This is a genomic window from Streptomyces pilosus (assembly GCF_014649835.1).
GTDB classification, from domain to species: domain Bacteria; phylum Actinomycetota; class Actinomycetes; order Streptomycetales; family Streptomycetaceae; genus Streptomyces; species Streptomyces pilosus.
This window is the reverse complement of the sequence record NZ_BMTU01000003.1, coordinates 571,110-628,780: the sequence shown is the minus strand read 5'-3', so window position 1 is coordinate 628,780 and position 57,671 is coordinate 571,110. Positions and strand designations below refer to the sequence as shown.

Here is a 57,671-nt window from a genome sequence, read left to right as displayed (position 1 = left end):
ACTCTTCGCCAACGAGTGGCTGGACAACGTGCCGGTGGACGTCGCCGAGGTGGACGCGGCGGGCGTGCCGCGGCTGGTGCTGGTGCGGGCGGACGGGAGCGAGCTGCTCGGCGAACCGGTGACCGGAGCGGAGGCCGAGTGGCTGGCGCGGTGGTGGCCGCTGGGGACCGGGCAGGGGCTCCGGGCGGAGATCGGACTGCCCCGGGACCTGGCCTGGGCCGCGGCGGCCGGGACGCTCGCGCGGGGGCTCGCCGTCGCGGTGGACTACGCGCACACCGCCGCCGCGCGGCCGCCGTTCGGGACGCTGACGGGCTTCCGGGAGGGGCGGGAGACGGCGCCCGTGCCGGACGGGTCGTGCGACATCACCGCGCACGTCGCCCTGGACGCGTGCGCCGCGGCCTGCGCGCCGCCCGGCGCACGCCTGCTCTCGCAGCGCGAGGCCCTGCGCGCCCTGGGGGTGAGCGGCGCACGCCCCCCGCTCGCACTCGCGTCCACCGACCCCGCCGGGTACGTGCGCGCCCTCGCGGGCGCCGGTGAGGCCGCCGAACTCACCGCGCCGGGCGGACTCGGCGACTTCGGATGGCTGGTGCGGACGGCCGGGATCCCGGACGTGCTCGACGGCTGACGCCCGCCCGGGTCACTTGTCGATGTCGCCCACCACGAAGAACATCGACCCGAGGATCGCCACCATGTCCGCGACCAGCGTCCCCGGCAGCAGCTCGGTGAGCGCCTGGATGTTGTTGTACGACGCGGAACGCAGCTTCAGCCGGTACGGCGTCTTCTCGCCCTTGCTGACCAGGTAGTAGCCGTTGATGCCGAGCGGATTCTCGGTCCACGCGTACGTGTGCCCCTCGGGTGCCTTGAGGACCTTCGGGAGCCGCTGGTTGACGGGGCCCGGCGGCAGGTCGGCGAGCCGGTCGAGGCAGGCCTCGGCGAGGTCGAGGGCGTTGTGGGTCTGCTCCAGCAGGCATTCGAAGCGGGCCAGGCAGTCGCCCTCCTCACGGGTCACGACCTTCAGCACGTCACCCAGTTCGCCGTAGGCGAGGTACGGCTCGTCGCGGCGCAGGTCGAAGTCGACGCCGGAGGCCCGCCCGATCGGCCCGCTCACGCCGTACGCGTGCACCGCCCGGGGCGACAGCACGCCGACACCGCGCGTGCGGCCCCGGAAGATGTCGTTGCCGAGCACCAGGTCGTCGAAGCGGTCCATGCGGGAACGCACGTCGGCGACGGCGGTGCGCGCGCGGGCGGTCCAGCCGGCGGGGAGGTCCTCCTTCAGGCCGCCCACGCGGTTGAACATGTAGTGCATCCGCCCGCCGGAGACCTCCTCCATGACGTGCTGGAGCTCCTCGCGCTCGGTGAAGGCGTAGAAGATCGGGGTGATGCCGCCGAGCTCCAGCGGGTAGGAGCCGAGGAACATCAGGTGGTTGAGCACCCGGTTCAGCTCGGCGAGCAGGGTGCGCAGCCACACCGCCCGCTCGGGGACCTCCATGCCGAGCATCCGCTCCACGGCGAGGACCACGCCCAGCTCGTTGGAGAAGGCCGACAGCCAGTCGTGGCGGTTGGCCAGCATGATGATCTGCCGGTAGTCACGGGCCTCGAACAGCTTCTCCGCGCCCCGGTGCATGTAGCCGATCACCGGCTCCGCGCGGACGATGCGCTCGCCGTCGAGGACGAGCTTCAGCCGCAGCACACCGTGCGTGGAGGGATGCTGCGGGCCGATGTTGAGCACCATGTCGGTGCTCTCCGCCGCGCCGCCGATACCGACCATGGTCTCCGTCGTGGGAGTCATGCACACAGTCTGCCCTACGTACGCTTGCCCCATGGAGACGGGGAGCCCGCGGGACACGGGGCCGGCGGGGACGGACGGAGCGGCACCGGCGGCGCGGCCGGCGACGACGAAGGACGAGCCGGCGTGGATCGCGCTGCCGCCCGGACTGCTGCGGATGCGGCGGCTGCTGCTGGTGGTGTGGCTGGGGCTGCTGACCCTGGCCACGGCGCTGGTCCCGGGACTGCTGGCCGGGCCGGGCTGGGCCGCCTTCGCGGCCCTGCCGCTGGCCGTGCTGCTCTGGGGCTGGGTGATGCTGGAGCGCAACTGGCGCTCCTGGCGGTACGCCGAGCGCGCCGACGACCTGCTGATCAGCCGGGGCGTCCTGTGGCGCCAGGAGACGGTCGTCCCGTACGGGCGGATGCAGCTGGTCGAGGTCACCTCCGGACCCGCCGAGCGGTACTTCGGGCTGGCCAGCGTGCAGCTGCACACGGCCGCCGCCGCGACCGACGCGACGATCCCCGGGCTGCACCCGGCCGAGGCGGAACGGCTGCGCGACCGGCTCACGGAGCTCGGCGAGGCCCGATCGGCGGGGCTGTGACGGCCCCCGACGTCCACGAGGACGTGCGCGACCGGCTGCCCGTGACCGAGCGGCGGCTGCACCCCGTCACGCCCTTCCGGCGGGCGTGGGCGCCCGTCGCCGTGCTGTTCGGGTGGGCGCTGCACGACCCGGACCAGGCGCAGCGCCACCTGACCCGGCTGACGACCACCACACTGCTGCTCGGCCTCGCCGTCCTGGTCCCGGCCGCCGCCCTCTACGGCTTCCTGAGCTGGTGGTTCACCCGCTTCGCGGTGACCGGGACCGAGCTGCGCATCCGCACCGGGCTGCTGTTCCGGCGCACCGCGCACATCCGGCTGGAGCGGATCCAGGCCATCGACGTGACCCAGCCGCTGCTCGCGCGGGTCGCCGGCGTGGCCAAGCTCAGACTCGACGTCATAGGCACCGACAAGAAGGACGAACTCGCCTTCCTCGGCGCCGGCGAGGCGCGGGCGCTGCGCGCCGAACTGCTCGCGCGGGCGGCGGGTTTCGCCCCGGAGACCGCGCACGAGGTCGGCGAGGCGCCGGCCCGGGAGATGCTGCGGGTGCCACCGGGCGTGCTGGCCGTCTCCCTGTTGCTGACCGGGGCGACCTGGGGCTGGCTGGTCGTCGCGGCCGTCGCGCTGCCGCTGCTGTGGACGGTCACCCACAGCCTGTGGACGCTGCTCGCCGCGGCCGTGCCGATGCTGGGCGCGGCGGGCGCGAGCAGCGTGGGGCGGTTCGTCGCCGAGTACGACTGGACGCTCGGCGAGTCGCCCGACGGACTGCGCATCGACCACGGACTGCTGGACCGGGCGCACGAGACGGTGCCGCCGGGGCGCGTGCAGACCGTGCGGATCGTCGAGCCGCTGCTGTGGCGGCGACGGGGCTGGGTGCGCGTGGAACTGGACGTCGCCGGCTCGTCGAACTCCCTGCTGCTGCCGGTCGCTCCGCGCGACCTCGCGGAGTCGGTCGTCGCGCGGGTGCTGCCCGGGGTGAGCGTGCCCCCGCGCGAGGCGCTGCTCCCGCCGCCGCGCCGCGCGCGGTGGTGCGTGCCGGTGTGGTGGCGCGGCTACGGGCTCGCCGTCACCGACGCGGTGTTCGCCGCGCACCAGGGGCTGCTGCGCCGCAGCCTGTCCCTGGTGCCGCACGCCAAGGTGCAGAGCGTGCGGCTCGTCCAGGGGCCCTGGCAGCGGGCCCGGGGCGTGGCCGACGTCGTGGTGGACACCGGGGCCGACAAGTCCGTCACCGCCCACCTGCGTGACGCCGCTGCGGCGGCGGCCCTGCTGCGTTCCCAGGCGGAACGGTCCCGCACCGGCCGCCGTGACGCCCGCCCGGACCGCTGGATGTCCTGACGCCTCGGGTGACCGCGACGACGACGGGGCCCCGCGCACGGTGCGTGCGCGGGGCCCCGTCGGTGCGGCCGGTGCTTTCAGGAGGCCGCGCTGCGCAGCCCCTGCAGGTCGATGTGTTCCGTCTCGTCGTGCTCCGTCAGGTCGATGACCTGGCCGACCCCGCGCGCGTCCTCCCCGGCCGGCTTGTACCGCGCCTCGGCCTCGGCCTTGTGCAGCGCGAGCGCCTCCTGGCCGACGACGTCGGCGAGGTCCTCGTTCTGCACGGCGTCCAGGGCGGACCCGTCCGTCTCCTTCTTGGTGCCGAAGAAGTCGAAACCGCCGTCGGCCACGGGACGCCGTACGGGCGCCGTCGGCGGGACGACGGCCACCGCGGTCGGCACGGTGAAGTGCCCGGAGGGCTGCCGGGCGGGCGGGACCTGGGGGGCGGCCGGGGCGGTGGAGGCGGCGTCCGGGTGCTCGTGGTCGACGGCCGCTCCCTCGGCGCCGTCCTCCTGCGCCGGGGCGGGCCTGGACTGCCTGGCGGGTCCGGGGCCGTCGTCCTCGGGGGTGCGGTCGCCCCGCGGGGCGTCGTCGTCGCGCCGCGCCGAGGATGCGTCCGCCACCGTGTCACCGGCGGTCCGGCCGTCGGTGTCGGGGTCGTCGTGGGCGTCGTGGGCGTCGGCGTCAGGCGCTTCGGCGGCGAGGGCATCGGTGTCGGGGGCGTCGACGGCGGGAGCTTCGGCGGCGGGGGCGTCGGCGGTATCCGTCTGACGCGCCTCCTCCTCGGGGGTCTCCCCGGCGAATCGCCGGAGCGCCGCGTCGGCCCGCAGGAACAGCTGGGAGCCCTCGGGTGAGAAGACCGCGGGAACCTCCGCCGTCTCCGCGGTGTCCGCCGCGTCGTCGGCCGGCGTCCCGGCCCCCGCCTCCGCGGGCGTCCCGCCGGACTCCGGTCCCCCGGACGCCGCCGACGGGCCGGCCGGCAGCGCGCGGGCCGGGACCGTGGCCTCTATCTCGAGCACCCGGCGCTCCTCCAGGACGCTCGCCCGGTCGACCTCCGCCGCCGCGTACCGCCGCAGCAGCGCCGCGTGCTCGTTGCGCAGTCCCGCCAGCTCGGCGCGCTTGGCCCGCAGCCGCTGGTCGAGTTTCATCCGCAGTTCGCGCGACTCCTCGAGGTCGGACTCGAGTTCGGCGACGCGTTCCTCGAAACGCCACTCGTCGCTCGCCCGCGCGCGCGTGAGATCGGCGACGCGTTTGCCCGCCTGGGCGTCCCAGTGCCGCATCACGAAGGCGCCGGTCACCGCGGTGACCGCGGCGGCCGCGGCCAGGACGCGCAGCACCGCTGGTTGCGTGAACACCCAGGGCCCCAGGGCACAGACGACGGAGACGCCTGCGATCGCCGACGGGGGCAGCATCCTGTGCAGGGGCGGGGAATGACGGTGACGTCCACGTGGCATGGCCAGAAACTTACCGCGCGTAGGCGAATCGTGGAGCCCCGCCCCGTAAAAACAAAGCCACGCCGAGGGTTTCACAGGGCATCAAACGACGGCGGGGGAACGTGAATAGACATCTGACCCGAATTCAACAAGATCATTTCCGGGCGCGGAAGTCCGTCCGGGGGACTCCGAAGTCCTCTCCTCGTCATTCCACTTCGGCCCCGGACGAGCCGCCCGCCCCCTCCGAAGATCCACCCCGCCCGGAGTGAACCTCACCCCCCGGGCCGCCGTCCTAGAGGGCGCAATGTCGCCGGATGCCCGAATCGGCACCGGATCCACGGTCTCTCGCAGAACTACGGGACGCGATGTCTGTCATGACAGATGAGGAAATGCCGGGCGGTGCCCCGCTCGCCACGGGCGGGCGGAGGTCCACGGGCGGACCGCGGGACCCCGCGCCCCCGCGGGGCGTACGCCGCCTGCTGCGCGGCCCGCGCCCCGAAGCGGTCCCCGTCCTCGCCGGACGCGCCTGCGCGCTGGTGGGCCTCCTGGACATCGCCGCGGGCGTCTTCCCCCGCTTCCGGCACAGCCGTATGCACGCCCTCGCCGAGGTGCTCCCCGGCGCCCTCGGCCCGTTCGCGGCCGCCCTCTCCCTCAGCGCCGGCGTGCTGTTGCTGCTGCTCGCGCACGGCCTCAAGCGGGGCAAGCGACGGGCCTGGCGGGCCGCGGTCGTCCTGCTGCCGGCCGGCGCCGTCGCCCAGTTCACCTACCGCCACTCCCTCCTCGGCGTCCTGCTCACCCTCGCCCTGCTCGCGCCGCTGCTGCGCCACCGCGAGCAGTTCACCGCGTTGCCCGACCCGCGCAGCCGGTGGCGGGCGCTGGCCAACTTCGTCCTGATGGGCGCCGGTTCGCTGCTCCTCGGCCTGGTCGTCGTCAACGCCCACCCCGGCCCGCTGGTCGACGACCCGAGCCTCGCCGACCGCCTCACCCACGTGCTGTACGGACTGTTCGGCTTCGAGGGCCCGGTCCACTACCGCGGCGACGCCTCCTGGACCGTCGCCTTCTCCCTCGGCGCGCTCGGCCTGCTCACCGCCGTCACCACCATCTACCTGGCCTTCCGTCCCGAACACCCCGCCGCACGGCTCACCGGGGACGACGAGGTCCGGCTGCGCGCCCTGCTGGCCCGGCACGGGGCGCGCGACTCCCTCGGCCACTTCGCGCTGCGCCGCGACAAGGCGGTCGTCTTCTCCCCCAGCGGCAAGGCCGCGGTCACCTACCGCGTGGTCTCCGGGGTGATGCTCGCCAGCGGAGACCCGATCGGCGACGTCGAGGCCTGGCCCGGCGCCATCGAACGCTTCATGGACGAGGCCAGGGCCCACTCCTGGACCCCCGCCGTCATGGGCTGCTCGGAGATTGGCGGCGAGGTGTGGACCCGGGAGACCGGACTCGACGCCCTGGAGATCGGCGACGAGGCGGTGGTGGACGTCGCGGATTTCTCCCTCGCCGGCCGCCCGATGCGCAACGTCCGCCAGATGGTCAAGCGCATCGAGCGGGCCGGTTACGAGACCCGCGTACGGCGGGTGAGCGACCTCGGTGAGGCGGAGCTGGACCGGATCCGGCGCGCCGCCGACGCCTGGCGCGGCACGGACACCGAACGCGGCTTCTCCATGGCGCTGGGCCGCGTCGGCGACCCGGCCGACGGCGACTGCCTGGTCGCCACGGCACACCGGGCCGACGCCCCGACGGCCGGGCACGGCGACCTCAGGGCCGTCCTGCACTTCGTCCCGTGGGGCACCGACGGCGTCTCGCTGGACCTGATGCGCCGGGACCGCTCGGCCGACCCCGGCATGAACGAACTGCTGATCGTGGCCGCGCTCCGGTCCGCCCCGCGGTTCGGCGTCACCCGGGTCTCCCTCAACTTCGCCATGTTCCGCTCCGCCCTGGCGCGCGGCGAGAAACTCGGCGCCGGACCGGTCCTGCGGGTCTGGCGCGGTCTGCTGGTGTTCCTCTCCCGCTGGTTCCAGATCGAATCCCTGTACAAGTTCAACGCCAAGTTCCGGCCCCGCTGGGAACCGCGCTTCGTGGTCTACCGCGCCCCGGCCGATCTGCCGCGCATCGGCCTCGCCGCCCTCCAGGCGGAAGGTTTCCTCCGTCTCGCCCTCCCCCTGCCCCGCTTCCTGCGCCACCGCTTCCCCGCACCCCGGCCCTGCGTCCACCGGACGGTGCCGGACCCCGTCCACGCACGGGCGGAGAACGCCGCACGCACCGCATGAGGCGCGCCGGAAGGGGAGCCCGCGGGGGCCGGAGGGACCCGCTCGTGCCCCCACCCGGCCCGAGGCAGACCCCGGCCGCTCCCGGGCCTACGCTGAACATATGAGCAACCACAGCGGACGCCGCCGGGTCGCGGGCCTTCCTCACTGGGACCGCTGCGCGGTCATGGGAGTCGTGAACGTCACCCCCGACTCCTTCTCCGACGGCGGCCGCTGGTTCGACACCACCACCGCCGTCAAGCACGGCCTCGACCTGGTCGCCCAGGGCGCCGACCTGATCGACGTCGGCGGCGAGTCCACCCGGCCCGGTGCCACCCGCGTCGACGAGGCCGAGGAGCTCAAGCGCGTCATCCCGGTGGTGCGCGGCCTCGCCGCCGAGGGCGTCACCGTCTCCGTCGACACCATGCGCGCCTCCGTCGCCGAGCGCTCCCTCGCCGCCGGCGCCGCCCTCGTCAACGACGTCAGCGGCGGACTCGCCGACCCCGCCATGATTCCCGTCGTGGCCGACGCCGCCGCCCCCTTCGTCGTCATGCACTGGCGCGGCTTCCTCGAGGGCGGCAACGTCAAAGGGGTCTACGCCGACGTGGTCAGCGAGGTCACGGAGGAACTGCGCGCCCGCCTGGAAGCGGTCCTCGGGGGCGGCATCGCCGCCGACCGCGTGATCCTCGACCCCGGTCTCGGCTTCTCCAAGGACGCCGGCCACGACCTGGCCCTGATCGCCCGGCTCGACCGGCTCCTCGACCTGGGCCACCCCGTGCTCGTCGCCGCCTCCCGCAAGCGGTTCCTCGGCCGCGTCCTCGCCGGCCCCGACGCCCCGCCGCCGCCCGCCCGTGAACGCGACGCGGCCACCGCCGCCGTGTCCGCCCTCGCCGCCCAGGCCGGCGCCTGGGCCGTCCGCGTGCACGACGTCCGCGCCACCGCCGACGCCGTACGGGTCACCCGCGCGATCGAACAGGCGCGCACGGCCCACCCCGTCCCCTCCGATTCCGGCGCGCACGGCGCGGAAGGATCCCGGTGACCGCACCCCACACCGACGTCGCACAGGTGGAAGCCGCCAACACCGCCTTCTACGAGGCGGTGGAGCGGGGCGACTTCGAAGAGGTCTCCGCACACTGGCTGACCCCGGCCGACCTCGGCGTCGACGAGACGTACCACGACCCCGCGGACAGCGGAGTGGTCTCCTGCGTCCACCCCGGCTGGCCGGTGCTCACCGGACGCGGCGAGGTCCTGAGGTCGTACGCCCTGATCATGGCGAACACCGACTACATCCAGTTCTTCCTCACCGACGTGCACGTCTCCGTGACCGGCGACACCGCCGTGGTGACCTGCACCGAGAACATCCTCAGCGGCGGTCCCGCCCCCGAGGCCGGCGAGGAGCTCGGGCCGCTGGTCGGCCAGCTCGTCGTCGCCACCAACATCTTCCGGCGCACCCCGGCGGGCTGGAAGCTCTGGGCGCACCACGCCTCCCCGGTGCTCGCCGAGGAGGACGAGACCGAGGACGACGACACACCCGGGCCGGGCCTCCCCGGCTGAGGCCCCGGCACCGACGTGGCCGGGATCACGACCCCGGCCGCGATGACCGCCGCCGCGCGGTGGGCACCCGCCCTCCACGGGGCGGACGCAGGGCGGAGGCCCCGGACACGGGACCGCGGCGGCACCCCGGGGCACCGGAACCACCGGTGCCCGCGGGTAGATTCGAGGCAGGCCGGTGTGCCCCCGCACGGGGCACCGGACGGCCGGACCGACGACTGCAGGAGTGATTCGCGTGGATCGTGTCGCGCTGCGCGGCCTGAAGGCCCGCGGGCACCACGGTGTCTTCCCGAAGGAACGCGAGGAGGGCCAGACCTTCATCGTGGACCTCGTGCTCGGCCTGGACATCCGGCCGGCCGCGGCCGACGACGACCTGACGAAGACGGTGCACTACGGCATCGTGGCGGAGGAGGTCGTGGCCGTCGTCCAGGGTGAGCCCGTCAACCTCATCGAGACGCTCGCCGAACACATCGCCCGGGTCTGTCTGAAGCACGACCTGGTGCAGGAGGTCGAGGTGTGCGTCCACAAGCCGGACGCCCCGATCACCGTGCCCTTCGACGACGTGACCGTCACCATCACCCGGAGCCGTGTATGACCAGGCCGTCCACCGCGGGCCACACCGACCCCACCGTCCAGCCGGTCCCGGCCTCCGTGACCGAGCGGGTCGACGCCGCCGACACCACGCTGCAGAACCCGAAACTGGCCGTGGTCTCCCTCGGCGCCAACCTGGGCAACCGCCTGGAGACCCTCCAGGGCGCCGTGGACGCCCTGGAGGACACCCCGGGCGTCCGGGTCAAGGCGGTCTCCCCCGTGTACGAGACGGAGCCGTGGGGTGTCGAGCCCGGCAGCCAGCCCTCGTACTTCAACGCGGTCGCGGTCCTGAAGACCACCCTGCCCCCGTCCTCCCTGCTGGAGCGTGCGCAGGCGGTCGAGGAGGCCTTCCACCGGGTCCGGGACGAGCGCTGGGGCCCCCGCACCCTGGACGTCGACATCGTCGCCTACGCCGACCTCCACTCCGACGACCCGCTGCTCACCCTCCCGCACCCGCGCGCCCACGAGCGGGCCTTCGTGCTCGCCCCCTGGTACGACATCGACCCCGAGGCGCAGCTCCCCGGCCGCGGCCCGGTCGCCGACCTCCTCGGCACGGTCACCAGGGAGGGCGTGACGCCCCGCGCGGACCTGGAACTCCGGCTGCCCGAATAGCCGTTAAGGTCGACACGACCACTTTCCGGGGCACCGGTCCGGGGGAACGAAGGGACACCGTGAAAGAGCTGCGCATCAGGGTCCTGGCCGGCGTCTTCGTCGTCGCCGGGATCCTGTCCTGGGCCGGCGCCCGCCTGTGGAACTCCTTCGGGACCCTCCCCAGCGTGCCGGTGGCCGCGCCCGTCGTGCTCGCCCTGATCGCGGTGGTCCTCGCGGCCACCGCGCTGTCGCTGCGCGCCCGTCTGAAGGCCCAGCGCGAGCGGCAGCACGACGCCAAGGGCGTCGACCCGCTGATGGCGGCCCGCGCGGTGGTGTTCGGGCAGGCCAGCGCCCTGGTCGCGGCCCTGGTCGCCGGGATGTACGGCGGCACGGGGGTCTTCCTGCTGGAGTCCCTGGACATCCCCGCCCGCCGCGACCAGGCCATCTACGCCGGCTTCTCGGTCCTGGCGGGCATCGGCGTCATAGCGGCGGCCCTCTTCCTGGAGCGCGTCTGCAAGCTCCCGGAGGACGACGACAACGGCAACGGCCCGGGGACGGCGCCGGCGGCGTGAGCCGGGGCGCGCCGGCTAGCGCGCCATGATCAGGCTCATCGCCTCGTTGCGGGTGGCGGAGTCGCGCAGCTGCCCCCGCACGGCCGACGTGATGGTCTTTGCGCCCGGCTTGCGCACCCCCCGCATCGACATGCACATGTGCTCGCACTCGACGACGACGATCACTCCGCGCGGCTCCAGGATGTGCATCAGGGAGTCGGCGACCTGGGTGGTGAGTCGTTCCTGCACCTGCGGGCGCCGCGCGTAGACGTCCACCAGCCGGGCCAGCTTCGACAGACCCGTGATCTTGCCGTCGTGCGACGGGATGTAGCCGACGTGGGCGACCCCGACGAACGGCACCAGGTGGTGCTCGCAGTGGCTCAGGACCTCGATGTCCTTCACCAGCACCATCTCGTCGTGACCGAGGTCGAACGTCGTGGTCAGGACGTCCTCGGGCTTCTGCCAGAGCCCCGCGAAGATCTCCCGGTACGCCCGCGCCACCCGTGCCGGGGTCTCCCGCAGACCCTCCCGGTCCGGGTCCTCGCCGACCGCGATCAGCAGCTCGCGCACGGCGTTCTGGGCCCGCTTCTCGTCGAACTCGCCGACGGGGGCTATGCCGTCCAGCGTCACGGGGTCGGTCATGGGTGCCTCGTTCCTGTGCCTTCTCGCGCGCCGGGCACGCGTCTTCACGGCGGGTACGCAAAACGCCGCGTCCCCCAGGCTAGAACCTGGGGGACGCGGCATCCATTCCGGGCCCGGTGGGGCGCCGAGGGCCTCGGATCAGGCCTCGGGGCGCTCTTCCGGGGTCCGCTCGGGCGCCGGGGCGGGCTCCGCCGCGGTGCTCTTGGCGGTGCTGATGGCCGGCGTCGCGCCGTTCGCGCCGTTCGTCAGGGCCAGCTCCTTGGGGGAGAGGACCGGCGGGCGGGTGGACGGCGTACGGCGCGAGGAACCGGTCCAGGCGGGCCGGGGCGGGCGCTTGACGATCGGCGCGAAGATCTCGGCGATCTCCTCCTTGCCCAGCGTCTCCCGCTCCAGGAGGGCCAGGACCAGGTTGTCGAGGACGTCGCGGTTCTCGACCAGGATCTCCCACGCCTCGTTGTGCGCGGTCTCGATGAGCTTCTTGACCTCTTCGTCGACCAGCGCGGCGACCTCTTCCGAGTAGTCCCGCTGGTGAGCCATCTCACGGCCGAGGAACGGCTCGGTGTTGTCACCGCCGAACTTGATCGCGCCGAGCCGCTCGGTCATGCCGTACTGCGTGACCATCGCGCGGGCCAGACCGGTGGCCTTCTCGATGTCGTTGGCGGCACCGGTGGTCGGGTCGTGGAAGACGAGCTCCTCCGCCGCGCGGCCGCCCAGCATGTAGGCCAGCTGGTCCAGCATCTCGTTGCGCGTGGTGGAGTACTTGTCCTCGTCCGGCAGGACCATGGTGTAGCCGAGGGCACGGCCTCTGGAGAGGATGGTGATCTTGTGGACCGGGTCGGAGTTCGGTGAGGCCGCCGCGACCAGGGCGTGCCCGCCCTCGTGGTACGCGGTGATCTTCTTCTCCTTGTCCGACATGATCCGGGTCCGCTTCTGCGGGCCCGCGACCACACGGTCGATCGCCTCGTCCAGCATGTGGTTGTCGATCAGCTTCTGATCGCTGCGCGCGGTCAGCAGCGCGGCCTCGTTCAGCACGTTGGCCAGGTCGGCACCGGTCATGCCGGGGGTGCGGCGGGCGACGGCCGACAGGTCGACGTCCGGGGCGACCGGCTTGCCCTTCTGGTGCACCTTGAGGATCTCGAGGCGGCCCTGCATGTCCGGGCGGTCGACCGCGATCTGGCGGTCGAAGCGGCCGGGCCGCAGGAGGGCCGGGTCGAGGATGTCGGGCCGGTTCGTCGCGGCGATGAGGATCACGCCGCCCTTGACGTCGAAGCCGTCCATCTCGACGAGGAGCTGGTTCAGGGTCTGCTCGCGCTCGTCGTGACCGCCGCCGAGGCCGGCGCCGCGGTGGCGGCCGACCGCGTCGATCTCGTCGACGAAGACGATCGCCGGGGCGTTGGCCTTGGCCTGCTCGAACAGGTCACGGACCCGGGAGGCACCGACACCGACGAACATCTCGACGAAGTCGGAACCGGAGATCGAGTAGAACGGCACACCGGCCTCGCCCGCGACGGCACGCGCGAGCAGGGTCTTGCCCGTACCGGGCGGACCGTAGAGCAGCACACCCTTGGGAATCTTGGCGCCGACGGCCTGGAACTTCGCCGGCTCCTGGAGGAACTCCTTGATCTCGTGGAGCTCCTCGACGGCCTCCTCGGAGCCCGCCACGTCGGCGAACGTCGTCTTCGGGGTGTCCTTGGTGATGAGCTTCGCCTTGGACTTGCCGAAGTTCATGACGCGGGAGCCGCCGCCCTGCATCTGATTCATCAGGAACAGGAAGACGACCACGATCAGGACGAAGGGCAGCAGCGACAGCAGAATGCTCACGAACGGGTTCTGCTTCGACGGCGAGACCGTGTAGCCGTCGGGAATCTGCTCGTTCTGGAACTTGTCCTGCAGCGTGTTGGCGATGGTGACGCCCTGGTCACCGATGTAGCTCGCCTGGATCTTCGAGCTGTCCTTGACCTTCTGGCCGTCCTTGAGCTCGACCTTGATGATCTGCTCGTCGCCGGTGGTCAGCTTGGCCGACTCGACCTTGTTCTCATTGATCGCCTGGACGACCTCACCGGTGTCCACCGTCTTGTAGCCGCCGGACGAGCCGACGACCTGCATCAACACGACCACGGCGAGGACGGCCAGCACGATCCACATGACCGGCCCACGGAAGTATCGCTTCACGTCCATCCATACGGAGCGGTGCCGCCCCGTCCCTCCTGCCATAGTGAGTTTGATAGAAGACTGTTCTTCGGACGGTACCCCAGCATTGCCCCCCGAAGCTGCGGGGGACGGCCGGCATTCGCGTCCACGCAAGCATCAACGCCGCGGAGCCCGCCGGGGTTCCCGATCACCGTACGGCGGGCCGGGCCCCGGCGTTCAGCCGCCGTAGACGTGGGGGGCGAGCGTACCGACGAACGGGAGGTTGCGGTACTTCTCGGCGTAATCGAGGCCGTAACCGACGACGAACTCGTTGGGAATGTCGAATCCCGCCCATTCCACGTCGATGGCGACCTTGGCGGCCTCGGGCTTGCGCAGCAGCGTGCACACCTTGAGGGATGCGGGCTCGCGCGAGCCGAGGTTGGAGATCAGCCAGGACAGGGTCAGCCCGGAGTCGATGATGTCCTCGACGATCAGGACGTGCCGGCCCTTGATGTCGGTGTCGAGGTCCTTCAGGATCCGCACCACACCGGAGGACTGGGTGCCCGCCCCGTACGACGAGACGGCCATCCAGTCCATGGTGACCGGGGTGGACAGCGCCCGCGCGAGGTCGGCCATCACCATCACCGCGCCCTTGAGCACGCCGACGATCAGCAGGTCCTTGCCCGCGTACTCCGCGTCGATCTTGGCGGCAAGCTCCACCAGCTTGGCGTCGATCTCTTCCTTGGTGATGAGTACCTTCTCGAGGTCGGCACCCATGTCGTTCGCGTCCACCCGCATCACTTTCGGTCGTCCCAGCGGCCGGTCCGGTCCGCCCCGCGACTCGCAGGGGTCGGTGGGGTCCGGATTCAGCCCTGCCGAATCACCAGTCTGCCACCCTGCCGGCGAGCGACGACCCGGCCGGGGAGATTGATGGCCCCCTGGCCGTGCCAGGCGGTGATCAGCCGGTCCACCTCCTCGATGTGCCGGGCGAACAGCGAACCGGCCGGTGCGCCGGCCTCGATGGCGGCGCGGCGGAGCACACGGCGGCGTACGGCGGGCGGCAGGGCGTGCAGCGCGGCGCACTCGAGGCGGCCGTCGGCGTCGCGCACGCCGGCCTCGGCGCGGCCGGCCCACGCGTCGAGGGCGTCGGCGTCGTCGCGGGAGAGCTGGGCCGTACGGGCGAGGGCCTCGACGACGCCCTTGCCGAGGGCCTTCTCCAGGGCGGGCAGGCCCTCGTGGCGGAGCCGGGAGCGGGTGTAGGCGGGGTCGGCGTTGTGCGGGTCGTCCCAGACGGGGAGGGACTGGACCATGCAGGCGGTGCGGGCGGTCTGCCGGTCGAGCTGGAGGAAGGGGCGCCGGTAGCGGCCGTCGGCCCCCGAGACCGCGGCCATGCCGGACAGGGAGCGGATGCCGGAGCCGCGGGCGAGACCGAGCAGGACGGTCTCGGCCTGGTCGTCGCGGGTGTGGCCGAGCAGGACGGCGGCGGCGCCGTGCCGTTCGGCGGCGGTGTCGAGGGCGGCGTAGCGGGCGTCCCGGGCGGCGGCCTCGGGGCCGCCCGCCCGTCGCCCACCGCCACCCCTGTACGAGGCGCTGTGCGCCACCCTCGTCTCGCGTCCGACGGTCACGGCGACGGACTCGGCGGGATCGAGGCCGAGCTCGCGCAGGCGCACGACGACGTCGGCGGCCCGCAGGTCGGAGCCGGCCTGGAGGCCGTGGTCGACGGTGATGCCGCCCGCGCGCACGCCGAGCCGGGGGGCTTCGAAGGCGAGGGCGGAGGCGAGAGCCATGGAGTCGGCACCGCCGGAACAGGCCACGAGCACGAGCGGGGAGGAGGTCCGCTCGTGCGGGGGCCGGCCGGGGGTACGGCCGTGGTCGTCGAGGATGTCGGTCAGGACGCGGCGGACCGCCAGGCGTATCGCCGCGACCGCAGGATGGGGACCCATGTCCGGTTCCCTTCATGAAGTTGTCGGGGGGTGAGCCCGAGGTTCGGTCACTCAGAGTGTGTAGATGGTGACAGAACCGGGCCGTTCTCCGAGCATTGCACGCCTGCCCGGGACCCACGGTCCCTCGGACGGGTGATTGGTGGGGCGCCCGTCTGCCGTCGGCCGGATCCTTCGCACGGCCGGGGCGCGGAGGCTCACGCCTCCGGCTTGCGGTGCACCCGGGTGACCCAGTCCGCCGGTTTGGCGATCTCCGCCTTGGTGGGGAGCGTGTTGGGCGAGGTCCACACCCGGTTGAAGCCGTCCATGCCGACCTCCTCGACGACGGCGCGCACGAAGCGTTCGCCGTCGCGGTACTGCCGGAGCTTGGCGTCCAGGCCGAGCAGCTTGCGCAGGGCCATGTCGAGGCGGGAGGCGCCCTTGGCGCGACGCTGCTGGAACTTCTCGCGGATCTCGGCGACGCTCGGCACGACCGCGGGCCCGACGCCGTCCATCACGAAGTCGGCGTGGCCCTCCAGCAGCGACATGACGGCGGTGAGCCGGCCGAGGATCTCGCGCTGCGCGGGCGTCTGCACGACCTCGACGAGGGAGCGCCCCTCGTCGCCCTCCTCGCCCTCGGGCCGCCCGCCGGCGAGCGACTGCGCGGCCTCGCGGACGCGTTCGAGGACGGTCATGGGGTCGACGTCGGTCTCCTCCAGAAACGACTGGATTTCGCCCTCGAGGTGGTCCCGCAGCCAGGGCACGGCGGTGAACTGGGTGCGGTGGGTCTCCTCGTGCAGCGTCACCCACAGGCGGAAGTCGTGCGGCTCGACGTCCAGTTCGCGCTCGACGTGGACGATGTTGGGGGCGACGAGCAGCAGCCGGCCGCCGCCGTTCGCGCCGGCCGGGAGGTCGCGGGTGGCGGGGGCGAAGGTCTCGTACTGGCCGAGGACGCGGGAGGCGAGGAAGGACAGCAGCATGCCCAGTTCGACGCCGGTGACCTTGCCGCCGACGGCGCCGAGGACCGCGTTCCCGGGGCCGGTGCCGCGGCGTTCCTGCATCTTGTCGAGGAGCGGCCTGAGCAGTTCGCGGAAGCCGGCGACGTTGGCCCGGACCCAGCCGGGGCGGTCGACGACGAGGAGGGGAGTGTCGTGGGTCTCCTCGGTGCCCAGCCCGGTGAAGCCCCGGACGTGCTCCTCCGAGGCCTGCGCGTGCCGGCGCAGTTCCGCGACGACGGCCCGGGCCTCGTCGCGGCTCACGTCGGGGCCCGGCCGCATGAGGCGGGTCGCGGTCGCGACCGCGAGGTTCCAGTCGACCATCCCGGATGAAGCGGCACCACCGATGCTCGTCATGCGTCAACGGTACGTGAGTGCTGCGGGTTGGGGCAGGGCGGCGAGGTGGCGGCGGCCCGCGGGCGGTGCGCCGGTTCCTGGGACGTTCCCGCCCCTGACGTCCCTTCCCCGGGGGCTCCGCTCCCCGGGCCCGTTCGCCTGGTTCTTCGCGCCCGGAGGTCCGGGTGGTCAGCGGCAGCCGCAGGCCGCCAGGGCGGTGGTGGCCCGGTCCAGGGCGGTCTGGGCCGGGGCCTGGCCGGTGGTGCCGTTGGCCAGGAAGGCGAAGGCCAGCAGCCGGCCGTCCCGGTCGACGACCGTGCCGGCCAGGGTGTTCACCCCGGTGAGCGTCCCCGTCTTGGCACGGACCAGGCCGGCCGCGCCGCCGTCGTAGCGGCCGGCCAGGGTTCCGGTGAAACCGGCGACGGGCAGGCCGGTGAGGGCGGGCCGCAGCTCGGGGTGGGCCGGGTCGCCGGCCTTGACGAGCAGGGCGGTGAGCAGGCCGGCGGTGAGCTTGTCGCGCCGGTCGAGGCCGCTGCCGTCCTTGACGTCGGCGCCCTTCACCGGGAGGCCCAGGTGCTTCAGGCGGGCGGTGACGGCCGCGCCGCCGCCGGCGAAGTCGGCGGGCCTGCCGGTGGCGAGGGCGGTGTGGCGGGCCAGGGCCTCGGCGAGGTCGTTGTCGCTGTGCGTCAGCATGCGCTCGACGAGGGAGGCGAGCGGCGGCGAGGAGACGGTGGCGAGGGTGGTGGCCCGGGTGGTGGCCTTCGACGGGCCGGGGGGCGTCGTCCTGACGCCGTGCTCCTTCAGCAGGTCGCCGAACTTCCGGGCGGCGTCGGCCGCCGGATCCGCGACCCGGGGCGCGGGCCCGCTGGTGGAGTCGTCGGTGCGGGCCTCGTCGACCATGAGGGGGGTGACGGCGGCGAGGTTCGGATTGACGCCGATCGGGTGCCGCGTGCCGCCCCGGTAGAGGGTCGTGTCGTACGACAGCGTCACCTCGCGCACCCCGCGCCTGGCGAGGGCAGCCGCGCTCCGTTCGGCGAGTGCGCGCAGGCTGGCGAGGTCCCCGGCGTCCTTGCGGGCGGTGAGCGTGGGGTCGCCGCCGCCGACCAGGACGACCTCGCCGGTGTCGGGTTCGTACACCGCGCGGGTGGTGAGGCGGTGGTCGGCGCCCATGGCGGAGAGCGCGGCGACCGCGGTGGCGATCTTCGTGGTGGAGGCGGGGGTCAGCGCGTCCGCCGGACCGGTGGCGTAGAGCCGTGCGCCGGTGGCCACGTCGACCACGGCGGCCGACGGGCGGCCCAGCGCCGGGTTCTTCAGCAGCGGGTCGAGGACGCCGGCGAGGGTCTTGGCGGCGGGCGCGGACCGCGCGGCCGTGGCGGTGCCGCCGAGGCCGGTGAGCACGGACGGGGCGGGCGGGGCGGCCTGCGGCCCGCGCGGCGGTGTCCCGGCGCGGGCCCGGCCGCCGTCGTGATCTGCGCCACGCGAGGCTTGCAGGGCCACGGCGCGGTCCCGCTCCGCCGTACGCTGACCCGAGGAGTCCCAGGGACCGGCGGCGGTCACCACTCCCGCGGCCAGCGCCAGACCGGCGGTGGCGGCGGTCGCGGTGAACTGCCAGGTCTTCGGCCGCGCGCCCCGCGGGACCCGCGGTGATCCCGGCCGGTCCGGACGCGCGAACCGCGGCCCGACGGCCGCGGCGACGCGCGCCAGACGTGGCCGCACGGTCCCCGCGACCCGGGTGAGACGCGGCCGTACGGCGCCCGCGATCCGCACGACGTGCGGTCCCGCGGCCCGCCAAGGCCTCCGCTCTGGCACGACCACCAGCCCCTTTCGCGATCACACACCTGCGTGAGGGACACTTAACCACCAGAACTATGTGCTGATCATGGAGGAGCGTCCGGTGGAGTTCGACGTCACGATCGAGATCCCGAAGGGTTCGCGGAACAAGTACGAGGTGGACCACGAGACGGGTCGGATCCGGCTGGACCGTCGGCTCTTCACCTCGACCGCCTACCCGACCGACTACGGCTTCGTCGAGAACACCCTCGGCGAGGACGGCGACCCGCTGGACGCGCTGGTCATCCTGGACGAGCCGACGTTCCCGGGCTGCCTGATCCGCTGCCGCGCGATCGGCATGTTCCGCATGACGGACGAGGCCGGCGGCGACGACAAGCTGCTGTGCGTCCCCTCGACCGACCCGCGCGTGGAGCACCTGCGCGACATCCACCACGTGTCGGAGTTCGACCGCCTGGAGATCCAGCACTTCTTCGAGGTCTACAAGGACCTGGAGCCGGGCAAGTCCGTCGAGGGCGCCAACTGGGTGGGCCGGGTGGACGCCGAGGCCGAGATCGAGCGGTCCTACAAGCGTTTCAAGGAGACGGGCGGCCACTGAGCCCTCCCGCTGCCAGACGCAGAACGGGCCGCGCGCAGGCGTGCGGCCCGTTTTGTCGTGTGTGCGCATACTGATGCCCTACGGGGCAGGCTAGGAACGATCACGGGGGACGGTGTCGTACGAGGAGCGAAGGGCACGTGACGGACGCGGAGGACCGCAAGCCGCAGTCGGACGAGGCGAGGAGTGGGTTCCTGCCACCCATCGGGGTCGCGGCGCCGGCCGAGCCCGACTCGTCGACGACGTCCGAGTTCGCGGTTCCCGAAGGGCTCGCCGTCTCCAGGACCGGCACGGAGTCGGAGGCGACGTCCGAGTTCGCCGTGCCGGACGGCCTGGACGTGGCGCCGCCGCACCCGGCCGAGTCGGAGGGGTCGGCGTTCAACCGGCCCAGCACCTACAGCGCGAAGCGGCCGCCGCCGGCCTTCACCCCGCCGAACGGGGTACCGGCCGTCAGCCTCACCCGGGACGTGCCGTGGCAGGACCGGATGCGCACGATGCTGCGCATGCCGGTGACCGAGCGGCCGGCGCCGGAGCCGATCCAGCGGCACGACGATTCCGGGCCGGCCGTGCCGCGCGTGCTCGACCTGACCCTGCGGATCGGGGAGCTGCTGCTGGCGGGCGGTGAGGGCGCCGAGGACGTGGAGGCGGCGATGTTCGCCGTGTGCCGCTCCTACGGCCTGGACCGCTGCGAACCCAACGTCACCTTCACGCTGCTGGCGATCTCCTACCAGCCGTCGCTGGTCGACGACCCCGTGACCGCGTCCCGCACGGTGCGGCGCCGCAGCCCCGACTACACCCGTCTGGCGGCCGTCTACCAGCTGGTGGACGACCTCAGCGACCCCGAGACCCACGTGTCCCTGGAGGAGGCCTACCGGCGGCTGGCGGAGATCCGCCGCAACCGGCACCCGTACTCCGGCTGGACGCTGACCGCGGCGAGCGGGCTGCTCGCCGGCTCGGCCTCGGTGCTGGTCGGCGGTGGCTTCCTGGTGTTCGTGGCCGCCGCGGTCGGCGCGATGCTCGGCGACCGGCTGGCCTGGCTCTGCGCGGGGCGCGGGCTGCCGGAGTTCTACCAGTTCACGGTGGCCGCCACGCCGCCGGCCGCGATCGGGGTAGCGCTCACCGTGGCGCACGTGGACGTGAAGGCGTCCGCGGTGATCACCGGTGGGCTGTTCGCGCTGCTGCCGGGGCGGGCGCTGGTGGCGGGCGTGCAGGACGGCCTGACCGGCTTCTACATCACCGCGTCGGCCCGCCTGCTGGAGGTCCTGTACTTCTTCGTGGGCATCGTGGCGGGTGTGCTGACGGTGCTGTACTTCGGCGTGCAGCTGGGGGCGAACCTGAACCCGGACGCGGCGCTCGGCGGTGATCCGCGCCCGGTGCTGCAGATCGTCGCGTCGATGGCGCTGTCGCTGGCCTTCGCGGTGCTGCTCCAGCAGGAGAGGTCCACCGTGCTGATGGCGACCCTGAACGGCGGGATCGCCTGGGTGGTGTACGGGGCGCTGCACGTCACGGGCGACATCTCACCGGTGGCGGCCACGGCCGTGGCGGCCGGTGTGGTGGGTCTCTTCGGACAGCTGCTGGCCCGCTACCGGTTCGCGTCGGCGCTGCCGTACACCACGGCGGCCATCGGGCCGCTGCTGCCGGGTTCCGCCACGTACTTCGGTCTGCTGGGCATCGCGCAGAACGAGGTCACCGACGGGCTGGCGTCGCTCACCAAGGCCGTGGCCCTGGCCATGGCCATCGCGATCGGGGTGAACCTCGGGTCGGAGATCTCCCGGATCTTCCTGCGGATCGGTTCCCCGGAGAAGCGCCGGGCGGCGAAGCGGACGCGGGGATTCTGACGCGGCCGCCCGGCTCGCGGCCGGGCGGAGCCGCACGTCGGCTCCGCCCGCGTCCCTTCGGGCGTCTCAGTAGCCGCCGTTGTACGGCTGCTGCTGGTTGTAGTGCTGGTCGTTGCCGTACGGCTGCTGCCGGGGGTCCTGCCTCGGGTAGCCGCCCTGGTTGCCGTACGGCTGCTGGGGGGCCTGCCGCGGGGCGTGCTGCGGGGCCTGCTGCTGGGGGTAGCCGGCCGGGTTTCCGTACTGCTGGTGGGACGGCTGGGGCTGCTGCGGGGCGGCCGGGGGGATGCGTCGCAGCTGGGTCGTGGCGTCGTCCATGACGGGGTACTGCGGCGCGGCGACCGGGGCCGGGGCCTCGGCGGCGGCGCGCTTCTTCTTCCCGCGCTCACGCAGGTACTCGACGATGATCGGCACCACGGAGAGGAAGACGATCAGGATGAGGATCGACTCGACGTTGTTCTTGATGAACCCGATCTGGCCGAGCCAGTAACCCGCCAGGGTGACGCCGCAGCCCCAGGCGACACCGCCGATGACGTTGTACGTCACGAACGTGCGGTACTTCATGCGGCCGGCGCCCGCCACGATGGGGGCGAAGGTGCGGACGATCGGGACGAAGCGGGCCAGGACGATCGCCTTGGGGCCGTACTTCTCCATGAAGTCGTGCGCCTTCTCCAGGTTCTCCTGTTTGAAGAGCTTGGAGTTCGGCCGGCTGAACAGCCGGGGACCGAAGAACTTGCCGATCATGTAACCGACTTGGTCACCGATGACGGCGGCCAGCACGATCAGGGTGCACACCAGCCACAGCGGCTGGGTGATGTAACTGCCCTCGGCCACGAAGAGACCCGCCGTGAACAGCAGGGAGTCACCGGGCAGGAACGCGAAGAGTCCGGACTCCGCGAAGACGATCAGCAGGATGCCGGGGAGGCTGAAGGTCTCGATCAGGTAGTCCGGACTCAGCCACTCAGGGCCGAGCGCAAGCGTGGTCACGGGGATGTGGCTCCTGCAGCTGGGGGAGGTACGGGCCGGGCTGGCTGCCCAAATTATGAACGCAGCCGTCGAAGCCCAGGTTCCGCGGGGGTGTCCAGGATGCCCTGTGTACCGCCCCGGAGAAAGCCGTGATCCGTCACCGGGGCGATCACCGCTGGTCGTGGCCCGGAAGCCCGCCGGGCCACGACCGCTCAGGAGGCGTGCCGGGCGGCGTTGGCGACGATCGCGTCGCGCAGGTAGCCGGCCAGACCGGCGCGGATCCTCTCGTACGTGGCGGTGAACCGCGGGTCGGACACGTACATCTCGCCCAGACCCGCGTGCATCTCGTGCCCGCAGTCGTAGTACGCGCCGGTGATGAACCGCCGGTGCTCCTCGGCGAGGTCCATGGCCGCCTCGGAGTCGGCCGGTGTCCCGGCGTCCATCAGGCCGGCCATGCGCCGGTGCAGGCCGTCGAACTCCGCGGTGACGCGCTTCCAGTCCTCCTTGGTGTACGACGCGGTCCGCCGGCGCGACTGGCGGTAGGCGTCGGTGCCGCCCCAGCGTTCCCGCACCTCGTCCTCGTATTGGTCCGGGTCGAAGTCGCCGAACACCTCGAACTTCTCCTCGGGCGTCAGATCGATTCCCATCGTGCGTGCCTCCATCGCGTGTTCCACGGCCGCCGCCATCTCCCTCAGCTTCTCGATCCGGGCGGTCAGCAGTTCGTGCTGGCGGCGCAGGTGCGCGCGCGGGTCCGCGGCCGGGTCGTCGAGCAGGACGGCGACCTCCTCGAGCGGGAAGCCGAGCGCGCGGTAGAACAGGATCTGCTGCAGCCGGTCGAGGTCGGCGTCGCTGTAGCGCCGGTGACCGGCGTGGCTGCGCTCGCTGGGCGCGAGCAGGCCGATGCCGTCGTAGTGGTGCAGGGTGCGCACCGTGACGCCGGCGAAGCCGGCCACCTGTCCCACGGAGTAGCTCACTTCCGCTCCTTTCCCTTTCGCGCTCCAGCCTGGGTCCTCACGTCGGGTGAGGTGCAAGCCGCTTCCCTGTTTGTCCGCTTTCTCCACTTATCGTGTGCGGGTGGCCCAGGACAGCGCACCACCCGCACCCTCCGCCGCCCCGGGGGCCGCGGCACGCACGCTTCTGCCGACCCTCGTGCCCGCGCTGCTGGTGGGCGTGGTGACGAGTCTGGTGCTGCTGGCGGTCGGCACCGCCGCGGAGGAGTTGCAGGACGTCCTGTGGGAGACGGTGCCGGACGCCCTCGGCGTCGGCAGGTACTCCGTGCTGTGGATGTTCGTGATGCTCGTCGCCACCGGCGTCGCGGTCGGTCTGGTGGTGTGGAAGGCCCCGGGCCACGCGGGCCCCGATCCGGCCACCACCGGACTCGACGCGCCGGTGCTGCCGCTCACGGTGCTGCCGGGACTGCTGCTGGCGACGGCGTTCGTGCTGGCCGGCGGGCCGAGCCTGGGCCCCGAGAACCCGATCATCGCCGTGAACGTCTCCCTGGCCGTCCGGGTGGGCCTCAGGGCCTTCCCGCGGACCCGGCAGAGCGGCTGGGTGGCCCTGGCGGAGGCCGGGACGATCGGCGCGCTGTTCGGTACGCCGGTCGCCGCCGCGCTCGTCATCTCGGAGGCGCTGGCCGGGCAGCGGATCAAGGGGCAGCTGTGGGACAGCCTGTTCGCGCCGCTGGCGGCCGCCGGAGCCGGGGCGCTCACCACCGCGCTGGTGTCCGAGCCCAGTTTCGACCTGCGTCTGCCGCCGTTCGGGCGGCCCGGCTGGGGCGACCTGCTCGCGTCGCTCGTGGTGGCCCCGGTGGGGGCGGCGCTCGGCATGTGCGCCGTGTACGCCTTCCCCCACGTCCACCGGGCCTTCGCCCGGCTGCGGCACCCGATGCTGATGCTCCCGGTCGGCGGGGCGGTGCTGGGCGCCCTGGCCGCCCTGGGCGGGCACCTGACCCTCTTCAAGGGGCTCGACGAGGTCGCCGAGCTGGCGCGGGACCCGGACGGCTGGACGGCGGGCGAGTTCGCCACCATGACGGTGGTGAAGCTGGCCGCCCTGCTCGTCGCCGCCTCCTGCGGCTTCCGGGGCGGGCGGATCTTCCCCTCGGTGTTCGTCGGCACGGCGCTCGGACTGGGCGCGCACGCGCTGGTGCCGGGCGTGCAGCCGGCGGTGGGCGTGGCGGCGGCCGTGCTGGGGGTCCTGCTGGCCGTCACCCGGCAGGGCTGGGTGAGCCTGTTCGTCGCCGCCGTCCTGGTCTCCTCCCCCTCGGTCATCGCCCTGCTGTGCATCGCCTCCCTGCCTGCCTGGCTGCTGGTCACGGGCCGCCCGCACATGCAGCTGCGGGAGGACGGAACGGCGGTCCGGTGACCCGCAGCACCCCGCCCCCCTCCGGCCCTTCCAGGGCCGCCCACCCCTCACGGAGGCACCCATGCCGCTCCACAACGGCCCGCAGCACGAAGAGCGCCCCTTGTCCGTCAACCCCTTCCTGGGCGAGGCCAATCCGGTCGGGGACATGCTCGGGGCCCCGCCCAAGCACCGGCTGCCCGACGGGCCCATGACGCCCTCGACGGCGTACCAGCTCGTGCACGACGAGCTGATGCTGGACGGCAACGCGCGGCTGAACCTGGCCACCTTCGTCACCACCTGGATGGAGCCCCAGGCCGGCGTCCTGATGGCGGAGTGCCGGGACAAGAACATGATCGACAAGGACGAGTACCCGCGCACGGCCGAGCTGGAGCGGCGCTGTGTGGCGATGCTCGCCGACCTGTGGCACGCCCCGGACCCGTCGGCGGCCGTGGGCTGTTCGACGACCGGGTCCAGCGAGGCGTGCATGCTCGCCGGGATGGCGATGAAGCGGCGCTGGATGCACCGCAACGCCGACCGCTACCCGTCCCCCGACGCCCGGCCGAACCTCGTCATGGGGGTCAACGTCCAGGTCTGCTGGGACAAGTTCTGCACCTTCTGGGAGGTGGAGCCCCGTCAGGTGCCCATGGAGGGCGAGCGGTTCCACCTCGACCCGGCCGCCGCGGCCGCCCTGTGCGACGAGAACACCATCGGCGTCGTCGGCGTCCTGGGGTCCACCTTCGACGGGTCGTACGAGCCGGTCGCGGACCTGTGCGCCGCGCTGGACGGACTCCAGGAGCGCACCGGCCTGGACGTCCCGGTGCACGTCGACGGGGCGTCGGGCGCGATGGTCGCGCCCTTCCTCGACGAGGACCTGGTGTGGGACTTCCGCCTCCCCCGGGTGGCGTCGGTCAACACCTCCGGGCACAAGTACGGACTGGTCTACCCGGGTGTCGGCTGGGTGCTGTGGCGGGACGCGGGGACGCTGCCCGAGGAGCTGGTCTTCCGGGTCAACTACCTGGGCGGCGACATGCCGACCTTCGCGCTGAACTTCTCCCGCCCGGGCGCCCAGGTCGTGGCGCAGTACTACACGTTCCTGCGGCTGGGCCGGGAGGGCTACCGCGCGGTGCAGCAGGCCTCGCGGGACGTGGCCACGCGGCTGTCCGCGCGGATCGCGGAACTGGGCGACTTCCGCCTGCTCACCCGGGGCGACGAGCTGCCCGTGTTCGCGTTCACCACCACCCCGGAGGTGACGGCCTACGACGTGTTCGACGTGTCCCGGCGGATGCGGGAGAGCGGCTGGCTGGTGCCCGCGTACACGTTCCCGGCGAACCGCCAGGACCTGTCGGTGCTGCGGGTGGTGTGCCGCAACGGCTTCTCCGAGGACCTCGCGGACGTCTTCGCCGAGGACCTGGCCCGGCTGCTGCCGGACCTGCGCCGGCAGCCGCGCCCCCTCACCGAGGACAGGGACGCGGCCACCGGGTTCCACCACTAGGGCCTGTCCGGCGTGGTCCGCCGGACGGGCTCTAGCGGCTGAGCCGCGCGAACCGCCGGACCGCCAGCGGGAAGAACACCGCGAGCAGCGCCAGGGGCCACAGGACGGCCGCCCAGAGGTGCCCCGGCTCCCCGCCGGGGCTGCCGAACAGGTCGCGCACGGCCGTGGCGGTGTGGGACATGGGGTTCCACTGGACGACCGTGCCCAGCCAGTCCGGCATGGAGCCGGGCGCGGCGAAGGCGTTGGACAGGAAGCCGACCGGCCAGACCAGGATCTGCACGGCCTGCACCAGCTCCGGCTTCCCCGCGACCAGCGCGAGGTGGATGCCGATCCACAGCATGGCGAACCGGAACAGCAGGAGCAGCCCCACGGCGCCGAGGAGACCGGCCGCGCCGCCGTGGGCGCGCCAGCCGAGCGCGGCGGCGACGGCGAGCAGCACCGCCAGGCCGAGCGCGGACTGGAGCATGTCGGCGGCGGACCGGCCGACCAGGACGGCGCCGTTGGCCATCGGCATGGCACGGAAGCGGTCGATGACGCCCTTGTTCAGGTCCTGGGTGACGGCGACCATGGTGCCCTCCAGGCCGAAGGCCATGGTGAGCGCGAGCATGCCGGGCACCAGGAAGTCGAGGTACTCGCCGCTCACCCCCCGGCCGCCGCCGACCAGGTAGCCGAACATCAGCAGCAGCATCACCGGGAAGACCAGGTTGACCACCACCGTCACCGGCTGCCGTCCCCAGCGGGCGAGTTCACGGCGGGTCATGGTCCAGGAGTCGGTCAGGGCGTACGTCGCGGTGGTCATGCGGCCTCCTTCACTCGCTCGTCGTGCCCGGTCAGACGCAGGAACACCTCGTCGAGGGTGGGCCGGCGCAGGGCGATGTCCTCGGCCTCGACGCCGGCCTCCGCCAGCGCGCGGACCACCGCGGCCAGGGCCGCCATGCGGTCGGTGACCGGTGCGCTCAGCAGCCGCCGGTCGGTGTCCACGGTGACCGCGTCCTTCGGTACGGGCAGCAGGGCGACGGCGGCGCCCAGCTGCCCGGCGTCGCGCAGCACGACGTCGATGCGGTCGCCGCCGGTGGCCGCCTTGAGCTCGTCCGCCGTGCCGTCGGCGACGACCCGCCCCGCGTCCACCAGGGAGATGCGGTCGGCGAGCTGGTCGGCCTCCTCCAGGTACTGGGTGGTGAGCAGGACGGTGGTGCCGCCGCCGACCAGGGAGCGGACGGAGTCCCACACCTCCGCCCGGCCCCGCGGGTCGAGGCCCGTGGTCGGTTCGTCGAGGAACAGCACCTCCGGTTCGGTGATCAGGGAGGCGGCGAGGTCGAGGCGGCGCCGCATGCCGCCGCTGTACTGCTTCACCGCCTTGTGTCCGGTGCCGGAGAGCTCGAAGCGCTCCAGCAGCTCACCGGCCCGCGCGCGGGCGCGCCGTGCGCCCAGGTGGTACAGGCGGCCGAACAGCTCCAGGTTCTGCCGTCCGCCGAGTTCCTCGTCGAGCGCCGCGTGCTGGCCGAGCAGGCCGATGCGCAGCCGTACCGCGTAGGCCTCGCGCACCACGTCGCATCCCGCCACCTCGACCCGGCCCGCGTCGGGCCGCAGCAGGGTGGCCAGGATCCTCACCAGGGTGGTCTTGCCCGCGCCGTTCGGCCCGAGCACCGCGTGCACCGTGCCGCGCGCGACCGTGAGGTCGAGCCCGTCCAGTGCGGGTCTGTTGTTGCCGCCGCCTCCGCCGTAGGTCTTGCGTACGTCCTCGACGGTGATCGCCGCGTCGGTCAAGGGGACTCCCTCGCTAGTCAAACTTGACTACCAGCTCGACGGTAATACCCGGGCGACCCACTCGTCAAACTTGATTACCGGGCATCCCCCGGATGCCGCTCCCCCGTGGCGTACGGGTTCTCCTCGCCCTCGGCCAGGACGCCGATGAACGGCTCGCCCTCACCGGCGAAGGTGTAGGCGCCGCTCCGGACCCGCTCGACGAGGCCCCTGGTCCACGCGGCGCCGGTGTCGGCCGAGTGCACCCACAGGTCCATGATCTCCCCGATGTGGCCCAGCTGGCCGGGCCCCTCCTCGGGCGTGTAGTACTCGGTGACGGCCCTGCGCCACTCCTCGATGGAACGCAGCCGCTGCTCCAGCAGCGCGAGGGCCTCCGCCCGTTCGAGGTCGACCATCAGGCCGAGCCCCGCCGAGAACACGTCCGGCTTCTGGTCGTAGGAGGTCAGCGCCTCCCGCAGCAGCCGGAAGAACTCCTCGGTGCCCGGCTCGGTGATCTCGTACTCCGTGCGCGGCGGGCCGCCGGCCGTGGACGGAGCGATCTCGTGCGCGTGCAGCAGGCCCTGCCTGGCCATCTGCTTCAGCGCGTGGTAGATCGAACCGGGCTTGGCGTTGGACCACTCGTGCGCGCCCCAGTACTCCAGGTCGTTGCGCACCTGGTAGCCGTGGGCCCGGCCGTGCTGGCGCACCGCGCCGAGCACCAGGAGACGGATCACTGACATGCGGTCCAGAGTAGGCCGCACGGCATCCCGCCCAGGAGCGGCCCCGCTCCCTCACCCACGGGCCGCGGCCGGCACGACGGCCCGTGGGCTCGTGGGCTCGTGGGCCCGGTGGGCGCGCACTCGGCCTGAGTCACTCAGAACGGGAAGCCGCTGCGGCCGTGCTGGACCGAGATCCACTTCGTCGTGGTGAAGGCGTCGAGCATCGTGTCGCCGTTCAGCCGGCCGATGCCGGAGTGCTTCTCGCCGCCGAAGGGGACGATCGGCTCGTCGTGCACCGTGCCGTCGTTCACGTGGAACATGCCGGTGTCGATCCGCTTGGCGAAGTTCACGCCCCGCTCGACGTTGCCGGTGTGCACGGCGCCGCTCAGCCCGTACGGGGAGTCGTTGACGATGCGCACGGCCTCCTCCTCGCCGTCGAACGGCACGAGGAAGGCGACGGGGCCGAAGACCTCCTGGCGCAGCAGGGCCGAGTCCGCGGGCAGTCCGGTCAGCACCGAGGGCTCGACCAGGTTGGCGGTGCGCCCGCCGCGCACCAGGGCCGTGGCGCCCTCGGCGAGCGCCTGCTCGACGACGGCCGAGAGGGCGTCCGCCTGCCGGGAGTTGATCACCGGGCCGATGACGGTCTCCGGGTCGCGCGGGTCGCCGGCCTTCAGGGAGCCGACCTTGGCGACGAACTTCTCGGTGAACTCCTCGGCCACCGCGCGGTCGACCAGCACCCGGTTGGCGGCCATGCAGACCTGGCCCTGGTGGACGTACCGGCTGAACACGGCCGCGTCCACCGCGTAGTCGACATCGGCGTCGTCGAGGACCACGAGGGCGCTATTGCCGCCGAGTTCGAGGACCGTGCGCTTGAAGAGGGAGGCGCAGACGGTCGCCACGTGCCGGCCGACCTGGTCGGAGCCGGTGAAGGAGATGACCTTCGGTATCGGGTGCTCCAGGAACGCGTCGCCGATCTCCGCTATGTCGGTGATCACCACGTTCAGCAGGCCACCGGGCAGACCCGCGTCCTCGAAGATCTTCGCGACCAGCGCGCCGCCGACGATCGGGGTGTTCTGGTGCGGCTTGAGGACCACGCCGTTGCCGAGCGCCAGCGCGGGGGCGACGGACTTCAGCGACAGCAGGAACGGGAAGTTGAAGGGGCTGATCACACCCACGACGCCGACGGGCACGCGGTAGACGCGGTTCTCCTTGCCGTCCACCGGTGAGGGGAGGATCCGGCCCTCGGGGGCCAGCGCGAGGTGGACCGCCTCGCGCAGGAACTCCTTGGCCAGGTGCAGCTCGAAGGCGGCCTTCAGCCGCGTACCGCCGAGCTCGGCGACGATCGCCCCGGCGATCTCCTCCTCGCGCTCCTGCACCAGCGCGAGCGCCTTCTCGAACACCGCGCGGCGGGCGTACGGGCTGGTCGCCGCCCACTGCTTCTGCGCGCGGGCCGCCGCCCGGTACGCCTGATCGACCTCGTCGACCGTGGCTATGGTGATCGAGGCGAGCTTCTCGTCGTCGTACGGATCGAAGTCGATGATGTCCCAGGAGCCGGAGCCCGGACGCCACTCACCGCCGATGTACTGCTGAGCCAGGTCGGTGAAGTACGACGACATGTGATCCCTCGATCCCTCGCTGCATCAGCAGAGCACTGATCAACTCCACGGTCTGATCACGCGTCATCGTACTTGTGTTTCAACGGAGTTGGGGGCGCTTGCTCAGGAGAGCTGGAGCAGTCCCCGCAGCAGGTCCCGGCTCTCCGACGGACCCGGGCTGTCGTGCTGGAGCTCCTTGAGCGCCCGCTCGTACTGGCCCACGTCCTCGGCCTTGTCCAGGTAGAGCGCGCTGGTGAGCTGCTCCATGTACACGACGTCCGACAGATCGGACTCGGGGAAGCTGAGGATGGTGAAGGAGCCGGACTCGCCGGAGTGACCGCCGAGGCTGAACGGCACGACCTGGAGCCGCACATTGGGGCGCTCGGAGATCTCGATGAGGTGCTGGAGCTGGCCGCGCATCACCTCGCGGCCGCCGTAGGGCCGGCGCAGGGCGGCCTCGTCGAGGACGACGTGGAACTCCGGGGCGTTCTCCGCGACCAGGTACTTCTGCCGCTCCAGGCGCAGCGCCACCCGCCGCTCCACATCGGCGTCGCTCGCGCTCTTCATGCCCCGCCGCACCACCGCGCGGGCGTACTCCTCGGTCTGCAGCAGGCCGTGCACGAACTGCACCTCGTACGCGCGCAGCAGCGAGGCCGCGCCCTCCAGGCCCACGTAGGTGGGGAACCAGCTCGGCAGCACGTCCGAGTAGCTGTGCCACCAGCCCGCGACGTTGGCCTCCTTGGCGAGGGAGATCAGCGAGGTGCGCTCCTGCTCGTCCGTGATGCCGTACAGCGTGAGCAGGTCCTCGACATCCCTGGTCTTGAAGCTCACCCGGCCCAGCTCCATCCGGCTGATCTTCGACTCGGAGGCGCGGATCGAATAACCCGCCGCCTCGCGCGTGATCCCCCGCGCCTCACGCAGTCGCCTGAGTTGTGATCCGAGCAGCATGCGCCGCACCACCGATCCCGGCTCTCCCGCGCTCACGTTCGCCAGCCTCCCCAACGTCTTCAAGGGCCGCAGTCTGCCACTAAAACACTTCGAGCAGTACTCGTCCGGTTACGGAAACGGAATCGAGCCGAGCGATCCGATCGGGAAGCATCACTGATCGGAGGGCCGGGAGCAACGAGAAGACAAGAGAACAGCCAGGAGAGGACAGGAAGATGACGGAAAAATTGGCCAACAAACCAGTACGGGCGTAACCAATTCGGTCAGCTGCACGTGCATCTGCCCTTGCATCTGCTGTGCGCATCCGAAACCATGGTCTCCGCACCACCGCCGCCTCGCTACGACCGCGAATTCCGGGAGTGCCTCGCATGGGGACGAATGGATCGACCATGCTCGAGCCGTTACGGCAGGGCCTTCCGCCGCTGAACCTCTCGGCCGCCTCCGACGCCGCCTCCTGCGCCCTCCCCGCCCGCTACGAAGCGGTCCGCGACGCACGGCAGTTCACCCGCAAGACGCTCGAACAGTGGACTCTCGGCGACCGTTTCGACGACGTCTGCCTGGTGGTCTCCGAGCTGGTCACCAACGCCCTGCGGCACGCCCTGCCGCCCGGCGCCCCGCGGCAGCCGGCACACGAACCGCCGGTACGGCTGCACCTGATGCGGTGGACCGAGCGGCTGGTGTGCGCGGTGCGCGACCCGAGCGACGACAGCCCCGTCACCCGTGACTCCGACGACTTCTCCGCCGAGTCCGGCCGCGGGCTGTTCCTGGTCGACTCCTTCAGCGACAGCTGGGGCTGGCACCCGATGGCGGGGGCGCTCAGCGGCAAGGTGGTGTGGGCGCTGTTCCGGCTCCCCCACCACACCGGGGCCGGAGGCCGCGGCCCCGGCGTCTGACGCGGCGCGCCGCGCACGGGTGCCCCGGTTCTACGCGCGTCGCCGCCCCTCGGTCACCACGGGCCCCTCCGAGCAGGCCGGAGGGCGGGGACGTCAGCCGGCGACCAGGTGGTCGAACTCGCCGTCCTTCACGCCCAGCAGCATGGCCTCGATCTCCGCCCGGGTGTAGACGAGCGCGGGACCGTCGGGGAAGCGGGAGTTGCGCACGGCCACCTCACCGCCGGGCAGCCGGGCGAACTCCACGCACGAACCCTGCGAGTTGCTGTGCCGGCTCTTCTGCCAGGCCACGCCGTCCAGCCCGGTGGCCGCCATGCCGTTGTGCACGCCGGGCGCGTCGGCACCGTCGTACACGTCACCGTCGAACACGTCGTGGTCCACAGGTCGCTCCCCGCTGGTGCACTGGCTGGTGTGGCCATTGATGCAGTGGTCAACTGACCGGGATCATAGCTTTGTTCAAGTGCAGATGCATGGGCAGATGCACGTGCACGCGGGGTGTTCCTGCGATTACAGCGTCGCCAGTCGCCTCGTGCCCGCTTTGACGGACGCTTTACCGAATCCCCGCGGTAGGAGAGACGCGCCCGGGGGCTTTTGTGTTCCCTCGTGTGCCGTTCTGGTGAGGTGGGTCCACCAGGGTGCGAGGTGGGTCACGGGGGGCTGGCCGGGGGACGGCGGTTCCTGTTAGCTGACTGCGGTCGCCCGGCCGACGGGGCCGGCAACAGGCAGGGGGCTCGCAGTGACTTCGGAGGCTTCGGACGCTTCGGTGGGTCCGGTGACGCACGCTCCCGCGGCGCGCGGGACGCATCCGCCCGTACCCCGCGCGTCGTCACCGTGGCGCCGGCGGGCGACGGCCGTGGCCGCGGCACTGGCCGGCGCGCTCGCCCTGGCGGGGTGCAGCGGTGACGGCTCCGACGGCACGGACGACCCGGCGAGCCCCACCCCGTCCGCCACGGCGTCCGCGGACTCCGGCGGCACGGGCGACTCCGGGGCGGGCGCAACCCCCGCGGACGAGCTGGACGGAAGCTGGCTCACCACCGCCGGCGGGAAGGCCGTGGTCCTCATGGTCAACGGTGAGCAGGCGGCACTCTTCGCCACGGGCGGCACCATGTGCACCGGCTCCGCCCGGGAGGACGGCGGGAGCCGGTCGATCAGTTTGACGTGCGACGACGGCACCGAGGACCGCGCGGAGGGGACGGTCGGCTCCGTCGAGGGGAACTCCCTGAAGGTCACCTGGAAGGGCGCGCTCGGCACCGAGACGTACACCAAGGCCGAGGGCGGCACCCTCCCGACGGGTCTCCCGACACCCGACCCGGCCTCCTGAGAGGGGCCCTGGGAGGCACCCTCCCGACCGCGCTGCCGGCGCCCGGACCGGCCTCCTGAGCGACGGCGGCGCCCGGGACGGCGACGGCTTGCGCCGGCACGCGACGGCAGGGGTCCGGCTCAGGGGAGGCGCGGGTGCGTTCCGACCCGGGCGCCGTCCGCCGCGCGGGCGCCTTCCTCCCAGCCCGCCGCGTCGCTCACCCCGCGCAGCCGCGTGGTGGTCGTCTCCGGGAACAGGCGGTCCGTGCGGTCGGTGACCGCCACCGCGCGGGAGGCGAGGACGGGGAGCAGGTCGTCGCTCACCTCGGTCTCGGCGGCGGCCGCCAGACGCGTGCCCACGCGGTGGGCGTAGGCCGCCATGAAGGACTGCCGGAAGGTCTTGGTCCGCTTCCGTCCGCCGGCGCGCTGCGCGGCCTCCGCCCTGGTCATCGCGGTGGTGGCCTGCACGAGCAGCGAGGTGTGGAGGAGCTCGACCGCCTCCAGGTCGGAGGCGAAGCCGACCACGGTGGAGAAGCCGAACGGTTCGTTCCACACCGCCCGGCAGTGGTTCGCGCCCGCGACCGCGTCCAGCAGCACCGCCTTGGCCTGCTCGTACGGCGGCTCCACCTCGATCCGGCAGGCGCCCGGGACCTCGCCCGAGGGCTCCCGCGAGGCGAGCACCGCCTCGTCGACGCTGTGCCGCGCCATCAGCTCCTGCGCCTTCGCGCTGAGCGCCTCCGCCTCCTCCGGGAACCCGGTCGCCTCCGCCTTGGCCAGCAGCGCGCGGATGCGGCCGAGCATGCGGGACTCCGGCCGCCGGTCGCGCGGGCCGGGAGCGGCCGTCTCGTCGAGGGGTTCGAGGGCGGGCAGGCGCAGCAGCAGGCGGTACAGCTCCAGCACGGCGGTGGCGTGCGAGAAGCGGTCCGCGCGCGGTGACGCGTCCGGGCCCTCCGCGCCGAGCCGCTCCAGCTGGGCCTTCCAGCGCGGCCCCCGGGGCCGGTCGTCGCGCGGGGCCTGCGCGCGGATCAGCTCCGAGACGGTGCGCACGTGCACGTCGTCCAGCCGGCGCCGGACGATCCGCACCACGTCGGCGGGCTGCCAGCCACGCCGCCAGAGGGTGCTCAGGAACTCCTCGCCCCGCCGGGCGAGTTCGATGTCGGCCGCCGGGTCGGCGGCGAGCAGGGAGGCGCCGGTGTCGAGGGCGGTGTCGCCGCTCTCGTGGAGGGCGGCCCGGAAGGCCCGGTCGACGGTGCTGGACGTACTCACGGCTCCGATCGTGCCACGTCCCCGGGCATCACCCGAAGGTGTCAACCACGGGTTGACAGTGCCCGGGTGTCAACTTACGGTTGACACATGACGACGAACCCCGCCATCACGTCATCCGTACGCCTCGACGACCTCATCGCGGCGATCAAGAAGGTCCACGAGGAGCCGCTGCGGCAGCTCCAGGACGCGGTGCTCGCCGGCGAGCACCTCGGGGACGTGGCCGACCACCTGATCGGCCACTTCGTGGACCAGGCCCGGCGCTCGGGCGCCTCCTGGACGGACATCGGCAGGAGCATGGGGGTCACCCGGCAGGCCGCCCAGAAGCGCTTCGTGCCGAAGGAGGGCAACGACCTCGATCCGAGCCAGGGCTTCCAGCGCTTCACCCCCCGCGCCCGCAACACGGTGACGGCCGCGCACAACGAGGCGCAGGCCGCCCACAACGCCGAGGGCCTCCCCGAGCACCTCGTCCTCGGCCTGCTGGCCGAGCCCGAGGGGCTCGCCGTGCGGGCGATCACCGAGCAGGGCGTCACCGTGGACGCGGTCCGAGAGGCCGCCCGCGCGGCGCTCCCGCCGGCCGTCGAGGACGCCCCCGAGCTGGTGCCGTACGGCCCCGCCGCCAAGAAGGTCCTGGAACTGACCTTCCGCGAGGCCCTCCGTCTCGGCCACAACTACATCGGCACCGAGCACATCCTGCTCGCCCTGCTGGAACACGGGAACGGCGAGGGCCTGCTCGACGGCCTCGGTGTCACCAAGACGGCCACCGAGCGGTACGTCGCCGAGGCGCTGGCGCGGCACACCGAGACCCGGGCCGCGGAGACCGAGGACCCGCAGGGCGACTGACCGCCGCGGAGTCAGGGGGCCCGCACGGCGACTGACCGCCGCGGAGACGGGGGCCCGCACGGCGACTGACCAGCGGGCCTTCGGACGGCCCGGCCCGGGGTGCGATGTCACACCCCCCTGCCACACTCGCGGCATGAGCCGGCGATGGGCACTCGCTCCGGCCGAGGAGGGCGGCGTCGACGTCGCCCCCCTCGGCGCGGACGGCCTGCCCTCCGGCCCGGTGGTGCGGGAGAGGGACCCCGCCGAGGCCGTGCGGAGCCGTCCCGGTGTCACGCGCTGGGTGTGGCGTTCCACCGCCGAGGTCTATCCGGGCCTGCTCGCCGCGGGCGTGCGCGTGGAGCGGGCGTACGACGTCGAGGCCGCCGAGACGCTCCTGCTCGGCCACGAGGGCCGGTACGGCGAACCCCGTTCGGCGGCCGCCGCGCTGGCCCGGCTGCGCGGCGGCCCGGTGCCGCCCGATCCGCCGCAGCGCCAGGCCGAACCGGGCGCCCAGTCCTCCCTCTTCGAACCGCGGGGCATCCCGCTGCCGCTGGCCGACCTCCTCACCGTCTACGCCGAGCAGCAGAGCCGCACCGGGGCGACCGCGCACCCGGAGCGGATGCGGCTGCTGACCGCCGCCGAGTCGGCGGGCATGCTGGTGGCTGCCGAGATGAACCGCGCCGGGCTGCCCTGGCGGGCGGACGTGCACCGTGCGGTGCTGCACGACCTGCTCGGCGAGCGGTACGCGGGCGGCGGCGAACCCCGCCGTCTCGCCGAGCTCGCCGACGAGGTGTCCGCCGCCTTCGGCCGCCGGGTCCGGCCCGACCTGCCCGCCGACGTCCTCAGGGCGTTCGCGCAGGCCGGCATCAAGGTCTCCTCGACCCGCCGCTGGGAGCTGGAGTCCCTCGACCACCCGGCCGTCGAACCGCTGATCGCCTACAAGAAGCTGTACCGGATCTGGGTCGCCCACGGCTGGTCCTGGCTCCAGGACTGGGTGCGTGACGGCCGCTTCCGGCCCGAGTTCCTCGCGGGCGGCACCGTCACCGGCCGCTGGGTGACCAACGGCGGGGGCGCCCTGCAGATCCCCAAGGTGATCCGCCGCGCCGCCGTCGCCGACCCCGGCTGGCGGCTCGTCGTCGCCGACGCCGACCAGATGGAACCGAGGGTGCTGGCGGCGATCTCCCGCGACCCCGGGCTGATGGAGGTGGCCGGCCGGGAGACCGACCTCTACCAGTCGGTGTCCGACCGGGCCTTCTCCGGCGACCGCGCCCAGGCCAAGCTCGCCGTCCTCGGCGCGGTCTACGGCCAGACCTCCGGCGACGGCCTGAAGAACCTCGCCGCGCTCAGACGCCGCTTCCCCAAGGCGGTGGCCTACGTCGACGAGGCCGCCCGCGCGGGCGAGGAGGGCCGGCTCGTACGGACCTGGCTGGGCCGCACCTGCCCGCCGGCCGTGCGGCTCACGGACGACGCGGTGGAGGAGGCGGGCATCCCGCTCGCGGAGGAGGAGCAGGGCTCCGAGTCCCGTCCGTGGGTCCCGGGCTACGCCTCGACCGACGCCCGCGCCCGGGGCCGCTTCGCCCGTAACTTCGTGGTCCAGGGCAGTGCCGCCGACTGGGCCCTGCTGCTGCTCGCGGCGCTGCGGAAGGCACTGAGCGGCATGGCGGCCGAACTGGTGTTCTTCCAGCACGACGAGGTGATCGTGCACTGCCCCGAGGAGGAGGCGGCGACGGTGACGGAGGCGATCCGGCAGGCCGCCGACCTGGCCGGCCGGCTGACGTTCGGGCCGACGCCCGTGCGGTTCCCCTTCACGACGGCGGTCGTGGAGTGCTACGCCGACGCCAAGTGATCAGCTCACCGGCCGGGCCCCGGCCACCAGCTCGCGCAGTTCCTCGACCACGGCCCGCTCGTCCGTGCCGTCCAGCGCGGCGAGCGCCGACCGCCACTGCTCCCGCGCCTCGTCCACCCGCCCCCGCTCGCGCAGCAGCAGACCGTACTGGTGGCGGGCCAGACCGCCGGTGTAGCGGTCGGCGCGGGCGTCCGCGCGGCGCAGCAGTTCCGCGCACTCGGCGTCGGCCCGGCCGGAGCGCCCCAGCAGCCGCAGGGCGCGCACCAGCCCGAGCCGGGTCTGCGACTCGCCGTGCCAGTCGCCGTGCCCGCCGAGGATGCGCAGGCTCTCCTCGAAGTGCGGCAGGGCGGCGGCCGGTTCGCCCAGCCGCAGGTGGGCGTAGCCGATGTTGCAGTGCGCGGAGTGCTGCACGATCACCGCCGCGATCCGGTCGCCGATCGCGAGCGAACGCCGGTGCTGCTCGATCGCGGCGCGCGGATCGGTGTGCTCGTACAGGTTGCCCAGGTGGCTGAGGGTGACGGCCTCGCCGTAGGGGTCGGCCAGCCGCCGTGAGTGGGTGAGGCTCTGCCGCAGGGCCCGTTCCGACTCGGCGTACCGGCCGAGCCCTTCGAGCAGCAGGCCCCGGTTGTTGAGGGCGCGCCGGATCCAGGAGACGGCGCCGAGCCGCCGCCAGAGCTCCAGCGCGCGGTCGGTGAGGGCGAGGGCCTCGCCGGTGCGGCCGGTCAGGAAGTGCATCCCCGACAGGTCCCCCAGCGCGCACGCCTCGGCGGCCTCGTCCCCGAGCCGTCGCGCCACCCGCAGGGCCGCCCGCCCGAGCACCTCCAGCTCCGGGACGCGGCCGCCGCGCAGGAGGTAGGGGTGGAGCAGGCGGAGGAGGACGGCGACGTGGACGTCGTGGGCGCCCCGGCCGGCGCCGTCACCGGTGTCCTCGCCGGCGTACCGCTCGACGAGGGCGACGATGTTCTCCAGCTCCCGGTCGCCCCAGGCGAAGGCCGCCGCCGCGTCGGCGAACGGGGGCACGGACGCGACACGGTCGGCGTGCCCGGGCGGCTGGGACGGGGTGGGGCGGCGGCGGTCGTCCTGGTCGAGGCCGGGTTCGACGATCGCGGTGAGGGTGCGTTCGGCGACGGCGGCGTACCAGCGCAGGGCGGTCCCGGCGGGATGCTCGGGCGTACCGGCCCCGGGGCCGGTGTCCCCGGGTGTCGCGGCGTCGGTCCGCGCGGCCGCCCGGGCGCGTTCGCGGGCGAAGTCACGGACCAGGTCGTGCGGGACGTAGCGGCCGTACGCGGTCTCCTCCACGAGGGCGACGTCGACCAGCCGGTCCAGTGCCGCCTCCGCCCGGCGTTCGCCGGTGCCGGTGAGCCGGGCCAGCAGCGGCGCACCGTAGGCGGGCAGGTCGAGCGCGCCGATGCGGCGCAGGGCGAGGGCCGCGTCGCGGTCCGTCTCGCGGTCGGAGACGGCCAGCGCGTCGTGCGCCACGGCCAGCGAGCGGCGGACGCTGAGGTCGTCGTACTCCAGGTGGGACAACCTGCTGTCGGTGGCGGACAGCTGACCGGCGAGGACGTCGGGCGTCAGGGCCCGGCGCGCGGCGAGCCGGGCCGCGACGACCCGCAGGGCGAGCGGAAGCCGGCCGGTGAGCGCGACCAGCGGATGCCCGGCGCCGAGACCGTCCCTGCCGGAGACCGCCCGCAGCAGGGCGGCGCTGTCCTCGTCGGACAGCGGGGCGAGCGGGACCCGGGCGGCGCCGTCGAGCGTGGTGAGCGGCGAGCGGCTGGTGACGATCACCGCGCAGCCGGGTCCGGCCGGCAGCAGCGGCCGGACCTGCGCGGCGTTCGCGGCGTCGTCCAGCACCAGGAGGGTGCGGGTGGGCGCGAGCAGCGAGCGCAGCAGGGCGGCCGCCGCGTCGGGCTGTTCGGGGACGGCGCAGGGGTCGGTGCCCAGGTCGCGCAGGAGCGCGGTGAGGGCCTGGGCGGGGGTGAGGGGGGTCATGCCGGGGGTCGCTCCGTGCAGGTTGACGTAGAGCTGACCGTCGCTGAAACGTTCCGTCAGGGTGTGCGCGACCTGGAGCGCGAGCGCGCTCTTGCCGACCCCCGCGGTACCGCTGACGACGACGGCCGGGGGCCCGGCCGGCCGGGGCGCACGGGTGAGCACCCGGACCAGCTCGTCCCGCACCGCGTCACGCCCCGTGAAGTGGGCGGGCGCGGGCGGCAGCTGGGCGGGGCGGGCAGGCGCCTGGGCAGGGCGGGGCAGCGCCTCGGCGCCGTCGGATGCCTCGGCGGACGGACCGTGGCCGGGCTCCTGCCGCTCCCCCCTCCCCCGCAGCACCTCCACGTGGGCCTCGCGCACCCCCGGCCCCGGCTCGATGCCGAGTTCGTCCACCAGCCGGGCCCGCAGGTCCCGGTGGACCACCAGCGCCTCCGCCCGGCGGCCGGTGCGGTGCAGGGCGAGCATCAGCTGGCGGTGGTACGCCTCCCGCAGCGGATGCTCGGCGGCCAGGGCCGCCAGTTCGGGCACGAGGTCGGCCAGGCGGCCGGTGTCCCGGGCCAGTTCGGCGTCGTACCGCCACTCCAGGAGCAGCAGCCGGGCCTCGCGCAGCCGGCGCGCCAGGGCGTAGCCGCCCACTTCCGGGGGCAGACCGGTCAGCGGGCTCCCCCGCCACAGCGCGAGCGCGGCGGCACACGTACGCGTCACCCGCTCCCAGTCCCGGGCGGTGTGCGCGGCGCGGGCGGCGGCGGTGTGCGCGTCGAACACCTGCACGTCCAGCTCGCCCTCGCCGACCCGCAGCAGGTATCCGTTGGGCACGGTGAGCAGCCGGCCCGGGTCGTCCAGCAGCCGTCGCAGCCGGGCGACGTGGTTGTGCAGCGACGGCAGCGCGGAGACGGGCGGCGCACCGCCCCACATCGCGTCCTTCAGCGCCTCGACGGACACGACCCGTCCGGCGTCGAGCAGCAACGCGGCCAGCAGGATACGGAGTTTGGGACTCCCGATCACCTGGACCGACCCGGGGACGTCAGACCCCTCGCCGTCGTACAGCACCGGTGTCCCCAGCAGCCCGAAGCGCAGTCCGCGCCGTGTCACGCCGCACCACTGCCTTCCGGGTGACCGAACAGAGAACCAGGGAGCACATGTTAGCGATCCGTTGGCAAAGTCTGATGTGATCACTACATCGGATCCGGCCCGGGGGTGCGCGCGTGGTACGCGCAACTCGGGGGAGTGTCGCCGCCGCGGCCCGGTCCGCACACGGGGGTTCCGGTCGGCAGAGGTGAACGACCGGGCCCTCGTTCTTTTTGTGCGGCGGGTTTGCCCCTGAGGTCAGGTGACGGCAGCGGGCCGGACCGCCGGAGCGGGTCAGATGACGGGCGGCCGGCCGAGCCGGGTGAGCCGCCACACCGTCCGCCAGCGCATGGCCCGCCGCTCCCCGGCCGGCTCCCGCAGCCCTTCCACGAACCCGCCGAACCAGGCCCGCAGCCCCCGGACCGACCGGCTGCGCAGCAGGGTGAGCAGCACCCACACCCCGAGATGCACGGGGATCAGCGCGAGCGGCAGCCGCCGCCGGACCAGCCAGACCCGGTTGCGGGCGTTCACCCGGAAGTAGATGGCGTGCCGGGCCGGGGAGGTCTTCGGGTGCTGGAGCAGCAGGTCGGGCGCGTACAGGATCCGCCACCCCGCGTCGACGGCGCGCCAGGCGAGGTCGGTCTCCTCATGCGCGAAGAAAAACGCCCCGGGCCAGTCACCGATCTCGTCGAGCATCGTCATCCGCAGCGCGTGCCCGCCCCCGAGGAACCCGGTGACGTACCCGCCCTTCATCGGATCGGCCTTCCCGAGCCGGGGCACGTGCCGGCGCTGCGTCTCCCCCAGCTCGTCGGCGATCCGGAAGCCGACGACGCCGAGCCGCTCGTCCGCCGCGTACAACTCCCCCACGCGGCGCAGCACATCGGCGTCGACCAGCAGACCGTCGTCGTCCAGTTCGACGACGACGTCCACGTCCCCGAACTCCCGCAGCCGCTCGATCCCCACGTTCCGCCCGCCCGGGCAGCCGAGGTTCTCCGCCAGCTCGACGGTGGTGACCTCACCGGGCAGGGACAGCCGCTGGGCGAACTCGGGCAGCGGGCAGCCGTTCCCCACGATCACGATCCGCGCGGGCGCCACGTCCTGCTTCGCCACGGACTCCAACAGCGCGTCCACCTCGGCCGGCCGGTTCCCCATGGTCACGACGGCGACGGCGATCCTCGGCGTCTCCATGTTCCTCACCTCACTCCAGCCGGCTGCTCCGCTGACGGGCGATGCTAACCGTTCACCCCCACGCCCCACACACGACACCCACCCCGACGCCCCCGGCGCCCCGGGCGCCCCGGGTCAGCCGGTCGTTCGCCGATCACACACGGCAGTGAAACAACGGAGTTCCTGTGACCGACCACGGCACGAGGCAGTTGTCCCGGGTGCTCAGCAGGAGAACACCGGAAGGGGACCGCCTTGGTCTTGCAGTACGCCGCGCGCCTCACCACGGCCCTGACCGCCGCGGGGGCACTCGTCCTGACCACGCCGACCGGTGCGCACGCCGGAGCGGTCGGATCAACTCCCGTGCAGACCTTCGAGTACAGCGTGGGAGGCGTGACGATGAAGGTTCCGACCGGCTGCATGTTCACGCACATCATCAAGGGAGGCGGCAGGAGGATCACCTACCAGAACGCCGGAGTCGACTGCGCTTTCGTCGGAGCGATGAGCAGCGGCTTCTGCAACTGGCGGATCGACTTCACCTACGCCGACTCCGACAATCAGCTCTACCGCACGTCGCGCGGCAGGACGCACAGCGAGTGCAGGATCGACCCGATGCGGGGCAATTCCCCGCAGACCCTGCCCCGATACGGGAAGGCCTGCGCCCATCTCCACGTCAACGGGGTGCGGCGCGTGAGCCAGTGCCACCACATCACGAAGTGAGTCGTTCATGATCGGAGACCACAGTGATCCCCGTACGGATCAGCGGTTGAGCACACGGCGGCGCCGTGCGGGGACCGTCGCGTTCGTCGTGGGTCTGGCCGCCTCACTCGCCTTCTTCGCCTTCTTCCCCGGGCTGCCCCATGTCATCGACTGGGGGGCGATCCTCGTGTCCCTGGCCGTGGGTGCGCTTGCCCGCCGGGGTTGCCGGTCCTGGATCGCCAGATCGGCGCACCGGAGTCCGGACCGGTGACCGTTTCCACGGAGCCGCCGGAGCCGGACCTCCCGCCCGGCAGCGGCGACCGGCGTCGTCCTCGGTCGCGGCCCGGCGTGGCGGCGTGAACCCTTTTCGTCCGTGACCCCATTCGCCACTGGTCAAGCGGCAGTTGACGCGCTTATCATCACCCGATCGAGGTGGGGGGATTCCACCGCAGTGCCATGAGAGGCCGGGGGGCCTCGGATCAGGCCTGCCCGCATGTTCTTCGCGCCCCACCGATGACCCAGTTTCCACCGGTGGGGCGGTCGCGCCCTGCCGGTACAACCCGAGGGGTTACCGCGTGCAGATACGCACCCGTGGTAGTCGGCACAAGCGCCGCATGAGACTTGCGGTACCGGCCGTCGCCACCGCGCTCGCCCTGGGCGGCACGGTGCTGACGATGTCCGGCTCGCACGCCGCGGAAGCCGGCGAGCGTCCGGAGATCACCGCCTCCCAGCAGAAGGTCGTTCCGCCCTCCCAGAGGGAGCTGCGCTCCCGCGCGGCCGAGGCGATGAAGGCCGACGAGGCGAGCAAGCAGGAGCTCGTCACCGCGCCGCGGTCGGCCCTGACCACCGTGCCGTCCCAGCGCATCATCGGCGGCAAGGAGACCACCATCTCCGCGGCGCCCTGGATGGCGCAGCTCCACTTCGCGGACGCGGAGGGCAACGGCTACTTCTGTGGCGGCGTCGTCGTCGCTCCGTCGAAGGTCGCCACCGCCGCGCACTGCGTCAAGGGCATCAAGTGGTACGCCACCGGCACGGTCATCACCGGCACGGACCAGCTCCCCACCGAGAACGCCGACGGCAGCTGGGACTTCCACGGCGGTGAGCTGCGCGGCGCGTACCGTCAGTGGCACCACCCGCAGTACAGTCCGGTCACCATTGACAACGACGTGGCCGTGCTCACCCTGACCTCTCCGGTCAAGGCCAAGCCGCTGCCGATCATGCAGAACACCGACACGGCGCTCTACGCCCCGGGCACGGACGCCAAGGTGTACGGCTGGGGCCGCACCAGCTCCACCGTCCCCGACAGCGGCTCGCAGACCCTCAAGGTCGCGGACGCCGACATCAACTCCAACGCCGCCTGCCAGGCCGCGTACGGCTCGGACTACATCGTCGGCCACATGGTCTGCGCCGGTGCCGCTCCGACCGGTGACGACGCCACCTCCGAGACCACCTGCAACGGTGACTCCGGCGGCCCGCTGGTGGCCGGCGGCAAGCTCGTCGGCATCGTCTCCTGGGGCGACGTCGACTGCTCGGCCAAGGGCAAGTACGGCGTGTACGCGAAGGTGAGCACGTACGCCGCTCCGCTCCGCGCCCGGGTCCACGACGCCAACTGGAACGCCGACCACACCGCCGACCTGCTGGCGCGTCGCACCTCGGACGCCAGCCTGTTCAGCTGGCACTCCAAGGTCACGGGTCTGACCCGCACCTACAACCTCGGCAACTTCGGCAATGTCAACCTGCTCGTCCAGAACGACCTGAACGTGGACGACTACGACGACCTGCTGTACCGCGTCGGCAACGGTGACGTGTACTGGGACCGCTACGTCCCCGGCCCCGACGGCGCCGAGGGCTACTGGCAGTCCAAGCTCGTCGCGAAGGCCTGGGGCAAGCACAAGCAGATCCTCGTCCCCGGTGACGTCACCGGCGACGACAAGCCCGACATGCTCGCGGTGAACTCCTCCGGCAACCTCCACCTCTACCCGGGCAACGGCGCCGGCGGCTTCGCCGCGCCGAGCCTGGTCGGCGGGGGCTGGGGCCAGTACAACGCGGTCCGTGGTCACGGTGACTTCACCAACGACGGCAAGGCCGACATCCTCGCCCGCGGCTCCGACGGCTCGACCTACCTCTACCGGGGCACCGGCAAGGCCTCCGCTCCGTTCGAGGCCCGTCGTCTCGTCGGCAAGTTCGCCAGCAGCACCTTCAACGCCCTGATCACCGTCGGCGACGTGAACAGCGACGGTCACGCGGACCTGCTGGCCCGTGACTCGGCCGGCAAGCTCTGGCTGTACCCGGGCAACGGCAACGGCAAGACGTCCGGTGGGATCTTCTCCGCCCGCAAGGACTTCGGCACCGGCTGGAAGGCGTACAACCTGTTCGGCTGATCCGGCCGAACACCGCAGGCGAACAAGGGTCCGTGCGCTCCGTGTCCCCCACGGAGCGCACGGACCCTTTCGACGCGCCCCATTCACTGAACGAGAAAGCCCGGCTCAGACAGTGTCCGAGCCGGGCTTCGAAAAGAGCCGCCTTCGGGATTCGAACCCGAGACCTACGCATTACGAGTGCGTTGCTCTGGCCATCTGAGCTAAGGCGGCGTGCCGGGTGCACCCATGGTGCGATCAGCGACGTCGGTAAGTCTACACAGTTTCGAGGGGTGGTTCGTACCGGCCCCGGAGGCGGGCGGGCGGACCGTCTCCGGGGCCGGCGCACCGGCTACGAGCAGCGTTTCCCGTCGGCGGGCGGGGTGCCGTGGAGCAGGTAGGTGTTGATCGCGGTGTCGATGCAGGCACTGCCGCGGCCGTAGGCGGTGTGGCCGTCGCCGTCGTAGGTGAGGAGGCGGGCCGTGGCGAGCTGGCCGGCCAGGCCCTCGGCCCAGCGGTACGGCGTCGCCGGGTCCCGGGTGGTGCCGACGACGACCAGGGGGGCCGCGCCCTTCGCCTCGATGCGCTGGGCCTCGCCGGTGGCCTTCACCGGCCAGTAGGCGCAGTTCAGCGAGGCCCAGGCGAGGCCCTCACCGAACACCGGTGACGCCTTGCGGAAGTCGGGCAGCGCGCGGCGCACCTCGTCCGGGGAGTCGAAGGCGGGCGGGAGGTCCAGGCAGTTCACGGCCGCGTTGGCGAACATCAGGTTGGTGTACGCGCCCTCGGCGTCCCGTTCGTAGTAGCTGTCCGAGAGGAAGAGGAGTCCGGCGCCGTCGTTCTCCTTCATCGCCGCCGTGAGTGCCTCGCGCAGCCGCTGCCAGGCGCCCTCGTCGTACATGGCGGCGATCACGCCGATGGTGGCGAGCGACTCGGTGAGGGTGCGGCCGTCGGCGTCCCCGGTGGGCAGGGGGCGGGCGTCGAGCCTGCCGAAGAACGCCTTCAGGTTCTCGCCGGCCCGCTCGGGGCTGGTGCCCGCGCCGCCGAGCGGACAGTCGCTCTGCCGGACGCAGTCCTCGGCGAAGGCGGTGAACGCCGTACCGAAGCCCTCCGTCTGTTCGAGGTTGAGCCGCCGCGCGGGCAGCGAGGGGTCCATCGCGCCGTCCAGCACGAGGCGGCCCGTGCGGTGCGGGAACAGTCCCGCGTAGGTGGCACCGAGGAACGTGCCGTAGGAGGCGCCGACGTAGTTCAGCTTCCTGTCGCCCAGCGCGGCCCGCACGATGTCCATGTCCCGGGCCGCCTCGACGGTCGACACGTGGCGCAGCAGCTCGGGCGCGTCCGCCCCGCAGCCCTCGGCGAACGTCCGGTACGCCGCGACCAGCGCGTCGGTCTCCTTCGCGTCGTCGGGTGTGATGTCCGTCCGCGTGTAGGCGTCCATCCGCGGGCCGTCCAGGCACTCGACGGGTTCGCTGCGGGCGACGCCGCGCGGATCGACGGCCACCATGTCGTAGCGGGCGCGCACGGCCTCCGGGTAGCCGATCCCGGCGTACGCCTGGACGTAGGCGGTCGCCGAGCCGCCGGGGCCGCCGGGGTTGACCAGCAGCGAGCCCAGCCGCTTGCCCGGGCCCGTGGCCTTCTTGCGGGTGACGGCGAGACGGACGTCGCCCTTCGACGGCTCGGCGTAGTCACGGGGGGCCTCGAGGGTGGCGCACTGGAAGCCGGGTGTGCCGCAGTCGCGCCAGACCGGTTTCTGTGCGTAGTACCGCGTGAGCGCCGCGGGTGTGGAGCCGGGCAGGGGGGTGAGGGCTGCCGGCTCCTTCGCCACGGAGTTCGCCGTGTTCGTCGTGTGCGTCGTCGTCCCGGAGGAACAGCCCGGGATCAGCAGCGCGACGGCGGCGAGCAGGGTGGCTCCGGCACGGGTCCTGCGGTGGGTGCGCCTTGTGTGCATGCACCGAGCGTAACCGTGTGCGACCGGATGAGTGCTCTGCGCGCACGCCGTGCCCCGCACGAGTCGTGCGCCTGCGGGACGCGGGGGCGGCGGCGTGCGTCAGCCCGCTCTGAGCGCCATGGTCATCGCCTCCACCGCGAGCAGGGGGGCCACGTTGCGGTCCAGTGCCTCGCCGCAGGCCGCGATCGCCTCGATGCGGCGGAGGGTGGACTCCGGGGTGCTGCCGCGGGCCAGGCGCTGGAGCGCGTCCTCGGCGTCCGTGTTGGCGAGGGCGACGCGGGAGCCGAGCTGGAGGGCGAGGACGTCGCGGTAGAAGCTGGTCAGGTCGGTCAGCGCCACGTCGAGGCTGTCGCGCTGGGTGCGCGTCCTGCGGCGCTTCTGCATGTCCTCCAGGTCCTTGACCACGCCCGCCGTGCCGCGCGGCAGCCGCCCGCCCTGTACCGCGCCGAGCGCCGCCTTCAGTTCCTCGGTCTCCTTGCCGTCCATCTCCTCGGCGAGCTGCTTGGCGTCCTCGGCGGCGGCGTCGACGAGCTCCTGGGCGGCCTTCAGCGCCCCGCCGATGTCGTCGACCCGCAGCGGGAGCTTCAGCACGGCGGCCCGCCGGGCGCGGGCGGCGGGGTCGGTGGCGAGACGGCGGGCCCGGTCGACGTGGCCCTGGGTGGCGCGGGCGACGGCGGCGGCGGTGTCCGGCTCGATGCCCTCGCGCCGTACGAGCATGTCGGCGACGGCGTCCACCGAGGGCGTGCCGAGGTTGAGGTGGCGGCAGCGGGAGCGGATCGTCGGCAGGACGTCCTCGATGGAGGGCGCGCACAGCAGCCAGACCGTGCGGGGGGCGGGCTCCTCGACGGCCTTGAGGACGGCGTTGGCCGACTTCTCGTTCAGCCGCTCGGCGTCCTCGACGAGGATCACCTGCCAGCGGCCGTTCGCCGGGGCGGTGAAGGACTTGCGGACGGTGTCGCGCATGTCCTTGACCAGGATCTCCGCGCCGACGGCCGCGACCGGACTGACGTCGGCGTGCGTGCCGACCAGCGCGGTGTGGCAGCCGTCGCAGAACCCGCAGCCGGGGGCCCCGCCGAGGGCCCGGTCGGGGCTGACGCACTGGAGCGCGGCGGCGAAGGCGCGCGCCACCTGGGTGCGTCCCGCGCCGGGCGGGCCGGTGAACAGCCAGGCGTGCGTCATCTTCGACGCCTCGGGTGGAGGTGTCCCCTGCGAGGCGGCGGTGACGAGCGCGTCGGCGTCCCGGGCGGCGGCAGCGAGCTGCCCGCTCACCCGCTCCTGTCCGACGAGGTCGTCCCACACGGTCATGGGTCAGCCCGCCCTTCCCTCGCGTCCGTCACATCCGTCCTGAGGGTCCCATTGTGCGGGCGGGCACCGACAACGGCCCTACCCGCCCGGGACCCGGGCCGTATCAGCGCCGGCGCCCCCGGCCGCCGCCGTCGTCGTCGCCCTCGTCCTGGTGCGGGCCGAGCAGTTCGTCGGCCAGGGTCGGCAGGTCGTCCAGCGGGGTCTCCTCGGCCCAGTCGGAGCGCTTGCGGCGGCGCGGCGCGCGCCCGGCGTCGACCTGCGGCAGCTCCCGCGTGCGGTCGTCCCGGCCCTCGTCCTCGCGCACCGGCGGCAGCACCGCGGTCTCGTCCGCCGCGCCCGGGGGCACGGCGGGCAGCACGGCCGTCTCGTCGGCCGCGCCCGGCGGCACTTGAGGCTTCGGCAGCTCGGTCGTCACCTCGGCCTCGGACACCCCGGCACCGGACCGGCCGGAGTGCTGCCCGGGGTCCTCGTCCGGCACCCGCGGCAGCACCGCCGTCTCGTCCACCGGCCCGCCCGAGGCGTTCGTCGGCGCCACCACCGGCGTCGGCACGGTCACGGCGTCGTCGGCCTGCGGCCGGGAGGCCCCGGCAGCGGACGCGTGCGCGGCGGGTCCGCCCGTCGTCCTCGGACCGGCCTCGGCCGCGGCCGCCGCCTGTTCGGCGAGCCGCCGGGCCTGCTCCGCGCGCAGCAGCGCCTCCTCGGCCTTGCGCTGCTTCTCCAGCCGCAGCGCCTCGGCCTCGGCGCGCAGCCGCTCCTCCTCCTCGGCCTGCTTGCGGCGGCGTTCCTCCTCCGCCCTGCGGCGGGCCTCCTCCTCGGCGCGGGCCTTCTCCTCGGCGAGCAGCCGCTGCCGCTCCTCCTCGGCACGCCGGCGCGCCTCCTCGGCACGCAGCCGGGCCTCCTCCGCCTGCCGTTCGGCCTCGCGCCGCTGCGCCTCCTCGAGCTCGCGCTGCTTGCGCTCCTCCTCCTCGGCGCGCAGCCGCGCCAGCTGCTCCTGACGCTCCCGCTCCAGGCGCTCCTCCTCGGCCTTGCGGGCCGCCTCCTCCTCCGCCTTGCGGCGGGCCTCCTCCTCGGCCTTGCGGCGGGCCTCCTCGCGCGCCCGGATCTCGGCCTCGGACAGCGGCAGCACCTGGTCGAGCCGGTGCCGGATCACCGTGGTGACCGCCTCCGGCTCCTGACCGGCGTCGACCACCAGGTAGCGGCCGGGGTCGGCGGCGGCGAGCGTGAGGAAACCGGCGCGTACGCGCGCGTGGAACTCGGCGGGCTCGGACTCCAGCCGGTCCGGCGCCTCGGTGAAGCGTTCCCGCGCGGTCTCCGGCGCCACGTCCAGCAGCACGGTCATGTGCGGGACGAGGCCGTCGGTGGCCCAGCGGTTGATGCGGGCGATCTCGGTCGGCGACAGGTCGCGTCCGGCGCCCTGGTAGGCGACCGAGGAGTCGATGTACCGGTCGGAGATGACGACCGCGCCGCGCTCCAGGGCGGGCCGGACGACGGTGTCGATGTGCTCGGCGCGGTCGGCGGCGTACAGCAGGGCCTCCGCGCGGTGCGAGAGTCCGGCGCTGGAGACGTCCAGCAGGATGGACCGCAGCCGCTTGCCGACCGGAGTCGCGCCGGGCTCGCGGGTGAGGACGACCTCGTGGCCCTTGGCGCGGATCCACTCGGCGAGGGCCTCGGCCTGGGTGGACTTGCCCGCGCCGTCGCCGCCCTCCAGGGCGATGAAGAAGCCGGCGGCGGCGGACGTCGGCTCGGGGTCGTCGCCGCCGAGCAGCGCGTCGCGCAGGTCCTGCCGCAGCGGCACCCCGGACCGGTCGTCGACCTTGGCGAGGACGAGCGCCGCCACCGGCAGCAGCAGCGCGCCGACCAGCATCAGCGTGTACGCGGCACCGCCGTGCGCGAAGACGAACCGGCCGTTCTCCAGCCGGTGCGGCCCGATGGCGGCGGCGACCAGCGGGGCGGCCACCGCGCCGAGCGCCACCAGGACCCGGACCACCGCGTGCAGGTGCTCGGTCGTGCGGACCCGGCGCTGCTCCTCGGTCTCCTGGTCGAGCAGTGTGTGCCCGGTGTTGGCGGCGACGCCCGCGCCGACGCCGGCCAGCGTCATGATCAGCAGCACGCTGGTCACATCGGGCACGAGGCCGGCGGCCAGCAGCGCGACACCGGTGAGGGCGAGGGCGAGGGCCAGCAGGCGGCGCCGGGACAGGGCGGGCAGGACGGCGGGCGCGGTCCGGATGCCGACGACGACACCGCCGGTCAGCGCGCCCACCATCAGGCCGTAGAGCACGGGGCCGCCGCCCAGGTCCTTGGCGTGCAGCACCGACACGGCGACGGCGGCCGACACCGCGGCGGCGACGGACGCCGAGGCGAGCACCAGCAGCGGCATCGCACCGGTGCGGCCCTTGTCGTTGCCCGTGGCGCTCCTCGGGCGGCGCAGGCCCTCGAGCGGCGACCGCGGACGGGGGGTGCGGGTGCCGGGCAGTTCCAGGAAGGTGACGACGGAGAGCGAGGCGGCGAAGAGTCCGGCCGCGACGTAGGAGGCGAGGGCGGCCTGGTGCGTGCCGAACCACTCGATGCCGGTGCCCAGCAGGTTGTTGAGGAGCGCCGCGACGACGAGCACGAGGGCCGCGAGGGGTATCGCCACGAAGCCGGTGCGCAGCGAGAGGCGGCGCAGCGCGTCCATGTGGTCGGGCAGCGGCCTGATGCTGGCGCCCTCGGGCGGCGGGGCGGGCAGCAGGGCGGGCGCGGCGCCCTCGCGGCACACCGTCCAGAAGCGCTCGGCGACGCCGGTCACGAAGACGGTGACGAGCAGCACGGCCGGTGCGTTCTGCGGGGTCCAGTCGATCCACAGGGGTGCCACGATGAGCAGGGCGGCCCGCACCCCGTCGGCGCCGACCATGGTCCAGCGGCGGTCGAGCGGCCCGTCCTGCGAGGTGAGCGAGGTGAGCGGGCCGAGGAGTACGGCCCCGAACAGCAGCGTCGCGAGGATGCGCACCCCGAAAACGGTCGCCACTGCGAACGCCGCGCCCCGGCTGCCGCCGCCGAACGACTGTTCGGCGATGGTCGCCTGGAGGACCAGGAGGACCAGCACCAGAAGGGCGAGGACGTCACCGACCCCGCCCACCAGCTGTGCGCTCCACAGCCGTTTCAGCTGGGGTCGGCGCAGCAGGGCGCGGACGGCACGCTCGCGGGAGTCCGCGACCAGGGCGTCATCGGGGGCCGGCTGAGGGGCCGTAGGCTGCTCGGCTCGCGTCATGCGTTCAGCCTATCGGCCCGGGCGGGCAGCCCCGGTGCGACGCGCCTGACATGCACACGCCCCGGCAGCGATGTGCCGGGGCGTTCGCATTCCGAACGCCGGGCGAAGTCCGCCCGGCGTCACCGGGGAGGCGTCAGTCCTCCGCCCCGTTCGAGGCGGTCGCCTTCTTGGCGGCGGTCTTCTTCGCCGCCGTCTTGGCGGTCGTGGTCTTCTTCGCCGCGGTCTTCTTGGCGGCCGTCGCCTTCTTCGCCGGCGCCTTCTTGGCCGCCGCCTTCTTGACGGTCTTCTTCGCCGCCTTCTTGGCGGGGCCCTTCGCCCGCTTCTCGGCGAGCAGCTCGAAACCGCGCTCCGGGGTGATCTCCTCGACGCTGTCGCCGGAGCGCAGCGTCGCGTTGGTCTCCCCGTCGGTGACGTACGGGCCGAAGCGGCCGTCCTTCACCACGACCGGCTTCTCGCTGACCGGGTCGGTGCCCAGCTCCTTCAGCGGCGGCTTGGCCGCCGCCCGGCCACGCTGCTTGGGCTGGGCGTAGATCGCCAGCGCCTCCTCCAGCGTGATCGTGAAGAGCTGCTCCTCGGACTGCAGCGACCGCGAGTCGGTGCCCTTCTTCAGGTACGGCCCGTAGCGGCCGTTCTGCGCGGTGATCTCCTGGCCCTCGGCGTCCGCGCCGACCACGCGCGGCAGCGACATCAGCCTCAGCGCGTCGTCGAGCGTCACCGTGTCCAGGGACATCGACTTGAAGAGGGAGGCGGTGCGCGGCTTGACCGCGTTCTTGCCCGTCTTCGGGGTGCCCTCGGGGAGGACCTCCGTGACGTAGGGGCCGTAGCGGCCGTCCTTGGCGACGATCGTGTGCCCGGAGACCGGGTCGGTGCCCAGCTCGAAGTCGCCGCTCGGCTTGGCGAGCAGTTCCTCGGCGAGCTCGACGCTCAGCTCGTCCGGCGCCAGGTCGTCGGGGACGTCGGCGCGCTGGTGCTGCTCGCTGTCCTTCTCGCCGCGCTCGACGTACGGGCCGTAGCGGCCGACCCGCAGCACGATGCCGTTGCCCACGGGGAACGACGACACCTCGCGGGCGTCGATCGCGCCCAGGTCGGTCACCAGTTCCTTGAGGCCGCCGAGGTGGTCCCCGTCGCCGTTGCCCGCCTCGGCCGCGCCGCCGTTGCCCGTGCCCTCGCCGAAGTAGAAACGCTTCAGCCACGGCACGGCCCGGGCCTCGCCGCGCGCGATGCGGTCGAGGTCGTCCTCCATCTTCGCGGTGAAGTCGTAGTCGACGAGCCGGCCGAAGTGCTTCTCCAGCAGGTTGACCACGGCGAAGGAGAGGAAGGACGGCACCAGTGCCGTGCCCTTCTTGAAGACGTAGCCGCGGTCGAGGATCGTGCCGATGATCGACGCGTACGTCGACGGGCGGCCGATCTCCCGCTCCTCCAGCTCCTTGACCAGGGACGCCTCGGTGTAGCGGGCCGGGGGCTTGGTGGCGTGCCCGTCGACCGTGATCTCCTCGGCGGTCAGGGCGTCGCCCTCGGCGACCTGCGGCAGCCGGCGCTCGCGGTCGTCGAGCTCGGCGTTCGGGTCGTCGGCGCCCTCGACGTACGCCTTCAGGAAGCCGTGGAAGGTGATCGTCTTGCCGGACGCGCTGAACTCGACGTCCCGTCCGTCGGCGGCCCTGCCGCCGATCTTCACGGTGACGGAGTTGCCGGTGGCGTCCTTCATCTGCGAGGCGACGGTCCGCTTCCAGATCAGCTCGTACAGCTTGAACTGGTCACCGGTCAGCCCGGTCTCGGCGGGCGTGCGGAAACGGTCGCCCGAGGGACGGATCGCCTCGTGCGCCTCCTGCGCGTTCTTGACCTTGCCCGCGTAGGTACGCGGCTGCGGGGGCAGGTAGTCGGCGCCGTACAGCTGCGTGACCTGGGCGCGGGCGGCGGCGACCGCCGTCTCGCTCAGGGTCGTCGAGTCCGTACGCATGTAGGTGATGTAGCCGTTCTCGTACAGCTTCTGCGCGACCTGCATCGTGGCCTTCGCGCCGAAGCCGAGCTTGCGGCTCGCCTCCTGCTGCAGCGTCGTCGTACGGAACGGGGCGTACGGCGAGCGGCGGTACGGCTTGGACTCGACGGAACGCACGGCGAACCGCGTGCCGTCCAGCGCCGCGGCCAGCGCCCTGGCGTTCGCCTCGTCCAGGTGCAGGGTGTTCGCGCTCTTCAGCTGTCCCAGCGAGTCGAAGTCGCGACCCTGCGCGATGCGCCGCCCGTCGACGCTCTGCAGGCGCGCGACCAGCGACGACGGGTCCGAGGCGTCACCCGCGCGGCCGGTCGCGAAGGTGCCCGTCAGGTCCCAGTACTCGGCGGAACGGAACGCCATGCGCTCGCGTTCCCGCTCCACCACGAGCCGGGTGGCGACGGACTGCACGCGGCCGGCCGACAGCCGGGGCATGACCTTCTTCCACAGGACCGGCGAGACCTCGTAACCGTAGAGGCGGTCGAGGATGCGGCGGGTCTCCTGGGCGTCGACCAGCTTCTGGTTGAGCTGGCGCGGGTTGGCCACGGCCTCCCGGATCGCGTCCTTGGTGATCTCGTGGAAGACCATCCGCTTGACCGGGATCTTCGGCTTGAGCACTTCCTGGAGGTGCCACGCGATGGCCTCGCCCTCGCGGTCCTCATCGGTGGCGAGGAAGAGCTCGTCGGACTCCTTCAGCAGGTCCTTGAGCTTCTTGACCTGGGCCCGCTTGTCCGCGTTGACCACATAGATCGGCTGGAAGTCGTGGTCCACGTCCACACCGAGGCGGCGGACCTCGCCGGTGTACTTCTCCGGCACCTCCGCGGCGCCGTTGGGAAGGTCGCGAATGTGCCCGACGCTCGCCTCGACGATGTAGCCAGGGCCGAGGTAGCCCTTGATCGTCTTCGCCTTGGCAGGCGACTCGACAATGACGAGTCGGCGCCCGCCGTTCGCGGTCTCGCTGGTCGGGGACAACTTCGCTCTTCTCTCCGGTCGACGCTGGGGCCTCCCCAGGCGGTCTTCCCGGGGTCGGGTCATGGTGACGCTGCGGAGTGTGACGGTACATCCCGTCCCCGTGTCAAACGGGAAAAGCCCGCAACGGCCACTCGAACGGTAACCCGACTACCACCGTTCCTGCCGCCCGGAGTGTCCAGACTGCGCCTGCCCTTATCCGGAGCGCAACCCACCGCTTGTCCGGGGGCGGCCCTGACCCCGCACCCCTCACAGGCGGGTGAAGCACCACGCGCCGAGGGCCAGGATGATCACCGCGGCGAGCCCGGCGACGGTGATCGATGCGACCGGGCTCACACCCTGGGCGACCGGGCGGTGCTGTCGCGCGCGGGTCACGGTCCAGGCCAGCAACGCGGCCCCGAACAGGCAGAACACCATCCCCGCGAAGATCGCCGGTCCGCTCTCCATCGTCGCCCGCGCCCCTCTTTCCGTCCGCCGTGCCGTCCGTCGGCGACGGCCCGGGCGTGACGCTGCCACGCCCGGACGGCGCGCGGGCGAACCGGAGGTGAACGCGGGGGCCACGGGGCCCCGCGACCCGGCCGGAACCGATGCGAGGGACCGCCGCAGCAGCTCCGGAACGCTGTGAAAAAGGGTCCGCGGGTGGTGCGGGACACAGGTACCCCGTGCCCCACGGGCCGCCGGCGTCCCTCCCGCCTCAGCCTGCGGGCTCCAGGAACCCCTGCTCCACCAGCAGCCGGATCTGGGCCGGCACCCGGTCGCGCAGCAGGACCGGGTCCTCGCCCAGCAGCTGGGCGATGGCGTCCAGGATCCGGCCCGCGCTCATCGTGCCGTCGCACACGCCCGCGAACCCCGCGCCGATGGTGTCCACCCGGGTGGCCCGGCGCATGCCGCGGTTCTGCCGCAGCACGACGTGCTCCGGGTCCTCCGCTCCGGGCAGCCCGACCTGCTCCTGCACGACCTCCGCGGCCAGCGCGAAGCGCGCCTCCAGCAGCGCCGCGTCGTCGTGCGCCCGCAGGTAGTCGACCCGGTCGAAGTGCGCCCGGACCGTCTCGCCGAGCGGCTGCTCGACCGGGTGCGGCCACTCCTCCACCGTGACCGACGGCGCGGCGGCGTCCGACCTGCGCAGCGTGATCCAGCCGAAGCCGACCGCCTTCACCTTGCGCGCCTCGAACTCGTCCAGCCACGCGTCGTACCGTGCCCGGTACGCGGTCTCGTCGCCGCGGTGGTCGCCCGCGTCACGGAGCCACAGCTCGGCGTACTGGGTGATGTCCTGCACCTCGCGCTGCACGATCCACGCGTCGCACCCGCGCGGTACCCACGACCTGAGCCTGTCCTGCCAGTCCTCCCCCTCGACGTGCTGCCAGTTGGCGAGGAACTGCGCGAACCCGCCCCCGTTCAGCCGTCCCCCCGCCTGCTGAACGATCGTGCGGCACAGATCGTCCCCGCCCATCCCGCCGTCGCGGTAGGTGAGCCGGGCGCCCGGCGAGATCACGAAGGGCGGGTTGGACACGATCAGGTCGTACGTCTCGCCGTCCCGGACGGGGGCGAACAGCGACCCCTCACGCAGGTCGGCGGCCGGCGCGCCGGACAGGGCCAGGGTGAGCGCGGTGATGTGCAGCGCGCGCGGGTTCACGTCGGTGGCGGTCACGCGGGTGGCGTGCCGGGCGGCGTGCAGCGCCTGGATGCCGGAGCCGGTGCCGAGATCGAGCGCGGAGCCCACGGGCGTACGGACGGTGACGCCGGCCAGGGTCATGGACGCGCCGCCGACACCGAGCACCACGCCCTCGTCCCGGCTGCCGATGCCTCCGGCGCCGCCGACCGCGCAGCCGAGGTCGGAGACGATGAACCAGTCCTCGCCGTCCGGCCCCCCGTACGGACGTACGTCCACGGTCGCGGCGAGCCCGTCCTCGCCGGTCAGGGTCAGCCAGCCCGCCTGCAGGCAGACGTCGACGGGCAGGACGCCGGCCACGCGCGTGCGCGGCACCGGCTGCTGCAACAGGAACAGGCGTACGAGCGTCTCCAGCGGGGTGTCCCCGCGGGTGGCCCGGAGCGCGGGAACCGTCTCGCTGCGGGCCAGCGCCGCGTACGCGGGAGCGCCGAGCAGTTCGAGCAGTCCGTCGGCGGTGAAGGAGGCTCCGAGCAGCGCGTCCCTCAGCCGGGCGGCGGCTTCGGGACGGTCGGACGAGGGCAGGGGCGGCAGGCTGGCGTCACTCACGCCCTCCATTGTGGCCGCCGCCTCCACCCGGCGCGCCCCGCGTCCCGGCCGCCGGGCGCCGTACGTACGGCTGCCGGCGCCGGACCCGCGGGCACCGGGGGCCGTACCGACGGACGCGGGGACCCGGCGCCGGTCGGCGCCGGGTCCCCGCGTGCGCTGTCGCCGGGTCAGCTCCGGGTGGCTCCGGCCGACTCGGTGGCCGTCTGGCAGCTGGCCTGACGGGACATCGCCTCGCCGACCTCGCCCTCCTCCAGTGCGCTGAGGGCGTCGTTGCCGCTCTTGCTCAGCTTGTCCAGCTCACTGGCGATGTCCTTCAGACCGTCCGCGAACTCCGCCTGGTCAGCCGTGTCGAGGCCGTCGACCTGCTTCTTCAGCGAGGCGTAGGAGGCGGAGATGCCGTTGAGCTCCTTGACCGCGTCCGTCTGCTTCTTCTCGCCGTCCTCGACGTCCGGCGCTCCGGCCTCGTTCACGGCGGCGCCGATCGCCTTGTAGGCGTCGGACATGTCCTGGAAGGCCTTGGAGTCGGCCTTCTGGACCTCTGCCGGCGTGCTGTTGTCCGAGGTCTCCTTCTGGATCGCGGCGTTGGCCGACCTGATCTTGGCGGCCTGCGGCTGCACCGAGTCGCAGACCTCCTTCGCCCAGGCGTCGAGCTTCTCGTTGCCGTCGTCGCCGCCGCATCCCGTCAGCGCCAGTACCAGTACCGCACCGCCGGACAGTGCGGCCGCGAGCTTCTTGTTCACCGGATTGGTCCCTTCCATGGCCTTCGGCCCCGGAACATACACGCCAGATGGACTACACCCACCCGTCGAACGTCCGTTAAGACACTTTTTGAAGCCATTTGCACCAAGAGAGAGAAGGCTCACGGCAGCGGGAGAAAGCAGAGGTGAGGGCGGACGGCGCGTCAAAACGCGCCGTCCGCCCTCACCTTGACCCGGTGCTCGCCGTCCGCGGCTAGGAAACCACCGCCGGATCCGGCGACTTGGGCTCCGGTTCCGCCTCGCCCTCGTCGTCCTCGTCGTCCGCGGCGATGCCGCGCCGCTTCGAGACGTACACCGCGCCGACGATGACGAGCAGCGAGAGGACCGCGACGAGCACTCTCGCCCCGACGCTCTCGTCGGCGCCGTAGGAGAACTTGATGACCGCGGGCGCGATGAGCAGCGCCACCAGGTTCATCACCTTCAGCAGCGGGTTGATCGCGGGCCCCGCGGTGTCCTTGAAGGGGTCGCCGACGGTGTCGCCGATGACGGTGGCCTCATGGGCCTCGCTGCCCTTGCCGCCGTGGTGGCCGTCCTCGACGAGTTTCTTGGCGTTGTCCCAGGCGCCACCGGAGTTGGCGAGGAACACCGCCATCAGCGTGCCCGCGCCGATCGCGCCCGCGAGGAAGGCGCCCAGGGCGCCGACGCCGAGCGTGAACCCGATGAAGATGGGCGCCATCACGGCGAGCAGACCGGGAGTGGCGAGTTCGCGCAGGGCGTCCTTGGTGCAGATGTCGACGACCTTGCCGTACTCCGGTTTCTCGCTGTAGTCCATGATCCCGGGCTTCTCGCGGAACTGCCGCCGCACCTCGTAGACCACCGAACCCGCCGACCGTGACACCGCGTTGATCGCCAGCCCCGAGAAGAGGAAGACGACCGCCGCGCCCGCGATCAGGCCGACGAGGTTGTTGGGCTGGGAGATGTCCATCATCAGGCTCATGGGCACGCCCTCGCCGCTGAGCCGTTCGCCCACGTCTCTCGCGCCGGTGGTGATGGCGTCCCGGTACGAGCCGAACAGCGCCGCCGCCGCCAGCACGGCGGTGGCGATGGCGATGCCCTTGGTGATGGCCTTGGTGGTGTTGCCGACCGCGTCCAGGTCGGTGAGCACCTGGGCGCCGGCGCCCACGACGTCGCCGGACATCTCGGCGATGCCCTGCGCGTTGTCGGAGACCGGG

General features: G+C 73.0%; 47 protein-coding genes and 1 tRNA gene (2 of these 48 cut by a window edge). 20 read left to right on the top strand and 28 right to left on the bottom strand.

Going from position 1 to position 57,671, the window contains the following annotated elements; genetic code table 11:
• Positions 1–625, top strand: partial view of an SAM-dependent methyltransferase gene (locus IE118_RS11040; protein WP_229846764.1) — the 3' portion only. The gene continues 383 nt to the left of window position 1, outside the view; 625 of the gene's 1,008 nt are visible here — the last part of the coding sequence; its start codon lies off the left edge, out of view; the stop codon is at positions 623–625.
• A gap of 12 nt (positions 626–637) precedes the next feature.
• On the opposite strand, the gene IE118_RS11035 is transcribed toward IE118_RS11040, so the two are convergent.
• Positions 638–1,789 carry an NADH-quinone oxidoreductase subunit D gene (locus tag IE118_RS11035; RefSeq protein ID WP_189557577.1) on the bottom strand — a complete coding sequence of 384 codons (1,152 nt, stop codon included), beginning with the start codon at positions 1,787–1,789 and terminating at the stop codon, positions 638–640.
• A gap of 31 nt (positions 1,790–1,820) precedes the next feature.
• On the opposite strand from IE118_RS11035, the gene IE118_RS11030 reads away from it, so the two are divergent.
• Entirely contained in the window at positions 1,821–2,366 is a 546-nt protein-coding gene (locus IE118_RS11030; protein WP_189557576.1) for a PH domain-containing protein, read from the top strand.
• On the top strand, positions 2,363–3,697 hold the full coding sequence (locus IE118_RS11025) for a PH domain-containing protein (protein WP_189557575.1): 1,335 nt from the start codon (positions 2,363–2,365) through the stop codon (positions 3,695–3,697). The genes IE118_RS11030 and IE118_RS11025 overlap by 4 nt, the downstream gene beginning before the upstream one ends.
• A 77-nt stretch (positions 3,698–3,774) precedes the next feature.
• Here IE118_RS11025 and IE118_RS11020 read toward each other — a convergent pair whose 3' ends face one another.
• Positions 3,775–5,130, bottom strand: a complete 1,356-nt coding sequence (locus IE118_RS11020; RefSeq protein WP_229846756.1) for a hypothetical protein — start codon at positions 5,128–5,130, stop codon at positions 3,775–3,777.
• Between the two features lie 368 nt (positions 5,131–5,498).
• On the opposite strand from IE118_RS11020, the gene IE118_RS11015 reads away from it, so the two are divergent.
• The 6 genes from IE118_RS11015 to IE118_RS10990 all read left to right on the top strand — a co-directional run bounded on the left by IE118_RS11015 (position 5,499) and on the right by IE118_RS10990 (position 10,660).
• Entirely contained in the window at positions 5,499–7,379 is a 1,881-nt protein-coding gene (locus IE118_RS11015) for a phosphatidylglycerol lysyltransferase domain-containing protein (RefSeq protein WP_189557631.1), read from the top strand.
• Between the two features lie 100 nt (positions 7,380–7,479).
• Positions 7,480–8,394, top strand: a complete 915-nt coding sequence (folP, locus tag IE118_RS11010) for a dihydropteroate synthase (RefSeq protein ID WP_189557574.1) — start codon at positions 7,480–7,482, stop codon at positions 8,392–8,394.
• On the top strand, positions 8,391–8,909 hold the full coding sequence (locus IE118_RS11005) for a nuclear transport factor 2 family protein (protein ID WP_189557573.1): 519 nt from the start codon (positions 8,391–8,393) through the stop codon (positions 8,907–8,909). Before folP ends, IE118_RS11005 begins: the two co-directional genes overlap by 4 nt.
• Before the next feature lie 232 nt (positions 8,910–9,141).
• A complete protein-coding gene (gene folB, locus IE118_RS11000; protein WP_189557572.1) occupies positions 9,142–9,501 on the top strand; it encodes a dihydroneopterin aldolase in 360 nt (119 codons plus the stop codon).
• The gene (folK, locus tag IE118_RS10995) at positions 9,498–10,109 is read left to right on the top strand and encodes a 2-amino-4-hydroxy-6-hydroxymethyldihydropteridine diphosphokinase (RefSeq protein ID WP_189557571.1); all 612 of its coding nucleotides are present in this window, start codon (positions 9,498–9,500) and stop codon (positions 10,107–10,109) included. The genes folB and folK overlap by 4 nt, the downstream gene beginning before the upstream one ends.
• Positions 10,110–10,168: 59 nt before the next feature.
• On the top strand, positions 10,169–10,660 hold the full coding sequence (locus tag IE118_RS10990; RefSeq protein WP_189557570.1) for a DUF3180 domain-containing protein: 492 nt from the start codon (positions 10,169–10,171) through the stop codon (positions 10,658–10,660).
• Positions 10,661–10,675: 15 nt separating this feature from the next.
• Here IE118_RS10990 and folE read toward each other — a convergent pair whose 3' ends face one another.
• The 6 genes from folE to dacB all read right to left on the bottom strand — a co-directional run bounded on the left by folE (position 10,676) and on the right by dacB (position 18,476).
• Positions 10,676–11,281, bottom strand: coding sequence for a GTP cyclohydrolase I FolE (gene folE / locus IE118_RS10985; protein WP_189557569.1), 606 nt, complete (start codon positions 11,279–11,281; stop codon positions 10,676–10,678).
• 138 nt (positions 11,282–11,419) lie between these two features.
• Positions 11,420–13,459, bottom strand: coding sequence for an ATP-dependent zinc metalloprotease FtsH (gene ftsH / locus IE118_RS10980; RefSeq protein ID WP_189557568.1), 2,040 nt, complete (start codon positions 13,457–13,459; stop codon positions 11,420–11,422).
• Positions 13,460–13,648: 189 nt separating this feature from the next.
• Positions 13,649–14,209 carry a hypoxanthine phosphoribosyltransferase gene (hpt, locus tag IE118_RS10975; RefSeq protein WP_031020098.1) on the bottom strand — a complete coding sequence of 187 codons (561 nt, stop codon included), beginning with the start codon at positions 14,207–14,209 and terminating at the stop codon, positions 13,649–13,651.
• Positions 14,210–14,277: 68 nt separating this feature from the next.
• Positions 14,278–15,354, bottom strand: a complete 1,077-nt coding sequence (gene tilS / locus IE118_RS10970) for a tRNA lysidine(34) synthetase TilS (protein WP_189557567.1) — start codon at positions 15,352–15,354, stop codon at positions 14,278–14,280.
• Positions 15,355–15,548: 194 nt separating this feature from the next.
• Positions 15,549–16,682, bottom strand: coding sequence for an Rv3626c family coenzyme F420 biosynthesis-associated protein (locus IE118_RS10965; protein WP_189557566.1), 1,134 nt, complete (start codon positions 16,680–16,682; stop codon positions 15,549–15,551).
• A 168-nt stretch (positions 16,683–16,850) separates the two neighbouring features.
• Entirely contained in the window at positions 16,851–18,476 is a 1,626-nt protein-coding gene (gene dacB / locus IE118_RS10960; protein ID WP_189557565.1) for a D-alanyl-D-alanine carboxypeptidase/D-alanyl-D-alanine endopeptidase, read from the bottom strand.
• Positions 18,477–18,555: 79 nt separating this feature from the next.
• On the opposite strand from dacB, the gene IE118_RS10955 reads away from it, so the two are divergent.
• Together IE118_RS10955 and IE118_RS10950 are read left to right on the top strand one after the other, a co-directional pair.
• A complete protein-coding gene (locus IE118_RS10955) occupies positions 18,556–19,047 on the top strand; it encodes an inorganic diphosphatase (RefSeq protein WP_030828087.1) in 492 nt (163 codons plus the stop codon).
• 137 nt (positions 19,048–19,184) lie between these two features.
• The gene (locus tag IE118_RS10950) at positions 19,185–20,882 is read left to right on the top strand and encodes a threonine/serine exporter family protein (RefSeq protein ID WP_189557564.1); all 1,698 of its coding nucleotides are present in this window, start codon (positions 19,185–19,187) and stop codon (positions 20,880–20,882) included.
• A 66-nt stretch (positions 20,883–20,948) separates the two neighbouring features.
• Here IE118_RS10950 and IE118_RS10945 read toward each other — a convergent pair whose 3' ends face one another.
• Positions 20,949–21,866, bottom strand: coding sequence for a VTT domain-containing protein (locus tag IE118_RS10945; RefSeq protein WP_189557563.1), 918 nt, complete (start codon positions 21,864–21,866; stop codon positions 20,949–20,951).
• Positions 21,867–22,057: 191 nt separating this feature from the next.
• On the bottom strand, positions 22,058–22,819 hold the full coding sequence (locus IE118_RS10940; RefSeq protein WP_189557562.1) for a MerR family transcriptional regulator: 762 nt from the start codon (positions 22,817–22,819) through the stop codon (positions 22,058–22,060).
• A 100-nt stretch (positions 22,820–22,919) separates the two neighbouring features.
• On the opposite strand from IE118_RS10940, the gene IE118_RS10935 reads away from it, so the two are divergent.
• On the top strand, positions 22,920–24,206 hold the full coding sequence (locus tag IE118_RS10935) for an ion channel protein (protein ID WP_189557561.1): 1,287 nt from the start codon (positions 22,920–22,922) through the stop codon (positions 24,204–24,206).
• A 61-nt stretch (positions 24,207–24,267) separates the two neighbouring features.
• Positions 24,268–25,677, top strand: a complete 1,410-nt coding sequence (gad, locus tag IE118_RS10930) for a glutamate decarboxylase (protein ID WP_189557560.1) — start codon at positions 24,268–24,270, stop codon at positions 25,675–25,677.
• A gap of 31 nt (positions 25,678–25,708) precedes the next feature.
• Here the strand turns inward: gad and IE118_RS10925 are convergent, their stop codons facing one another.
• The 5 genes from IE118_RS10925 to IE118_RS10905 all read right to left on the bottom strand — a co-directional run bounded on the left by IE118_RS10925 (position 25,709) and on the right by IE118_RS10905 (position 30,694).
• Positions 25,709–26,476 (bottom strand): ABC transporter permease, encoded by a 768-nt coding sequence (locus tag IE118_RS10925; protein ID WP_189557559.1) that lies wholly within the window; start codon positions 26,474–26,476, stop codon positions 25,709–25,711.
• The gene (locus IE118_RS10920; RefSeq protein ID WP_189557558.1) at positions 26,473–27,444 is read right to left on the bottom strand and encodes an ATP-binding cassette domain-containing protein; all 972 of its coding nucleotides are present in this window, start codon (positions 27,442–27,444) and stop codon (positions 26,473–26,475) included. The genes IE118_RS10925 and IE118_RS10920 overlap by 4 nt, the downstream gene beginning before the upstream one ends.
• Before the next feature lie 74 nt (positions 27,445–27,518).
• Positions 27,519–28,160, bottom strand: coding sequence for a PadR family transcriptional regulator (locus tag IE118_RS10915; RefSeq protein ID WP_189557557.1), 642 nt, complete (start codon positions 28,158–28,160; stop codon positions 27,519–27,521).
• 134 nt (positions 28,161–28,294) lie between these two features.
• A complete protein-coding gene (locus IE118_RS10910; protein WP_189557556.1) occupies positions 28,295–29,755 on the bottom strand; it encodes an aldehyde dehydrogenase family protein in 1,461 nt (486 codons plus the stop codon).
• 102 nt (positions 29,756–29,857) lie between these two features.
• The gene (locus IE118_RS10905) at positions 29,858–30,694 is read right to left on the bottom strand and encodes a Sco1979 family transcriptional regulator (RefSeq protein WP_491591187.1); all 837 of its coding nucleotides are present in this window, start codon (positions 30,692–30,694) and stop codon (positions 29,858–29,860) included.
• A 374-nt stretch (positions 30,695–31,068) separates the two neighbouring features.
• Here IE118_RS10905 and IE118_RS10900 point away from each other — a divergent pair, with 374 nt between their 5' ends.
• Positions 31,069–31,572: an ATP-binding protein gene (locus IE118_RS10900; protein WP_189557555.1), complete on the top strand. Its 504-nt coding sequence runs from the start codon at positions 31,069–31,071 to the stop codon at positions 31,570–31,572.
• Positions 31,573–31,665: 93 nt separating this feature from the next.
• On the opposite strand, the gene IE118_RS10895 is transcribed toward IE118_RS10900, so the two are convergent.
• Positions 31,666–31,950, bottom strand: a complete 285-nt coding sequence (locus tag IE118_RS10895) for a DUF397 domain-containing protein (protein WP_189557554.1) — start codon at positions 31,948–31,950, stop codon at positions 31,666–31,668.
• 391 nt (positions 31,951–32,341) lie between these two features.
• Between IE118_RS10895 and IE118_RS10890 the strand changes: the two genes are divergently transcribed.
• A complete protein-coding gene (locus tag IE118_RS10890; protein WP_308431832.1) occupies positions 32,342–32,890 on the top strand; it encodes a hypothetical protein in 549 nt (182 codons plus the stop codon).
• A 119-nt stretch (positions 32,891–33,009) separates the two neighbouring features.
• Here IE118_RS10890 and IE118_RS10885 read toward each other — a convergent pair whose 3' ends face one another.
• Positions 33,010–34,134, bottom strand: a complete 1,125-nt coding sequence (locus tag IE118_RS10885) for a DUF2786 domain-containing protein (RefSeq protein ID WP_189557553.1) — start codon at positions 34,132–34,134, stop codon at positions 33,010–33,012.
• 87 nt (positions 34,135–34,221) lie between these two features.
• On the opposite strand from IE118_RS10885, the gene IE118_RS10880 reads away from it, so the two are divergent.
• A complete protein-coding gene (locus IE118_RS10880; protein ID WP_189557552.1) occupies positions 34,222–34,974 on the top strand; it encodes a Clp protease N-terminal domain-containing protein in 753 nt (250 codons plus the stop codon).
• A 133-nt stretch (positions 34,975–35,107) separates the two neighbouring features.
• A complete protein-coding gene (locus IE118_RS10875; RefSeq protein WP_189557551.1) occupies positions 35,108–36,799 on the top strand; it encodes a bifunctional 3'-5' exonuclease/DNA polymerase in 1,692 nt (563 codons plus the stop codon).
• Here IE118_RS10875 and IE118_RS10870 read toward each other — a convergent pair whose 3' ends face one another.
• Both IE118_RS10870 and IE118_RS10865 read right to left on the bottom strand, forming a co-directional pair.
• Positions 36,800–39,877 carry an AfsR/SARP family transcriptional regulator gene (locus tag IE118_RS10870; protein ID WP_189557550.1) on the bottom strand — a complete coding sequence of 1,026 codons (3,078 nt, stop codon included), beginning with the start codon at positions 39,875–39,877 and terminating at the stop codon, positions 36,800–36,802. It abuts the gene before it with no gap.
• Positions 39,878–40,147: 270 nt separating this feature from the next.
• Complete coding sequence (locus IE118_RS10865) at positions 40,148–41,041, bottom strand: glycosyltransferase family 2 protein (protein ID WP_189557549.1); 894 nt, start codon at positions 41,039–41,041, stop codon at positions 40,148–40,150.
• A gap of 237 nt (positions 41,042–41,278) precedes the next feature.
• Here IE118_RS10865 and IE118_RS10860 point away from each other — a divergent pair, with 237 nt between their 5' ends.
• From IE118_RS10860 to IE118_RS10850, 3 genes are all read left to right on the top strand, one after another.
• Positions 41,279–41,737 (top strand): hypothetical protein, encoded by a 459-nt coding sequence (locus IE118_RS10860; protein WP_373298419.1) that lies wholly within the window; start codon positions 41,279–41,281, stop codon positions 41,735–41,737.
• A gap of 7 nt (positions 41,738–41,744) precedes the next feature.
• Positions 41,745–41,987, top strand: coding sequence for a hypothetical protein (locus tag IE118_RS10855; RefSeq protein ID WP_189557547.1), 243 nt, complete (start codon positions 41,745–41,747; stop codon positions 41,985–41,987).
• Between the two features lie 343 nt (positions 41,988–42,330).
• A complete protein-coding gene (locus IE118_RS10850) occupies positions 42,331–44,097 on the top strand; it encodes a trypsin-like serine protease (RefSeq protein ID WP_189557546.1) in 1,767 nt (588 codons plus the stop codon).
• Between the two features lie 136 nt (positions 44,098–44,233).
• Here the strand turns inward: IE118_RS10850 and IE118_RS10845 are convergent.
• From IE118_RS10845 to IE118_RS10805, 9 genes are all read right to left on the bottom strand, one after another.
• Positions 44,234–44,307, bottom strand: a tRNA-Thr gene (locus tag IE118_RS10845).
• A gap of 118 nt (positions 44,308–44,425) precedes the next feature.
• Positions 44,426–46,018, bottom strand: coding sequence for an alpha/beta hydrolase (locus IE118_RS10840; RefSeq protein WP_189557545.1), 1,593 nt, complete (start codon positions 46,016–46,018; stop codon positions 44,426–44,428).
• Positions 46,019–46,117: 99 nt separating this feature from the next.
• A complete protein-coding gene (locus IE118_RS10835) occupies positions 46,118–47,323 on the bottom strand; it encodes a DNA polymerase III subunit delta' (protein ID WP_189557544.1) in 1,206 nt (401 codons plus the stop codon).
• A 103-nt stretch (positions 47,324–47,426) separates the two neighbouring features.
• Positions 47,427–50,570 carry a dTMP kinase gene (gene tmk / locus IE118_RS10830; RefSeq protein WP_189557543.1) on the bottom strand — a complete coding sequence of 1,048 codons (3,144 nt, stop codon included), beginning with the start codon at positions 50,568–50,570 and terminating at the stop codon, positions 47,427–47,429.
• 133 nt (positions 50,571–50,703) lie between these two features.
• Entirely contained in the window at positions 50,704–53,529 is a 2,826-nt protein-coding gene (gene topA / locus IE118_RS10825) for a type I DNA topoisomerase (protein ID WP_189557542.1), read from the bottom strand.
• Positions 53,530–53,775: 246 nt separating this feature from the next.
• Positions 53,776–53,973, bottom strand: coding sequence for a hypothetical protein (locus IE118_RS10820; protein ID WP_189557541.1), 198 nt, complete (start codon positions 53,971–53,973; stop codon positions 53,776–53,778).
• Positions 53,974–54,220: 247 nt separating this feature from the next.
• Positions 54,221–55,750, bottom strand: a complete 1,530-nt coding sequence (locus IE118_RS10815) for a DUF7059 domain-containing protein (RefSeq protein ID WP_189557540.1) — start codon at positions 55,748–55,750, stop codon at positions 54,221–54,223.
• Positions 55,751–55,908: 158 nt separating this feature from the next.
• The gene (locus IE118_RS10810; protein ID WP_189557539.1) at positions 55,909–56,499 is read right to left on the bottom strand and encodes a small secreted protein; all 591 of its coding nucleotides are present in this window, start codon (positions 56,497–56,499) and stop codon (positions 55,909–55,911) included.
• Positions 56,500–56,692: 193 nt separating this feature from the next.
• On the bottom strand, positions 56,693–57,671 hold the end of the coding sequence (locus tag IE118_RS10805) for a sodium-translocating pyrophosphatase (protein WP_189557538.1). The gene runs 1,436 nt beyond the window's last position; 979 of the gene's 2,415 nt are visible here — the last part of the coding sequence; the start codon falls outside the window, past its right edge — the gene reads right to left on this strand; it ends in the stop codon at positions 56,693–56,695.

Bases quoted from the DNA above. Each gene is read 5' to 3' on its own strand.
- IE118_RS10815 (WP_189557540.1), bottom strand. From the start codon at position 55,750: ATGGAGGGCGTGAGTGACGCCAGCCTGCCGCCCCTGCCCTCGTCCGAC.
- folP (WP_189557574.1), top strand. From the start codon at position 7,480: ATGAGCAACCACAGCGGACGCCGCCGGGTCGCGGGCCTTCCTCACTGG.
- IE118_RS10910 (WP_189557556.1), bottom strand. From the start codon at position 29,755: ATGTCGTCGTACTTCACCGACCTGGCTCAGCAGTACATCGGCGGTGAG.
- IE118_RS10915 (WP_189557557.1), bottom strand. From the start codon at position 28,160: ATGTCAGTGATCCGTCTCCTGGTGCTCGGCGCGGTGCGCCAGCACGGC.
- IE118_RS10965 (WP_189557566.1), bottom strand. From the start codon at position 16,682: ATGACGAGCATCGGTGGTGCCGCTTCATCCGGGATGGTCGACTGGAAC.
- hpt (WP_031020098.1), bottom strand. From the start codon at position 14,209: ATGCGGGTGGACGCGAACGACATGGGTGCCGACCTCGAGAAGGTACTC.
- gad (WP_189557560.1), top strand. From the start codon at position 24,268: ATGCCGCTCCACAACGGCCCGCAGCACGAAGAGCGCCCCTTGTCCGTC.
- IE118_RS10840 (WP_189557545.1), bottom strand. From the start codon at position 46,018: ATGCACACAAGGCGCACCCACCGCAGGACCCGTGCCGGAGCCACCCTG.
- folE (WP_189557569.1), bottom strand. From the start codon at position 11,281: ATGACCGACCCCGTGACGCTGGACGGCATAGCCCCCGTCGGCGAGTTC.
- IE118_RS10880 (WP_189557552.1), top strand. From the start codon at position 34,222: ATGACGACGAACCCCGCCATCACGTCATCCGTACGCCTCGACGACCTC.
- folK (WP_189557571.1), top strand. From the start codon at position 9,498: ATGACCAGGCCGTCCACCGCGGGCCACACCGACCCCACCGTCCAGCCG.
- IE118_RS10875 (WP_189557551.1), top strand. From the start codon at position 35,108: ATGAGCCGGCGATGGGCACTCGCTCCGGCCGAGGAGGGCGGCGTCGAC.
- IE118_RS11020 (WP_229846756.1), bottom strand. From the start codon at position 5,130: ATGCCACGTGGACGTCACCGTCATTCCCCGCCCCTGCACAGGATGCTG.
- IE118_RS10855 (WP_189557547.1), top strand. From the start codon at position 41,745: ATGATCGGAGACCACAGTGATCCCCGTACGGATCAGCGGTTGAGCACA.
- IE118_RS10850 (WP_189557546.1), top strand. From the start codon at position 42,331: ATGAGACTTGCGGTACCGGCCGTCGCCACCGCGCTCGCCCTGGGCGGC.
- IE118_RS11035 (WP_189557577.1), bottom strand. From the start codon at position 1,789: ATGACTCCCACGACGGAGACCATGGTCGGTATCGGCGGCGCGGCGGAG.
- IE118_RS11030 (WP_189557576.1), top strand. From the start codon at position 1,821: ATGGAGACGGGGAGCCCGCGGGACACGGGGCCGGCGGGGACGGACGGA.
- IE118_RS10865 (WP_189557549.1), bottom strand. From the start codon at position 41,041: ATGGAGACGCCGAGGATCGCCGTCGCCGTCGTGACCATGGGGAACCGG.
- tmk (WP_189557543.1), bottom strand. From the start codon at position 50,570: ATGACGCGAGCCGAGCAGCCTACGGCCCCTCAGCCGGCCCCCGATGAC.
- IE118_RS10820 (WP_189557541.1), bottom strand. From the start codon at position 53,973: ATGGAGAGCGGACCGGCGATCTTCGCGGGGATGGTGTTCTGCCTGTTC.
- IE118_RS10835 (WP_189557544.1), bottom strand. From the start codon at position 47,323: ATGACCGTGTGGGACGACCTCGTCGGACAGGAGCGGGTGAGCGGGCAG.
- IE118_RS11015 (WP_189557631.1), top strand. From the start codon at position 5,499: ATGCCGGGCGGTGCCCCGCTCGCCACGGGCGGGCGGAGGTCCACGGGC.
- ftsH (WP_189557568.1), bottom strand. From the start codon at position 13,459: ATGGACGTGAAGCGATACTTCCGTGGGCCGGTCATGTGGATCGTGCTG.
- IE118_RS10810 (WP_189557539.1), bottom strand. From the start codon at position 56,499: ATGGAAGGGACCAATCCGGTGAACAAGAAGCTCGCGGCCGCACTGTCC.
- IE118_RS10900 (WP_189557555.1), top strand. From the start codon at position 31,069: ATGCTCGAGCCGTTACGGCAGGGCCTTCCGCCGCTGAACCTCTCGGCC.
- IE118_RS10925 (WP_189557559.1), bottom strand. From the start codon at position 26,476: ATGACCACCGCGACGTACGCCCTGACCGACTCCTGGACCATGACCCGC.
- tilS (WP_189557567.1), bottom strand. From the start codon at position 15,354: ATGGGTCCCCATCCTGCGGTCGCGGCGATACGCCTGGCGGTCCGCCGC.